52 protein-coding genes (1 of these 52 running past the window's edge) are annotated in these 56,528 nt (G+C 67.1%); 25 read left to right on the forward strand and 27 right to left on the reverse strand.

The features are described from left to right. A partial coding sequence (locus PSA7680_RS12645; protein ID WP_217808310.1) for a transposase occupies positions 1–192 on the forward strand: 192 nt, incomplete at its 5' end. 37 nt (positions 193–229) lie between these two features. After that, a complete protein-coding gene (locus tag PSA7680_RS12650; RefSeq protein WP_085869089.1) occupies positions 230–1,192 on the forward strand; it encodes a phosphotransferase in 963 nt (320 codons plus the stop codon). Positions 1,193–1,226: 34 nt separating this feature from the next. Here the strand turns inward: PSA7680_RS12650 and PSA7680_RS12655 are convergent, their stop codons facing one another. Then, positions 1,227–1,622 (reverse strand): VOC family protein, encoded by a 396-nt coding sequence (locus PSA7680_RS12655; RefSeq protein WP_176244137.1) that lies wholly within the window; start codon positions 1,620–1,622, stop codon positions 1,227–1,229. Between the two features lie 105 nt (positions 1,623–1,727). Between PSA7680_RS12655 and PSA7680_RS12660 the strand changes: the two genes are divergently transcribed. The 9 genes from PSA7680_RS12660 to PSA7680_RS12700 all read left to right on the forward strand — a co-directional run bounded on the left by PSA7680_RS12660 (position 1,728) and on the right by PSA7680_RS12700 (position 11,583). Further along, a complete protein-coding gene (locus PSA7680_RS12660) occupies positions 1,728–2,417 on the forward strand; it encodes a haloacid dehalogenase type II (protein ID WP_085869091.1) in 690 nt (229 codons plus the stop codon). Further along, a complete protein-coding gene (locus tag PSA7680_RS12665; RefSeq protein WP_085869092.1) occupies positions 2,414–3,241 on the forward strand; it encodes an alpha/beta fold hydrolase in 828 nt (275 codons plus the stop codon). Before PSA7680_RS12660 ends, PSA7680_RS12665 begins: the two co-directional genes overlap by 4 nt. Beyond that, positions 3,238–4,209, forward strand: coding sequence for a threonine ammonia-lyase (locus PSA7680_RS12670; RefSeq protein WP_085869093.1), 972 nt, complete (start codon positions 3,238–3,240; stop codon positions 4,207–4,209). The genes PSA7680_RS12665 and PSA7680_RS12670 overlap by 4 nt, the downstream gene beginning before the upstream one ends. Before the next feature lie 21 nt (positions 4,210–4,230). Further along, positions 4,231–5,574 carry a lyase family protein gene (locus PSA7680_RS12675; RefSeq protein ID WP_139838636.1) on the forward strand — a complete coding sequence of 448 codons (1,344 nt, stop codon included), beginning with the start codon at positions 4,231–4,233 and terminating at the stop codon, positions 5,572–5,574. Beyond that, complete coding sequence (locus PSA7680_RS12680; protein ID WP_245824616.1) at positions 5,571–6,794, forward strand: TCR/Tet family MFS transporter; 1,224 nt, start codon at positions 5,571–5,573, stop codon at positions 6,792–6,794. Before PSA7680_RS12675 ends, PSA7680_RS12680 begins: the two co-directional genes overlap by 4 nt. Positions 6,795–6,882: 88 nt before the next feature. Further along, positions 6,883–7,965 carry an alcohol dehydrogenase catalytic domain-containing protein gene (locus PSA7680_RS12685; RefSeq protein WP_085869095.1) on the forward strand — a complete coding sequence of 361 codons (1,083 nt, stop codon included), beginning with the start codon at positions 6,883–6,885 and terminating at the stop codon, positions 7,963–7,965. A gap of 1 nt (position 7,966) precedes the next feature. Further along, positions 7,967–9,205, forward strand: a complete 1,239-nt coding sequence (locus PSA7680_RS12690; protein ID WP_085869096.1) for a mandelate racemase/muconate lactonizing enzyme family protein — start codon at positions 7,967–7,969, stop codon at positions 9,203–9,205. A gap of 118 nt (positions 9,206–9,323) precedes the next feature. Further along, entirely contained in the window at positions 9,324–9,608 is a 285-nt protein-coding gene (locus PSA7680_RS12695; protein ID WP_139838641.1) for an ArsR/SmtB family transcription factor, read from the forward strand. 223 nt (positions 9,609–9,831) lie between these two features. Continuing rightward, complete coding sequence (locus PSA7680_RS12700) at positions 9,832–11,583, forward strand: sugar phosphorylase (RefSeq protein ID WP_085869098.1); 1,752 nt, start codon at positions 9,832–9,834, stop codon at positions 11,581–11,583. Positions 11,584–11,591: 8 nt separating this feature from the next. On the opposite strand, the gene PSA7680_RS12705 is transcribed toward PSA7680_RS12700, so the two are convergent. The 6 genes from PSA7680_RS12705 to PSA7680_RS12730 all read right to left on the reverse strand — a co-directional run bounded on the left by PSA7680_RS12705 (position 11,592) and on the right by PSA7680_RS12730 (position 17,373). Continuing rightward, positions 11,592–12,812, reverse strand: a complete 1,221-nt coding sequence (locus PSA7680_RS12705) for a glycosyltransferase family protein (protein ID WP_085869099.1) — start codon at positions 12,810–12,812, stop codon at positions 11,592–11,594. Further along, entirely contained in the window at positions 12,805–13,614 is an 810-nt protein-coding gene (locus PSA7680_RS12710) for an HAD-IIB family hydrolase (protein ID WP_085869100.1), read from the reverse strand. The genes PSA7680_RS12705 and PSA7680_RS12710 overlap by 8 nt, the downstream gene beginning before the upstream one ends. Before the next feature lie 133 nt (positions 13,615–13,747). Beyond that, entirely contained in the window at positions 13,748–14,380 is a 633-nt protein-coding gene (locus PSA7680_RS12715; protein ID WP_085869101.1) for a nucleoside/nucleotide kinase family protein, read from the reverse strand. Beyond that, positions 14,377–15,159 (reverse strand): ATP-binding cassette domain-containing protein, encoded by a 783-nt coding sequence (locus PSA7680_RS12720; RefSeq protein WP_217808344.1) that lies wholly within the window; start codon positions 15,157–15,159, stop codon positions 14,377–14,379. The genes PSA7680_RS12715 and PSA7680_RS12720 overlap by 4 nt, the downstream gene beginning before the upstream one ends. Further along, the gene (locus PSA7680_RS12725) at positions 15,156–16,220 is read right to left on the reverse strand and encodes an ABC transporter permease (RefSeq protein WP_085869102.1); all 1,065 of its coding nucleotides are present in this window, start codon (positions 16,218–16,220) and stop codon (positions 15,156–15,158) included. Before PSA7680_RS12725 ends, PSA7680_RS12720 begins: the two co-directional genes overlap by 4 nt. A gap of 121 nt (positions 16,221–16,341) precedes the next feature. Further along, on the reverse strand, positions 16,342–17,373 hold the full coding sequence (locus PSA7680_RS12730) for a sugar ABC transporter substrate-binding protein (RefSeq protein ID WP_370738556.1): 1,032 nt from the start codon (positions 17,371–17,373) through the stop codon (positions 16,342–16,344). A gap of 164 nt (positions 17,374–17,537) precedes the next feature. Here PSA7680_RS12730 and PSA7680_RS12735 point away from each other — a divergent pair, with 164 nt between their 5' ends. Further along, positions 17,538–18,758 carry an ROK family transcriptional regulator gene (locus PSA7680_RS12735; protein ID WP_139838637.1) on the forward strand — a complete coding sequence of 407 codons (1,221 nt, stop codon included), beginning with the start codon at positions 17,538–17,540 and terminating at the stop codon, positions 18,756–18,758. Between the two features lie 124 nt (positions 18,759–18,882). Here the strand turns inward: PSA7680_RS12735 and PSA7680_RS12740 are convergent, their stop codons facing one another. The 3 genes from PSA7680_RS12740 to PSA7680_RS12750 form a co-directional block, all read right to left on the reverse strand. Continuing rightward, positions 18,883–20,148, reverse strand: a complete 1,266-nt coding sequence (locus tag PSA7680_RS12740; protein ID WP_085869103.1) for an ABC transporter permease subunit — start codon at positions 20,146–20,148, stop codon at positions 18,883–18,885. Next, positions 20,145–20,921: an ABC transporter ATP-binding protein gene (locus tag PSA7680_RS12745; protein WP_085869104.1), complete on the reverse strand. Its 777-nt coding sequence runs from the start codon at positions 20,919–20,921 to the stop codon at positions 20,145–20,147. The genes PSA7680_RS12740 and PSA7680_RS12745 overlap by 4 nt, the downstream gene beginning before the upstream one ends. A 123-nt stretch (positions 20,922–21,044) precedes the next feature. Next, positions 21,045–22,043 (reverse strand): taurine ABC transporter substrate-binding protein, encoded by a 999-nt coding sequence (locus PSA7680_RS12750; protein WP_085869105.1) that lies wholly within the window; start codon positions 22,041–22,043, stop codon positions 21,045–21,047. 460 nt (positions 22,044–22,503) lie between these two features. On the opposite strand from PSA7680_RS12750, the gene PSA7680_RS12755 reads away from it, so the two are divergent. The 3 genes from PSA7680_RS12755 (at position 22,504) to xsc (ending at position 27,434) form a co-directional block, all read left to right on the forward strand. Next, complete coding sequence (locus PSA7680_RS12755; protein WP_085869106.1) at positions 22,504–23,907, forward strand: aminotransferase family protein; 1,404 nt, start codon at positions 22,504–22,506, stop codon at positions 23,905–23,907. A 137-nt stretch (positions 23,908–24,044) separates the two neighbouring features. Then, positions 24,045–25,514 (forward strand): MocR-like pyridoxine biosynthesis transcription factor PdxR, encoded by a 1,470-nt coding sequence (gene pdxR / locus PSA7680_RS12760; protein WP_085869107.1) that lies wholly within the window; start codon positions 24,045–24,047, stop codon positions 25,512–25,514. A gap of 138 nt (positions 25,515–25,652) precedes the next feature. After that, positions 25,653–27,434: a sulfoacetaldehyde acetyltransferase gene (xsc, locus tag PSA7680_RS12765; protein ID WP_085869108.1), complete on the forward strand. Its 1,782-nt coding sequence runs from the start codon at positions 25,653–25,655 to the stop codon at positions 27,432–27,434. Between the two features lie 37 nt (positions 27,435–27,471). On the opposite strand, the gene PSA7680_RS12770 is transcribed toward xsc, so the two are convergent. Continuing rightward, positions 27,472–28,341, reverse strand: a complete 870-nt coding sequence (locus PSA7680_RS12770; protein ID WP_085869109.1) for a phosphate acyltransferase — start codon at positions 28,339–28,341, stop codon at positions 27,472–27,474. Positions 28,342–28,372: 31 nt separating this feature from the next. Here PSA7680_RS12770 and PSA7680_RS12775 point away from each other — a divergent pair, with 31 nt between their 5' ends. Then, positions 28,373–29,506: a citrate/2-methylcitrate synthase gene (locus PSA7680_RS12775; RefSeq protein ID WP_085869110.1), complete on the forward strand. Its 1,134-nt coding sequence runs from the start codon at positions 28,373–28,375 to the stop codon at positions 29,504–29,506. 73 nt (positions 29,507–29,579) lie between these two features. Here the strand turns inward: PSA7680_RS12775 and PSA7680_RS12780 are convergent, their stop codons facing one another. The 5 genes from PSA7680_RS12780 to PSA7680_RS12800 form a co-directional block, all read right to left on the reverse strand. Continuing rightward, positions 29,580–30,416: a GNAT family N-acetyltransferase gene (locus PSA7680_RS12780; protein WP_085869111.1), complete on the reverse strand. Its 837-nt coding sequence runs from the start codon at positions 30,414–30,416 to the stop codon at positions 29,580–29,582. Positions 30,417–30,440: 24 nt separating this feature from the next. Next, entirely contained in the window at positions 30,441–31,580 is a 1,140-nt protein-coding gene (locus PSA7680_RS12785; RefSeq protein ID WP_085869112.1) for a fumarylacetoacetate hydrolase family protein, read from the reverse strand. Beyond that, entirely contained in the window at positions 31,573–32,736 is a 1,164-nt protein-coding gene (locus PSA7680_RS12790; RefSeq protein WP_085869113.1) for a Gfo/Idh/MocA family protein, read from the reverse strand. Before PSA7680_RS12790 ends, PSA7680_RS12785 begins: the two co-directional genes overlap by 8 nt. Before the next feature lie 39 nt (positions 32,737–32,775). After that, on the reverse strand, positions 32,776–33,828 hold the full coding sequence (locus tag PSA7680_RS12795) for a sugar phosphate isomerase/epimerase family protein (protein WP_085869114.1): 1,053 nt from the start codon (positions 33,826–33,828) through the stop codon (positions 32,776–32,778). A gap of 126 nt (positions 33,829–33,954) precedes the next feature. Beyond that, the gene (locus PSA7680_RS12800) at positions 33,955–34,980 is read right to left on the reverse strand and encodes a LacI family DNA-binding transcriptional regulator (RefSeq protein WP_085869115.1); all 1,026 of its coding nucleotides are present in this window, start codon (positions 34,978–34,980) and stop codon (positions 33,955–33,957) included. A 187-nt stretch (positions 34,981–35,167) separates the two neighbouring features. On the opposite strand from PSA7680_RS12800, the gene PSA7680_RS12805 reads away from it, so the two are divergent. From PSA7680_RS12805 to PSA7680_RS12830, 6 genes are all read left to right on the forward strand, one after another. Further along, positions 35,168–36,400 (forward strand): ABC transporter substrate-binding protein, encoded by a 1,233-nt coding sequence (locus PSA7680_RS12805; RefSeq protein ID WP_085869116.1) that lies wholly within the window; start codon positions 35,168–35,170, stop codon positions 36,398–36,400. A 192-nt stretch (positions 36,401–36,592) separates the two neighbouring features. Continuing rightward, positions 36,593–37,420 carry a carbohydrate ABC transporter permease gene (locus tag PSA7680_RS12810; protein WP_245824618.1) on the forward strand — a complete coding sequence of 276 codons (828 nt, stop codon included), beginning with the start codon at positions 36,593–36,595 and terminating at the stop codon, positions 37,418–37,420. After that, positions 37,413–38,318: a carbohydrate ABC transporter permease gene (locus PSA7680_RS12815; protein ID WP_245824620.1), complete on the forward strand. Its 906-nt coding sequence runs from the start codon at positions 37,413–37,415 to the stop codon at positions 38,316–38,318. Before PSA7680_RS12810 ends, PSA7680_RS12815 begins: the two co-directional genes overlap by 8 nt. Before the next feature lie 6 nt (positions 38,319–38,324). Continuing rightward, a complete protein-coding gene (locus PSA7680_RS12820) occupies positions 38,325–39,470 on the forward strand; it encodes an ABC transporter ATP-binding protein (RefSeq protein WP_085869117.1) in 1,146 nt (381 codons plus the stop codon). A 3-nt stretch (positions 39,471–39,473) separates the two neighbouring features. Next, positions 39,474–40,223, forward strand: coding sequence for a sugar phosphate isomerase/epimerase family protein (locus PSA7680_RS12825; RefSeq protein WP_085869118.1), 750 nt, complete (start codon positions 39,474–39,476; stop codon positions 40,221–40,223). A 12-nt stretch (positions 40,224–40,235) separates the two neighbouring features. Beyond that, on the forward strand, positions 40,236–41,363 hold the full coding sequence (locus PSA7680_RS12830) for a Gfo/Idh/MocA family protein (RefSeq protein ID WP_085869119.1): 1,128 nt from the start codon (positions 40,236–40,238) through the stop codon (positions 41,361–41,363). 71 nt (positions 41,364–41,434) lie between these two features. On the opposite strand, the gene PSA7680_RS12835 is transcribed toward PSA7680_RS12830, so the two are convergent. The 6 genes from PSA7680_RS12835 to xylF form a co-directional block, all read right to left on the reverse strand. Further along, positions 41,435–42,580, reverse strand: a complete 1,146-nt coding sequence (locus PSA7680_RS12835; RefSeq protein WP_085869120.1) for an ABC transporter permease — start codon at positions 42,578–42,580, stop codon at positions 41,435–41,437. After that, positions 42,577–43,512 (reverse strand): ABC transporter ATP-binding protein, encoded by a 936-nt coding sequence (locus tag PSA7680_RS12840; protein WP_085869121.1) that lies wholly within the window; start codon positions 43,510–43,512, stop codon positions 42,577–42,579. Before PSA7680_RS12840 ends, PSA7680_RS12835 begins: the two co-directional genes overlap by 4 nt. Further along, entirely contained in the window at positions 43,509–44,474 is a 966-nt protein-coding gene (locus PSA7680_RS12845) for an HlyD family secretion protein (RefSeq protein WP_085869122.1), read from the reverse strand. Before PSA7680_RS12845 ends, PSA7680_RS12840 begins: the two co-directional genes overlap by 4 nt. 146 nt (positions 44,475–44,620) lie before the next feature. Beyond that, positions 44,621–45,388 carry an ATP-binding cassette domain-containing protein gene (locus PSA7680_RS12850; protein ID WP_085869123.1) on the reverse strand — a complete coding sequence of 256 codons (768 nt, stop codon included), beginning with the start codon at positions 45,386–45,388 and terminating at the stop codon, positions 44,621–44,623. 15 nt (positions 45,389–45,403) lie between these two features. Next, entirely contained in the window at positions 45,404–46,669 is a 1,266-nt protein-coding gene (locus PSA7680_RS12855) for a sugar ABC transporter permease (protein ID WP_139838639.1), read from the reverse strand. Between the two features lie 155 nt (positions 46,670–46,824). Further along, positions 46,825–47,799 carry a D-xylose ABC transporter substrate-binding protein gene (gene xylF / locus PSA7680_RS12860; RefSeq protein WP_370738557.1) on the reverse strand — a complete coding sequence of 325 codons (975 nt, stop codon included), beginning with the start codon at positions 47,797–47,799 and terminating at the stop codon, positions 46,825–46,827. 286 nt (positions 47,800–48,085) lie between these two features. Here xylF and PSA7680_RS12865 point away from each other — a divergent pair, with 286 nt between their 5' ends. Further along, positions 48,086–49,309, forward strand: a complete 1,224-nt coding sequence (locus PSA7680_RS12865) for an ROK family transcriptional regulator (RefSeq protein ID WP_085869126.1) — start codon at positions 48,086–48,088, stop codon at positions 49,307–49,309. Next, positions 49,299–50,870 carry a CRTAC1 family protein gene (locus tag PSA7680_RS12870; RefSeq protein WP_085869127.1) on the forward strand — a complete coding sequence of 524 codons (1,572 nt, stop codon included), beginning with the start codon at positions 49,299–49,301 and terminating at the stop codon, positions 50,868–50,870. Before PSA7680_RS12865 ends, PSA7680_RS12870 begins: the two co-directional genes overlap by 11 nt. Here PSA7680_RS12870 and hemE read toward each other — a convergent pair. After that, positions 50,867–51,907 carry a uroporphyrinogen decarboxylase gene (hemE, locus tag PSA7680_RS12875; RefSeq protein WP_085869128.1) on the reverse strand — a complete coding sequence of 347 codons (1,041 nt, stop codon included), beginning with the start codon at positions 51,905–51,907 and terminating at the stop codon, positions 50,867–50,869. The two genes, PSA7680_RS12870 and hemE, sit on opposite strands and share 4 nt — an antisense overlap. 104 nt (positions 51,908–52,011) lie before the next feature. Here hemE and hemC point away from each other — a divergent pair, with 104 nt between their 5' ends. Continuing rightward, a complete protein-coding gene (gene hemC, locus PSA7680_RS12880) occupies positions 52,012–52,968 on the forward strand; it encodes a hydroxymethylbilane synthase (RefSeq protein ID WP_085869129.1) in 957 nt (318 codons plus the stop codon). A 103-nt stretch (positions 52,969–53,071) separates the two neighbouring features. Here the strand turns inward: hemC and ccoS are convergent, their stop codons facing one another. The 4 genes in view from ccoS to ccoG are tightly spaced (at most 4 nt apart) and all read right to left on the reverse strand, a layout consistent with a single transcriptional unit that may run on beyond the window. Then, positions 53,072–53,230, reverse strand: coding sequence for a cbb3-type cytochrome oxidase assembly protein CcoS (ccoS, locus tag PSA7680_RS12885; RefSeq protein ID WP_085869130.1), 159 nt, complete (start codon positions 53,228–53,230; stop codon positions 53,072–53,074). A gap of 4 nt (positions 53,231–53,234) precedes the next feature. Then, complete coding sequence (locus tag PSA7680_RS12890) at positions 53,235–55,430, reverse strand: heavy metal translocating P-type ATPase (protein ID WP_085869131.1); 2,196 nt, start codon at positions 55,428–55,430, stop codon at positions 53,235–53,237. Next, positions 55,427–55,888, reverse strand: coding sequence for a FixH family protein (locus PSA7680_RS12895; RefSeq protein WP_085869132.1), 462 nt, complete (start codon positions 55,886–55,888; stop codon positions 55,427–55,429). The genes PSA7680_RS12890 and PSA7680_RS12895 overlap by 4 nt, the downstream gene beginning before the upstream one ends. Then, a protein-coding gene (ccoG, locus tag PSA7680_RS12900; RefSeq protein ID WP_085869133.1) for a cytochrome c oxidase accessory protein CcoG crosses the window boundary here: on the reverse strand, positions 55,885–56,528 show its final stretch. It continues 787 nt past the right edge of the window; 644 of the gene's 1,431 nt are visible here — the last part of the coding sequence; the start codon falls outside the window, past its right edge — the gene reads right to left on this strand; the stop codon is at positions 55,885–55,887. The genes PSA7680_RS12895 and ccoG overlap by 4 nt, the downstream gene beginning before the upstream one ends.

Raw genomic sequence — 56,528 nt, forward strand, 5'->3', positions numbered from 1 at the left:
AACGTCCGCGTGGTCAGGACCGTCGACCGAGACCTCTACCGCGAACGCAACAAGGTCGAACGGTTCTTCAATCGTCTCAAACACTTCCGCGGCATCGCAACGCGATACTTCAAAACCGCAGCAAACTTCCTCGCCGCACTTCACCTCGCTTGCTCAAGGCTCTGGATCAGACATTATGAGTCCACGACCTAGTCTCGCCCTGACACATGCACAGCAGGAGCCGCGCGGCATGAAACTCCGCTTCGCCAATCAGATCGGCCGGATGGACGAGTCCGCGACCCGGCTCAAGGGCATCATCGTTCACACCCCTGCCCTGAAAGGGGCGAAGCTTCAGAAATTCATCAAGGCCAGCCCCGAGAGCGCGGTCTTCATCGGCAAGCTGGACGGCGAGCGGGTGATCTTCAAACTGTTCAACGGCGAGAAGGCCTCGGAGACCGTCGAGCGGCAGGCGGCGGAGCTTTCCTATCTTCAGGGCTTCATGGCCGAAGGCCCCTATCAGGCAATGCGGATGGTGCAGGCCTTCCCGGACGCCGGGCTATCGGTGCTCTCCTTCATGCCGGGCAACCGGCTCGATGCCGTCATGGCCAAGGCCGATGCCGCCAAGCGGCGGCGGCTGGTGGCGCAGTGTGGCAGCTGGCTCAAGCGCTACACGTCGGGGCGCCAGCGGCTCGCCAGGTTCGGCCCGCACCACTGGGTGGAAAAACGCGCCGATCTGCCGGCGCGCATCCCCGATGCCGACGATCAGGCGCTGGCCGCCCGGCTGCATGACAACATGCACCGGCGCGCACCGCTGGTGGCCGGGGCGGATGTCTGCCAGGCGGCGACCCACGGCGATTTCACCACCCTCAACCTGACGTTCCACCAGGGCACGCTCTACGGGTTGGACATCCAGGGCGAAAGCTGGATGGCGCTCACCCAGGAGATCGCGCGCTTTCTCGTCTACCTCCAGATCACCCATCCGCATCCCTCGGGGCGCCTGCGGCTCGGCATCTCGGAGCCCGATCTGAAAGCCTTCCTGAAATGCGGGCTGCTGGATCCGCGCGAAGAAGCCACAACCCTGCCCTTCTTCATCGCCTCCCAGCTGCTGGGGCGCTTCGTGCAGGAATACAAGCGCGAGGACACCCGCGCCAACACGCGCGCCGCGATCGAGGCCTTCCTGAAACTGCCGATCAGCCCGGACGCGCTCGGTTGAACGCGGGTGCGCTCCGCCCCCTCGGCCCGATCCCTCAGGCCGGCGTGATCAGCCCCAGCGCGGCGCCGCCGGGATCGGTGACGATCCCGATCCGCCCGACGCCCGGCACCTCGAAGGCCTCTCGCAGCACTTCGCCGCCCTGCTGGCGCGTGCTGGCAAGCGCCGCGTCCAGATCGGCCACCGCAACATAAGTGAACCAGTGCGGCGGCACCTCCTCCATGCCTGCCAGGGGCCCCATGTCCATGATGCCCGCCACCGGCTGCCCGCCGCGGGAGCCCATGTAATAGGTGCCCATGGCCGGATCCTGCATCGGCATCTCGGAGATCTGCCAGCCGCAGACGGTTTCGTAGTAGCGCAGCGCGGCGGGCACGTCCCGCGTCATCAATTCGCTCCACCAGATCCTGCCGTGGGCTTCTTCCTTGCCAGCCATCATCGCCTCCCGATTGCCGTTTCGCCGGCAGCCTAGCACGACAACTGGCGCCGCGCGCGGTCTCGTGCCACTCTCGCCGCGATTCACGACCGAAAGGAGCGCCCAATGCCCGTCACCACCTGCGTTTTCGATGCCTACGGCACGCTGTTCGACGTGGCTGCCGCCGCCCGGCAGGCCGCCGCCGAACCCGGCCGCGAGGCTTTCGCGGCACATTGGGTGAAAGTCGCCAGCGACTGGCGGCTCAAACAGCTGCAATACACCTGGCTACGGGCCGTCGCGGGGGCACACGCGGATTTCTGGGAAGTCACGCAGAACGGGCTGGACTGGGCGCTGGAGGCCTCGGGGCTTGCCGGCGACGCCGCCCTGCGTGAACGGCTGCTGGCGCTCTACTGGGAGCTGGCCGCCTACCCGGAGGTGCCCGCCATGCTGGCCGCCCTGAAAGCCGCTGGCTACCAGACGGCCATCCTGTCCAACGGCTCGCCCGCCATGCTGGAGGGGGCCGTGCAGTCCGCTGGCGTGGGCGATGTGCTGGACGATGTGCTCTCCGTCGAAAGCGTCGGCGTCTTCAAACCGGATGCCCGCGTCTACGATCTGGTCGGCCAGCGCTTCGGCTGCGCCAGGGAGGAAGTGCTCTTCGTCTCCTCCAACGGCTGGGATGCCGGCTGCGCCACCGGCTACGGGTTTCACACCGTCTGGGTCAACCGGGCCGGCGAACCGGTTGACCGCCTGCCCTGGGTTCCGGCAAATAGGCTGACAGATCTGACCACCATTCCGGAATTGGCCCAATCCCTTTGATACAGCGTTTCACGTCCAGCGACGGCCTGTCGCTCGCCTATACCGACGAGGGGGAGGGGACGCCCCTTCTCTGCCTTGCCGGCCTCACCCGCAACGGCCGCGATTTCGATCACGTCGCGCCCCACCTGCACGGCGTCCGCCTGATCCGCCCGGACTACAGGGGCCGGGGCGAAAGCGACTATGCCGAGGATTTCCACAGCTACTCCATCCCCGTCGAAGCGCGGGACGTTCTGGAACTGATGGATCATCTCGGGATTGAGAAAGCGGCAATCCTGGGCACCTCGCGCGGCGGGCTGATCGCCATGGCGCTGGCCGCCACCGCGAAGGATCGGCTGCTCGGCGTCTGCCTCAACGACATCGGCCCCGAGATCGCCGCCGAGGGCCTTTCGGACATCATGGGCTACCTCGGGCGCCGCCCGGCACAACGCACGATCGAGGCAGCCGCCGCGGCGCGCGCGAAGCTGATGGACGGCTTCGCCGGCGTGCCCATGGAACGCTGGATCGCCGAGGCCCGCAACCACTACCGACAGACCGAGACCGGGCTCGAACTGCGCTACGACAAGCGCCTGCGCGACGCGGTGGAGGCCGCCGGCGCGGCGCCGATGCCCGATCTCTGGCCGCTGTTCGACGCCCTGGATGGGCTGCCGCTGGCCCTGATCCGCGGCGCCAACTCCAACCTCCTTAGCCCGGAAACCGCCGCCGAGATGCGCCGCCGCCGGCCCGACATGCATTTTGCCGACGTGCCCGGACGGGGCCACGTTCCCTTCCTCGACGAAACCGAGAGCCTCGCCGTGATCTCAGCCTTCCTCGAGGATCTCGCATGAACATCCACATGATCGAAGCCGCCAACGCCCGGCTGTCCGGCAACCGCCGCCGCACCCAGATCCTGAACTCGCCGTTCCTGGACGAGATCGCGGGCCGGCGCGTCTACGTGAAGCCCGAGTGCCTTCAGCAGACCGGTAGCTTCAAGTTCCGCGGCGCCTACAATGCCATCGCCTCGCTGCCCGAAGCGATCCGCGAAAAGGGCGTGCTGGCCTATTCCTCCGGCAACCACGGGCAGGGCGTGGCCTATGCCGCGCGCATGTTCGGCATCCGCGCGGTGGTGGTGATGCCCTCGGATGCGCCCAACCTGAAGATCGAGAACACCCGCGCACTCGGGGCGCAGGTGGTGCTCTACGACCGCGCCAGCGAGGACCGCGCCGAGATCGGCGCGCGGCTGGCCGCGGAACACGGGCTCACGCTGATCAAGCCGTTCGACGAGCCGCAGGTCATCGCCGGACAGGGGACCATCGGCCTCGAGATCGCCGAGCAGGCCCGGCTGCGCCGCGTTTCGGAGGCCGACGTGCTGATCCCCTGCGGCGGTGGCGGGCTGACGTCTGGCGTCGCGCTCGCGCTGGAGGCCAAGGCCCCCGGCCTGCGGCCCCGCCCCGTCGAGCCGGAAGGGTTCGACGACGTGACCCGCTCGCTGATCTCGGGCGAGATCGAGAGCAACGCGGCGACCTCGGGCTCGATCTGCGATTCCATCATCACCCCCCGCCCCGGCGATCTGACGTTCCCCATCCTCAAGCGGCTCTGCGGGCCGGGCATCGTGGTGAGCGAGGCCGATTGTCTCTGCGCGATGGCCACCGCCTTCACGCGGCTCAAGATCGTGGCCGAGCCGGGGGGCGCGGCGGCGCTGGCGGCGGCGCTCTATCACGGGGATGCCATCGAGGGCGATGCCGTCTTCGTGGTGGTCTCGGGCGGCAACGTGGATTCAGCCATCTTCCAGCGCGCGCTGGAAGAATGGGGATAGGCAATCAGGCAGGACGGCACCATGGCAGCTTCCGTTTACGACAGCGCGATCTACCGCGATCTCTTCCTCGACGCAGAGGCGGGCAGGCTCTTCTCCGACAGCGCCACCGTGCGCGCCATGATGATCGTGGAAGGCGCGCTCGCCAAGGCGCAGGGCGCCTGCGGCGTGATCCCCGAAGACAGTGCCTTTTTCATCCATCGCGCGAGCCTCGAATGCCAGATCGACCCGGCCGGGCTCGCCGCCGGCGCCGGGCAGTCAGCAGTGGTGGTGCCGGCGCTGGTGGAGGCCTTCCGCAAGGCGATGGACGCGCCGGAGCATGCCCAATACGTCCATTGGGGCGCCACCTCGCAGGACATCCAGGACACCGGGCTCATCCTGCGTCTGCGCCAGCTGTTCGGCCTGTTCGAAGCCCGGCTCGAGAAGGCGCTCGCGGCTTTCGCCGCCCTCGCGGAGGCCCATGCCGATCTGCCGATGGCAGCGCGCACCTTTGCCCAGATCGCCACGCCCACGAGCTTCGGCGCGCAGGCCGCCGAATGGGGCGCCCCCCTGCTTTCGCATCGCACGAGGCTCGCCGCGCTGCGGGCCGAGGTGCTGAAAGTCAGCCTTTCCGGCGCCGCGGGAACGCTCTCGGCGATGGGCGACAAGGGCCCCGAGGTGCGCGCGAAACTGGCCGAAGGGCTTGCGCTCGGCGATCCGGGGGCAAGCTGGCACAGCCAGCGCGAAGGCCTCGCCGCCTTCGCCGGCTGGATGGCCGGCCTCTGCGCGAGCCTTGCGAAATTCGGCGAGGATCTCACCCTGCTGAACCAGGGCGAAGTGGCCGAGATCACCCTGCCGGGCGGCGGCGCCTCCTCGACCATGCCCCAGAAACACAACCCGACGCTGCCCATGCTGCTCGTGGCGCTCGGGCGCAGCGCGGCGGCGCTCAACACCTCGCTTCAGGAGGCGGCCATCCACCGCCAGCAGCGCGACCCGGCGGCCTGGATGCTCGAATGGATGTTCCTGCCCCAGCTCTGCCTCGGCACCGCCCGCGCCCTCGCCGTGGCCTGCGAACTGGCCGAAGGCCTGCGCCCGAACGCCGAGGCCATGGCCGCCCGCGTGGAGGGTGACGGCGGCCTCGGCTTCGCCGAAGCGCTGAGCTTCGCGCTGGCGCGGTCGATGCCGCGCCCCGAGGCACAGGCCGCGGTGAAAGCCCTCTGCGCCGAAGCGCGCACGACCGGCGCCCCCCTGCGCAGCCTCGCGGCCGCCCGATGGCCCGAGCTCGATCTGGATGCCATCTTCACGCCGGCCGCCCAGATGGGCACTGCACCGCGGGACGCTCGCGCCTTCGCGCAGGCGGCGCGCGACGCCGGGCGCAACGGCTCATGAGCGCACGCCTGCCCTTCATCTTCATCCTGCTCACGCTGATGATCGACGCGATGGGCGTCGGCCTCATCATGCCGGTGATGCCCGACCTGATCCGCGACGTGCAGGGCGGCGATCTGGCCTCCGCCGCGATCTGGGGCGGCATCCTCGCCACCGCCTTCGCGGTGATGCAGTTCCTGTTCTCGCCCACGCTGGGCAGCCTTTCGGACCGCTTCGGCCGCCGCCCGGTGCTGCTGATCTCGCTCGTGGTGATGTGCCTCGACTACGTGGTCATGGCCGTCGCCGGGACGATCTGGCTGCTTCTCCTCGGCCGGCTCGTGGGCGGGGTGACGGCCGCCACGCAGGCCACGGCGGCCGCCTTCATCGCCGACATCTCCGCCCCTGAGAAGAAGGCCCAGAACTTCGGCCTGATGAGCGCGGCCTTCGGCATGGGCTTCGTGCTCGGCCCGCTGATCGGCGGGCTGCTCGCCAGCTTCGGCCCCCGCGCCCCCTTCGTGGCCGCCGCCGTGCTTGCCGGGCTGAACGTGGTGCTCGGCTATTTCGTGCTGCCCGAAACCGTGACCGACCGCATCCGCCGGCCCTTCGAGTGGCGCCGCGCCAACCCCTTCGGCGCCTTCAAGGCCATTTCGCAGCTCGAGGGCGTGCGCCCGCTCCTGCTGATCTTCTTCCTCTACCAGCTGGCCTTCTTCGTCTACCCGGCGGTCTGGGCCTATTTCACCCAGGCGAAATTCGGCTGGAGCCCGCAGATGATCGGCCTGAGCCTCGCCTCCTTCGGGATCTCGATGGCGCTGATCCAGGGCGGGCTGATCCGGGTGATCCTGCCCCGGCTGGGGGAATACCGGACGCTGCTATTCGGCCTCGTGTTCAACGCCTTCGCCTTCCTGCTGATCGCCACGCTGCCTTCCGGCACGGCCGTCCTCGTGCTCACCCCGCTCACCGCCCTCGGCGCGCTGGCCGGGCCCGCGCTTCAGGGGATGATGTCGCGCATGGCGCAGGACAACCAGCAGGGCGAATTGCAGGGGCTGCTCGGAAGCATCGCCTCCATCGCCGTGATCCTCTCGCCGCTGGTGATGACGCAGACCTTCAGCCTGTTCAGCCGCGAAGGGGCGTCGCCCTTCTTTCCGGGGGCGCCCTTCCTGCTGTCGATGGTGCTGATGGGCGTCTGCCTGGCGGTGGCCCTGCGGCACCGCCCCGCCCTGCCCCGCGACGCAACGGAAACCTGAAGAAAGCGACATCCCGTGTCGTTTCATGGGCTTGCGCGCCGGCGGCCCTGCGGCGCAGTCTGGGCCGATCCCTGCCAAGGAGGCCAGAATGCAGAAGATCCGAGCCGCCGTCTGCCACACCCACGGAGAGCCGCTGCGCATCGAAGAAGTGTCCCTGCGGGCGTGCCTGCCCGGTGAAGTCGAGGTGACTGTCGAGGCCTGCGCGATCTGCCACTCCGATATCTCCTACATGGACGGCGGATGGGGCGGCGCCTTGCCGGCCGTCTACGGCCACGAGGCCACCGGCCGCGTCACCGCCATCGGCGAAGGCAGGAGCCGCTACAGGCTTGGGGACAGGGTGCTCGTCACGCTCATCCGCGCCTGCGGCCACTGCAGCCCCTGCGGCGCCGGCCACCCGGTGGCCTGCGAGGGCGACCGCAGCGCGCCGCCCACGCTGACGCTCGGCGACGGCACCGCCGTGGAGGCGGCCATGTTCTGCGGCGCCTTCGCCGAGAAGGTCGTGGTGCAGGAAAACCAGCTTGCGCCCCTGCCGGGCGACATCGCCCCCGAACCGGCCTCGCTGCTGGCCTGCGGCGTCATCACCGGCGCCGGCGCGGCCGTGAACACCGCGCAGGTGCGCCCCGGCCAGACGGTGGTGGTGATCGGCGCCGGCGGCGTGGGGCTCAACGCGATCCAGGGCGCCCATATCGCGGGCGCCGCACAGATCATCGCCATCGACATGCTCCCCGAGAAACTGGAGGCCGCGCGCGAATTCGGCGCCACCGGCGGCATCCTCGCCACCGAAGCCGATCAGCCCGGCGCCCTGAAGGCCCTGACCGGCGGGCGGCTGGCCGATGCCGTCTTCGTCACCGTCGGCGCCATTCCCGCCTACGAGGCAGCGCCCGCGCTGCTGGCCGCCAACGGCCAGCTGGTGATGGTCGGGATGCCGCACAACGGCGATACCGCGCGCTACGATCCGGCCACATTCGCCGCGCTGGGGCAGGGCATGATCGGCTCCAAGATGGGCGACGTGGTGCTCGCCCGCGACATCCCCTGGATGATCGATCTCTACCGCCAGGGCCGGCTCAAGCTCGACGAGCTGGTCAGCGCGCGCTGGCCGCTTGAGAAGATCAACGAGGCCGTGCAGGATACCCGCAAAGGTGCCGCGCGCCGCAACGTGATCGTATTCTAGCATGAAACTTCAGGATCTCGAGATTTTCACCGTCGCTCCCCCGGCCCCGGGCTGGGGCGGGCGCTACTGGCTGTTCGTGAAACTCACCACCGCCTGCGGCATCACCGGCTACGGCGAATGCTACGCCGCCTCCGTCGGCCCGAAGGCGATGGAAGCGGTGATCTCAGATGTGTTTGCGCGCCACATGCAGGGCGAACACCCGCAGAACGTGGAGCGCATGTTCCGCCGCGCCTATTCCTCGGGATTCACCCAGCGCCCGGACCTCACCGTGATGGGCGCTTTCTCCGGGCTGGAGATCGCCTGCTGGGACATCCTCGGCAAGGCGCTCGACCGCCCCGTCTGGGCGCTGCTGGGCGGGATGATGAACGAGCGCATCCGCTCCTACACCTACCTCTACCCGCTGGAAAACCAGCCGATGAAGCCCTTCTGGACCTCGCCGGACATGGCTGCGGACTGCGCGCTCGAAATGGTCAGACTCGGCTTCACCGCGGTGAAATTCGATCCGGCCGGCCCCTACACCTTCCGCGGCGGCCACCAGCCTGCCCGCACCGACATCACCATGAGCGCCGAATTCTGCCGCGCCATCCGCGAAGCCGTGGGCGATCGGGCCGATCTGCTGTTCGGCACCCACGGGCAGTTCTCCACCGGCGGCGCAATCCGCATGGCGAAGGCCATCGAGCCCTATGATCCGCTCTGGTTCGAGGAACCGATCCCGCCCGACAACATCGCGGAAATGGCCAGGGTCGCCCGCGCCACCTCCGTGCCCGTGGCCACCGGCGAGAGGCTCACCACCAAGGCCGAGTTCGCCGAGGTGCTTCGGCAGGGCGCGGCCACGATCCTGCAACCGGCGCTGGGGCGCTCCGGCGGGCTCTGGGAAACGAAGAAGATCGCGACGCTGGCCGAGGCCTGCAACGCGCAGATGGCGCCGCACCTCTATGCCGGCCCGGTGGAGTGGGCCGCCAACATCCACCTCGCCGCAACCCTGCCCAACCTGCTGATCGCCGAAACCATCCAGACCGGCGGCGCCTTCCACCTCGCCCTGATCAAGCATTCGATCACCTGGGAAGAAGGCTACATCCTCCCCCCCACGGCACCGGGCCTCGGCATCGACTTCGACGAGGATCTCGCCCGCGCGCACCCCTACACGGGAAGCAACCTGCACCTCGAGATGCAGGAAGCCCCCTGCGACTACACCAACGGCAACGCCTTCGAGGGCGGCGCGCCGGCACCGGAGGCGTAAGGACGCCCTCGCAATCGCCCCGAAGCGCGATTATATGTCGGGCGAGAACGGGCGAACCACGGAGCGATCCTTGACCTCGACTGCCGAGAACACCGGGCCGGACCTGATCGTGAACAACATGCAGGCGCGGGCCGAGCAGGCCGCCGCGCTGCTCAAGGCGCTGTCCCACGAGGGGCGGCTCATGATCCTGTGCAACCTCGTCGAGGGCGAGAAATCCGTCTCCGAACTCGAAGCGCGCCTCGGCACCCGGCAGGCCGCCGTCAGCCAGCAGCTCGCCCGGCTGCGGCAGGAAGGGCTGGTGCGCACGCGCCGCGAAGGCAAGGCGATCTACTACTCCATCGCCGACGACCGCGCCCGGCGGACCGTCGAACTGATGTACCAGATGTATTGCCGGCAGGGCTGATCGGCCCCACGCTCCGGGATATTCGAAGCCGGAAATTGCGCCCCCACTTTGTTCCTGAAATATCCCGGGGGAGCCGCGTCGCCCGGGCGCGGCGGGGGCAGCGCCCCCTGCCCGGCGGTTTCGGAAGTTTCGGTGAAAACGGCCTTGTCAAAACCGGTTTCATTGGAAAGGCTCGGGCCTGATCCCGCCTGCCCCTTCCCAGAAAAGCCCGGTCTCCGCGCCCATGTCCGACCCCAGCACCTCCTTTTCCACCAAGATCGCCACGCTGATCGCCCGCATCTACCCCGACGTGGACGCCGACATCCTGGCCTCCAAGATCGTCGAGGCCTTCTGGCCGGACGGCTCCTCCCGGCGCAAGCGGGCGCGCAAGCCGGGCAACAACCTCTGGAGCGAGAAGGACGCGCTGCTGATCACCTACGGAAACTCCGTGGTGGACGGCGCGCACAAGCCGCTCGACATCCTGCGCGACTTCCTTGACAGCTACATGCAGGGCACCGTGAACGGCGTGCACATCCTGCCCTTCTTTCCCTACACCTCCGACGACGGCTTCGCCGTCACCGACTACCGCGCGGTGAACCCGGTTCTCGGCGACTGGCCCGACATCAACCGCATCGCGGAGGAGTTCAAACTGATGAGCGATCTGGTGCTCAACCACGTGTCGAGCCAGAGCCACTGGTTCAACAGCTACCTGCAGGGCCATGCCCCCTATGACCGCTTCTTCTTCGAGGCCAGCCCCGAGGATGATCTCTCCTCCGTGGTGCGCCCCCGCACCCATCCCCTGCTGCGCGAAGTGGAAACCGCCAACGGCAAGCGCCACGTCTGGTGCACCTTCAGCCATGACCAGGTGGATCTGGATTTCCGCAACCCCGAGGTTCTGCTGGAATTCCTGCGGATCATGCGGCTGCACATCGACAACGGCGTGCGCATCATCCGGCTCGATGCCGTCGCCTTCCTCTGGAAGGAGGTGGGCACGCCCTCGATCCATCTGCCGCAGACCCATGCCATCGTGCAGCTGATGCGCCTTCTGTGCGACTACGCCAGCGAAACCGTGGTGCTGCTCACCGAAACCAACGTGCCCAACGCAGAGAACCTCTCCTATTTCGGCAACCGCAACGAGGCCCACGCCGTCTACAATTTCACCCTGCCGCCGCTGGTGCTGCACGCCATGCTCTCGGGCACGGCGCGCTACCTGAACCGCTGGCAGGTCACCATGCCGCCGGCGCAGCTGGGCTGCGCCTATCTCAACTTCACTGCCTCCCATGACGGCATCGGCATGAGGCCCGCCGAAGGCGTGCTGCCGGAAGAGGAGAAGAGCAGGGTCATCGACGCGGTGAAGGCCTTCGGCGGGCGGGTGAACATGCGGGCGCTGCCCGATGGCGGCGAGGCCCCCTATGAACTGAACATCACCTTCTTCGACGCGATGAAGGGCACCTTCGCGGGGGAAGACGACATGCAGGTGGCGCGCTTCCTCACGAGCCAGACGATCATGATGGCGCTCGAAGGCATCCCGGCCTTCTACATCCATTCGGTCACGGCCTGCCCGAACGATCTGGACGCGGTGGAGAAGACCGGGCAGAACCGCTCGATCAACCGCCACCGCTGGGATTACCCCACCCTGCGCGCACTTCTGGACGATCCGCAGACGCCGCAGGCGCAGGTGATGAACGGGTTGCGCGAGCGCATCCGCATCCGCTGCGCGCACGCCGCCTTCCACCCCAACGCCACGCAGTTCACCCTGCAGCTGGACGAACGGATCTTCGGCGTCTGGCGCCAGAGCCTGGACCGGGATCAATCGATCTTCGCCCTGCACAACGTCAGCGCCGAAACCGTGGAAGTCTCCCCCTTCTCGATCAACCTGATCGAGGGGGAGGATTGGGTGGACCTGCTCTCGGGCGAACGGATCGCGGCCGATCACGGCAACATCGCCTTCGCTCCCTACCAGTGCCGCTGGATCACGAACCGCCGAAAGGGGTGAGCGGCGCCTCAGCCGAACTCGGCCTCGTCCGCCGCCACCGCGGCACGCATGTCGCGCATGAGGTCGGGATCGGCGGCGTGCACGCGGTTCCACGTGGGGATGAAGGGGGTTTCGGCCGGGTTTTCGAGAAAGACATGCCCGGCCTGCACGATGTTCTGGGCGAACGGCTCGATGCTGCGTTCCTCGAGGTGGCGGTCGATCGTGAGCCCGTTCATCCGCGCATCGGAGTAGTAGCTTTCCAGCAGGTCCAGCGCGGAGCGGTAGTAGGTGGCCTTGAGCGAACGGAAGATCTCTTCCGAGAACACCGTGCCATCGGCGGCAAGCTTGCGGAAGATCGCCTTGCAGATGTCCACCGACATGCGTGACAGGCCGGTTGAGGCGTCTTCCTCGCTCAGGGGCTGATGCTTGTGGTCGTAGTTGTCGGAGATCTCCACCTGGCAGACGGATTTCGGCGCGAGGTTGCGCCAAGCTTCCGACAGCACGCCGATCTCCAGCCCCCAATCGGAGGGGATGCGCAGATCGGGCAGGATGCCGGTGCGCATCGCGAACTCGCCCGACAGCGGGTAACGGAAGGCGCGCAGGTAATCGAGGTAGTCCCGATCCCCGATCACCCTCTTGAGCGCGATCAGCAGCGGCGAGACGAGCAGCCGGCTGACGCGGCCGTTCATCCTGTTCTCGCCCACGCGCGGGTAGTAGCCCTTCGCCACCTGATAGGGGAAATTCGGATTGGCCACCGGGTAGACGAGCCGGGCCAGCATCTCCCGTTCGTAGGTGAGGATGTCGCAATCGTGGATGGCGGCCACGGCAGTGTCCTGGCAGGCGATGGTGTAGCCGAGGCAGAACCACACGTTGCGCCCCTTGCCGCGTTCGCCGGGGTTCAGGCCGAGGGCGTCGAGGCGCGAGCCGATCTGCTTCATCCGGGGGCTGTCGTTCCAGATCACCACGTGCTGCTGGGGCAGGCGGCCGAAGAAGGCGCGGGCATGGCGGTATTGCTCGGCGTCGGCCCGATCCAGCCCGATCACGATGCGATGCAGGTAGCCGACCTGCGCAAGCTCATCGAGGATGTTGGGCAGCGCTGGCCCTTCCAGTTCGGAGAAGAGCGACGGCAGGATGAGGCCGATGTGGCGGCTCTGGGCGAAGCTGGCGAGTTCCGCCTCCAGCGCCCCCGGGGCGTTGGTGCGCAGGTTGTGCAGGGTGGCGACATTGCCGTTCTGGTGAAAGTCAGCCATCTGACCGGCTCCTTGTTGACGAAAGGCCCCTCGTTTCGAGGATCTGGTGGATTGCGGCGTTCCAGCCCTGCGGCCCCGGAGCCTCGGTTCGGATCACGGGCCGCGTGCCCTCCTGCGCCAGAGGCGCAAGCGGCGGGCGGTGCGGGTTGGCGACGACCACCGCGATATCGGCGGCTTCCAGCATCTCGCGATCGTTGGGCGCATCGCCCAGCGCGATGATCCCGGCCCCCGGATAGGCCTGCGCGATCTCGGCGAGGCGGTCGGCCTTGCTGGCCCCGAAGGAGAGCGTCAGGAAGCGCCCACCTTCCCGCGCGCTCACGCCCCGCCGGGAAAGTTCCTCCAGGAACGCCGCCAGAAGGCTCTCGTCCCCGCCCCAGGCCCCCGGTTCGGAAAACTGACGCCGGGCCGCAAGCGCCGCGTCCTCCTCGGGAAGCCCGGTGAGGGCTGCGATCTCGGGCACGCTCATGTCGGCGAAGCCCCGGAAGGGCGCGCGCAGGGCGGGCGGCAGATCATCGAGCGCGGCGCGCAGACGGCGGTAGTCCGCATCGCCTTCGGCCGCGCCCGCACCCGAGGGCAGCAGGCCGGCCCCGTTCTCGACGATGGCCGGAAACCGGGCGAGGCCCAGCGCGGCGCGCAACGGCGCCATCTCCGCCGCCGTCTTGCTGGATGCCAGAACGACGGGGATGCCGGCGGCCTGCAGGCGCGCGAGCGCCGGCTCCGCCGGGCGGGCGTCGTAGCTTTCGTGATCCAGAAGGGTGCCGTCCAGATCGGTGACAACGAGGAAGGGCGGGTTGGCGGGCATGGGCTCCGGTGGCTTGCTTGCCCCGATGTTAGCGCTGCCGCCGCCGGATTGCATGTGGGGCGGGGGGTTCACGCCCCGCCGGCCGTGCGCCGCTGCCCGCTAAACGGGCAACAGCCCGAAAATCAGTCAGGCATCAGATCCGCCCATGCCGCGCCAGTATCCCGTCCACGAGTTCCAGATCCGCCGGAAGCGACTCCTCCGTCACAAGCTGGGCGTTGGGCAGATCGTTCCCGGCGGTCTTGGCTTCCGCCTCCGCCGGGCCGAGCCCGTAGCCCTCCCAGCGGGCCATGAGCCGCTGCTGGAGGGTGATGACATCGACCCGCAGGAAGACCGACATGTCGAAGAGCGGCTTCAGATCCCGCCAGCCCGGCCGATCCAGCAGCAGGTAGTTGCCTTCCACGAGTACGATCTGCTGTTCGGGCAGCACGCAGCCCGCCGCCGCGCGGGAGAGATCCGCCGCGCGGTCGAAGATCGGGTAGTAGACGGGCTCGCGGGGATTGTTCAGGCGCAGGATCAGATCCCGCAGCCCGTGCAGATCGAAGGTGTGGGGCGCCCCCTTGCGGGAGCGCCAGCCACGGGCATCCAGCAGCGCGTTGTCGAGATGGAAGCCGTCCATCGGCACGACGCAGGCCCTCTCGCCCAGGATCGCGCCGATGGTCTCGGCAAGGGTGGACTTGCCCGAACCGGGCGCCCCGGCGATCGCAACCACGAAACGGCTGCGACCGGCCGCGCGCGCGGCGATGGCTTCTGCCGCCGCCTCGCTCATGCCGCGACGGCCTCCGCCGGCGGCTCCTTGGCCCCCGTCATGAAGGCCACGGCATCCGACATCGAGTGCTCTTTCGGATCGATCACGCAGAGCCGGCGGCCCAGTCGGTGCACGTGGATGCGGTCCGCCACCTCGAAGACATGGGGCATGTTGTGGCTGATCAGGATGATCGGGATGCCCCGCGACTTCACGTCGAGGATCAATTCCAGCACCCGCCGGCTTTCCTTCACGCCGAGCGCCGCCGTGGGCTCATCGAGAATGATGACCTTGGAGCCGAAAGCCGCCGCACGCGCCACCGCCACGCCCTGGCGCTGGCCGCCCGAGAGCGTCTCCACCGCCTGGTTGATGTTCTGGATCGTCATCAGCCCCAGTTCGCTCAGCTTGTCGCGGGCGAATTTCTCCATCGCGGGCTTGTCGAGCTGGCGGAGATACTTGCCCCGAAAGCCGGGCTTGCGGATCTCGCGCCCCATGAACATGTTGTCGGTGATCGAAAGCGCCGGCGACATGGCAAGCGTCTGGTAGACGGTTTCGATCCCGGCGGCGCGGGCCTCGATGGGGGAGCGGAAGTTCACCTTCCGCCCCTCGAGAAAGACCTCTCCCTCATCCGGGATCACCGCGCCTGAGACGGCCTTGATGAGCGAGGATTTCCCCGCGCCGTTGTCTCCGATCACCGCCAGGATTTCCCCCGGCAGCAGATCGAAATCGCAATGGTCCAGCGCCGTGACCTTGCCGTAGCGCTTGACGAGATTGCGCCCCTTGAGAATGGGTTCCACGCTCATGACGAGACCTCCCGGATCCATTGGTCCACCGCGACCGCGGCGATGATGAGCACACCGATGAGCAGGAAGGTCCATTGCGGATCCGCCCCGGCCATCCGGAGGCCCAGTTCGAACACACCCACGATCAGCGCGCCGAAGAAGGCGCCGAGGATCGAGCCGCGCCCGCCGAAGAGCGAGATGCCCCCGATCACCACGGCGGTGATCGCCTGGATGTTGCCGATCACCCCGGTGGTGGCGGACGGCGACACCGAGCCGAAGCGCCCGATCATTACCCAGCCCGCCAGCGCGCAGATGAAGCCCGCCAGCATGTAGACGCTCATCAGCGTGCCGTGCACATTGACCCCGGCCAGCTGCGCGGCCTCGGGATCATCGCCCACCGCATAGACGTGCCGCCCCCAGGCCGTGGATTTCAGCGCATAGGCGAGGATGAGCACCAGCAGCACCATCACGATGACGCCGAGCGTGAATGTGGCGCCGGCGAACTGCAGCTTCACCCCCATGAAATGCAGAAAGGGCGCTTCCGCCTCGATATCCTGGCTGCGGATCGTCTGGTTGGCGGAGTAGAGGTAGTTGGCCGCCAGCACGATCTGCCACATGCCCAGCGTGACGATGAAGGGCGGCAGTTTCACCCGGCTCACGAGCCAGCCCGAAACCGCGCCGAGCGCGGTGCCGACGCCGAGGCCGATCACCACCGAGACCGGCGCGGGAATCCCGTAGCGGAAGGTGAACTGCCCCATGATGACCGAGGTCAGGACCGCGATCGCCCCCACCGAAAGATCGATGCCGGCGGTCAGGATGATCAGCGTCTGCGCCGCCGCCAGCACGCCCACGATCTGCACCTGCTGCAGGATCAGCGTCAGCGCGAAGGGCGACAGGAAGCGGGAGCCGAGCAGGATCCCGAAGCCGATCACCGCCGCGACGAGCACGATCAGCGGCACGAGGGCGGGGTTGGTGTGAAGCGCGTTGTGGAAATGGCCGAGCAGGCCTTTCTTGTGGTCGTCGAACGAGGCGAAATCCCCGTCACGGCTGGCCGCCGTTTCGTAGTTGTCGGTCTCCGACATGTTTCCTCCTGGCCCTTGCGTCGGGCATGAGAAAAGAGGCGGGGCGCGCAGCCCCGCCCCCTCATAAGGTCAAGTGTGAGCCGTCGGCGCCCAGCCGGTCAAGCCGGGCGCGGAGCAGGGTTCAGCCCCAGCAGAGCTTCATGCCCTCTTCCACCGAGATCGAGTCCACGCCCTCGGCCGGCCGGTCGGTCACGAGCGCCACGCCGGTGTCGAAGAAATCCTTGCCGTCGGAGGCCTGCGGCTTGGTGCCGTCCTTGGCCCAGGCGGCGATCGCCTCGATGCCGAGGGAGGCCATCAGCAGCGGGTATTGCTGCGAGGTGGCACCGATCACGCCGTCGGCCACGTTCTGCACGCCGGGGCAGCCGCCATCGACGGAGACGATGAGCACGTCGTTTTCCCGCCCGATCGCCTTAAGGGCTTCGTAGGCCCCGGCCGCTGCCGGCTCGTTGATGGTGTGGACCACGTTGATGGAGGGATCCTTGGCCAGAAGGTTCTCCATCGCGCGGCGGCCGCCTTCCTCGTTGCCGGCCGTCACGTCGGAGCCGACGATGCGCGGATCGTCCTCGTCGCCGATCACGTTGGGATCGGCCAGATCGATGCCGAAGCCCTGCAGGAAGCCCTGGTTGCGCAGGACATCCACCGTCGGCTGGGAGACGGCGAGGTCGAGCGTGGCGATGCGGGCGTTGGCCACGCCTTCTTCACCGAGCGTCGCGGCGGCCCATTTGCCGATCAGTTCCCCGGCCAGGAAGTTGTCCGTGGCGAAGGTCATGTCGGCGGCGTCGATGGGCTCCAGCGGCGTGTCGAGCGCGATCACGAGGATGCCCGCATCCCGCGCCTGCTTCACGACGGGCACGATGGAGGCGGTGTCGGACGCGGTGAGCAGGATACCCTTTGCGCCGTTGGCGATGCAGGTCTCGATGGCCTGCACTTGTGTTTCATGGTCGCCGTCCACCTTGCCGGCGTAGCTGTTGAGGGTGATCCCAAGCTCTTCGGCCTTGGCCGTCGCGCCCTCGCGCATCTTCACGAAGAAGGGGTTGGTATCGGTCTTGGTGATCAGGCAGGCGCTGATGCCGTGGCCGTCCGCGAAGGCGGGGGCGGCGGACAGGGCGATGGCGGCGACGGCGCTGCCGAAAAGGCTTTTGCGAATGGTCATGAGGTTCCTCCCTAGAACTCTGAGCGTGCCCCTTTGCCCCTCCACGGGCCGGGCGACGCGTTTCAAGACACACGCTTTGCCGATTCCTGTCAATAAATAAATCAAGTTGATTTATGTATGGAACCGATTGACAATCGCCGGCAGGGAGCGGAGGAGGCTTTCCCGTGGAACGTGAAGACAGAGCAGACGGCCCCCCACCGCCGGGCGCGCGGATCTCGACGCTGAGAAGCGGGGCCAACAGCGCGCGCGTGCGCGAACACAACGAGCGGCTCGTGCTCTCGCTCCTGCGCCGCCACGAAACGCTTTCGCGCGCCGAGGTCGCCCGCCTCTCCGGCCTGTCGGCCCAGACGGTGACCGTCATCATGCGCGCGCTGGAAGAAGAAGAGCTGCTGCTGCGCGGAGAGCCGGTGAAGGGCAAGGTGGGTCAGCCGTCGATCCCGATGCGGCTGAACCCGGAGGGCGTCTTCTCGATCGGGCTGAAAGTCGGCCGCCGCAGCGCGGATCTCGTGCTGATGGATTTCATCGGCCGGGAGTTGCAGCGCCGCCGCATTGCCTACCGGAATCCGCAGACGACCCGGATCGTGGAATTCGCCAGCAAGGGGGCCTCCCAGATGCTGGCCGCACTCCCCCCCGCGGCCCGCGCCCGCTGCGCGGGGATCGGCATCGCCACGCCGTTCGAACTGTGGAACTGGGGCGCGCAGGTGGGCGCTTCGCCGGAGGACATGGCCGCCTGGCGGGATTTCGATCTCGCCGCCGAGATCGAGGCCGCCACCGGACTGCCGACCTACCTGCAGAACGACGCCACGGCCGCCTGCGGCGCCGAACTGGCGCTCGGGCGGGGGCGCGAGTTCGAGAACTACTGCTACTTCTTCATCGGCTTCTTCATCGGCGGCGGCATCGTGCTGAACAACGCGGTTTTCGAAGGCCCGACCGGCAACGCCGGCGCGATGGGCGCCATGCCCCTGCCCGGCCGCGGCCCCGGCTACACCGCCCTGCTGGACGAAACCTCGCTCTTCACGCTCGAAAACCGCCTGCGTGCGGCGGGCAGCGATCCCTCGGTGCTCTGGGAACATCCCGACAGCTGGGGCGATCTCGGGCCGCTGGTGACGGAGTGGGAGGACCTTGTGGCCGAGAACCTCGCCATGGCGGCGGCGGCGATCAGCGCTGTGATCGATTTCCCGACGATCGTGGTGGATGGAGGCTTCCCCGGCGAGGTGCGCGACAGGATCGCCGCCAAGGCCAACGCCCGCTTCCAGGCGTTGGACCTGCGCGGCCTGAGCCCGCTCGAAATCGTGCCCGGCACCATCGGCCCCAATGCACCTTCCATGGGCGGTGCGATCCTGCCGATCCTTGCGCGCTTCTTCATCACGCAGGCCGGGATCTAGAGCTTTCCAGCCTGGCAAAAAGAAGTGTCTCGCCCGGCGGCAAATAAATATGTCCCCCAATGGCACCCAACAAAAAACCGGCGCCCAAGGCGCCGGTTCCGTTCGCAGCGTCAGCCGAAACAGCTCAGGACTGCCCTTTCCACGGCACGAGATATTCCTCGGCCTTGCGCATCAGGATGTCGATGCCGAAGCCGATGACACCGATCAGGATGATCCCCATGATCACAATGTCGGTGAGCTGGAACTTGGAAGCGGCCACGATCATCTTGCCGGCCCCCATCTCGGCGGCCACGAGTTCCGCGGCCACCACCGTGCCCCAACAGACACCCATGGCAACCCGCGCGCCGGTGAAGATTTCCGGCAGCGAGTTGGGCACAATGACCTGCGTCAGGATCTGGCGCTTGGAGGCACCGAGCGAATAGGCGGCGTGCACCTTGGAGATGTTCACCCCGGAAACCCCGGCCCGCGCCGCGATCGTCATGATCCATAGCGCCGCAAGGAACAGCAGAACGATCTTGCCCGTCTCGCCGATGCCGAACCAGATGATGACCAGCGGGATCAGCGCAAGGGGCGGCACCGGGCGCATGAATTCCACGATCGGATCGAACCAGCCGCGGAACCAGCCCGAAAGCCCCATCGCGTAGCCCAGCGGGATGCCGACGAGACTGCCGAGGACGAAGCCCGCGACCACCCGGAACAACGACCAGCCGAGATGCTCCAGCAGCGTCACGCCCTGGTAGCCGTCTCCGAAGATCTCGATGAACCTTGCCCAGACAGCCTCGGGCGCGGGCATCCAGATCGGCTCCATCTGCATCCCCTTGGCGGGGGTGAAGTTGAGCGAGCCCTTGGCGGTGAGAAACACCGTGCCGTCGGCCACCTTCACGGTTTCCTCCGGCGCGATCGGCTGGCCGTCCACGGCGATCACGCCGTAGCCCTCCTGATCGCCGCCCTCGTCGTTGCGGATCACCCGCACGAGGCCGGAGCGCCAGGCGCCGATCTTGGCGCCGTCATCCTTGGCGAAACCGTCGCCGCCGCCGCTTTCGGGCGCCTCGGCTTCATCGCCGACCTTGAAGACGTTCACCGTCACGGTGGCGTCGTCCGTCTCCCCGGCGGCATTTTGCGCGGTGTAGGTGAAGCTGGTTTCGCCCAGGAACGGCCCGGGCACGTGGAACGGCACGAGCTTGGAGCCGGTGAAGGCGCCCCAGATCAGGAAGATCGCCACGACCGAGATCACCGAGGCGACCCTGTCGGCGTTGACCGCGCTTTCGTCCCCGAAGGTCACGGTCTTCAGGCTGGTGTAGTCCACCGCCTTGCGCATGCCGCGGCGTATGAGTTTCACGACGACGAAAGCGCCGAGGAAAATGGCGACGTAGATCAGAAGGATCGTCATTGTGCTGCCTCCGTGCGGCCCATGATTTCTTCTTCCATTTCCCAGATCATCGAAAGAATCTCATCGCGGGTCTCGGCGAAGCCCTCGCTCTTCTTCACGTCGCGAAGATCCGCGCCCACGCCCCTGTCCGCGAAGGGCAGCTGGTATTCCTTGTGGATTCGTCCGGGGCGCGGCGCCATCACCAGCAGCCTTTCGCCCAGCAGCAGCGCCTCTTCCACGGAGTGGGTGATCAGGATCACCGTCTTTCCGCTCTCCTTCCACAGCTTCAGCACCAGCGCCTGCATCTTCTCCCGCGTCAGCGCGTCCAGCGCGCCGAGGGGCTCGTCCATCAGGATCACGTCCGGCTCGTTGGCCAGGCACCGCGCCAGCGCAACCCGCTGCTGCATCCCGCCGGAAAGCTCGTAGACGGCCTTCTCCTTGAAGTCCTGCAATCCCACCACGTCCAGAAGGTGATCGGTGATCTCGTCGCGCTGCTTCTTCGGCATCCCCTTCATGCGGGGGCCGAAATCGACGTTCTTGCGCACGTTCATCCATTCGAACAGCGCGCCCTTCTGGAACACCATGCCGCGCTCCGGGCTCGGCCCGTGCACCGGCTTGCCGTGCAGGCGGATTTCGCCCTCCGTGGGGGCGAGAAAGCCCGCGATGATGTTGAGAAGAGTCGTCTTCCCGCAGCCGGAAGGCCCGAGAACCGACATGATCTCCCCTTCCTTGATGTCCAGTGACACGTTCTTGAGTGCCTGCACCGATGTTCCGTTCGGCAGATCGAACCGCATCGAGATGTTGTCTATCGACAAGCCCACGCTCTTGTCCCCTTAAGCTTGCAGTATGCTTTCGAAAGAAGGGGCCACGGGAATGTTCCTCGTGGCCCCTTCCGATGTCTTGGCATCAGGCCTGGCTTACATGCCCTTGGCCGACATCAGCGGGCCGGTGTTGACGGCCGCGTCGTAGCTGTCGAGCGCGCTCGGGATGCTGCCGGCTTCCACGAAGACGCCCGCGACGCCCTTCATGAATTCCTGCGCACCGCCGCCGAGCCATTTCTCGCCCAGCTGCTCTTCCACGCTCGGGAACACGAAGGTGGCGATGGTTTCGGCCGTGGCTTCCTCGTCCATGCCGGCATCCTTGGCGATGACGGGCAGCATCTCGTCGGTGTGCTCGCCGGAGTTCCACATGGCGTTCATGTCGGCGGTCACCTTCAGGAACTTGGCCAGCAGTTCCGGCTCCTCGGAGACGAAGTTCGCCGGGGCGCTGGTCACGTCGAAGACGAGGATGCCCAGTTCTTCCTTCTCGGCGCCGGTCAGCAGCACGTTGCCGTGCTCCTTCATGCGGCGCAGCGCACCGCCCCAGCCGCAGACCATGTCGAGGCTGCCCTGCGCGAAGGCGGCCGCGCCGTCCGGCGGCGCCATGTCCACGATCTCCATCGTGCCGATGTCCACGCCGAAGTGGTCCATCTGCTTCAGGAAGCCGTAGTGCGCGGCGGTGCCGATCGGCACGCCGACCTTCTTGCCTTCCAGTTCCTTGGCGCTGTCCTTGTCGATCTCCAGCGCATCGGCCACGACGCAGTTGTCGTTCTCGGAGTAGCTCACCGCCACGTCTACGACCTGGATGTCCTGCCCGGCGGAGGCGGCGACGACGAAGGGCGGCACGCCCTGCGAAACGGAGATCTGCACATCCCCGGAGGCCATGGCCGCCGACATGGCGGTGCCGGCGTCGAAGGACACCCAGTTCACCTTCACGCCCAGCGCTTCGTCATACATTCCCTTGGCCTTGGCGTATTGGAACGGCATCGGCCACTCCAGGAAGTAGGCCACCGTGATCTCGTCGGCGGCCTGCGCCTGCACGGCTCCGAGGGCGGCAAGCCCGGCGACGGAACCGATCAGCTTGGATTTCAAAGTCATTCGTTTCTCCCGTGTTGGTTGCCGCCGCAGCGGCAGTCATGCTCCGCCCCGGTCCGGCCGGCCTTGTTCGCCGTGTCCTGGGCCCATGCGGATGCGCCGCGGGGCGCAATTCTGCGAAGCGGCACCCCCGAAGCGTAAAAAAACCCCCTCACCAGTCAACGTTTAGTTTCCCGTGCGGCAGCCGCCCTGTCTGCCCACGGCGGCGCGGAGGATTGGCGGCCGCGCGCCAATTCCCCTTGTTTCGCTGGAGGTTGCCGCCCGATACCCCCCGCGCTCCAACGGGCACGAGGCGATTTCTGGCATCAAAGCTCCGGCAATACTGGCCCTATGGGTGGCTCCCGAACTCACCCAGATTGACGCCAGATCAAGCAGCCCGCGAAAACGGATTCGCGGGGCCCTCACACAGCCGCCGCCCGACGGGCCGGCACCCTTTCCAGCCCACCCAACCGAGGTGCCCGACATGAACGCCAACTTCCAGTCCAACGATCTCGGCGAAGTCATCGAAGCCGACCGCGCCCACCTCTGGCATCACCTGATCCAGCACAAGCCGTTCGAAACGATCGATCCCCGGATCATCGTCGAAGGCAAGGGCATGCGCGTCTGGGATGCGACGGGAAAGGAGCACCTCGATGCCGTCTCCGGCGGCGTCTGGACGGTGAACGTGGGCTACGGCCGCGAGAGCATCGCCGACGCGGTGCGCGAACAGCTGGTTAAGATGAACTACTTCGCCAATTCCGCCGGCTCCATCCCCGGCTCCTTGTTCGCCAAGAAGCTGATCGAGAAGATGCCGGGCATGAGCCGCGTCTACTACGTGAACTCCGGATCGGAGGCCAACGAGAAGGCCTTCAAGATGATCCGCCAGATCGCGCACAAGAAATACGGCGGCAAGAAAACCAAGATCCTCTACCGCCACCGCGACTACCACGGCTCCACGCTGGCCGCGATGTCGGCCGGCGGGCAAGATGAGCGCAACGCGCAATACGGCCCCTTCGCGCCGGATTTCGTCCGGGTGCCGCATTGCCTCGAATACCGCAAGGAAGAGCTGGGCCTCGGCCACCTCTCCGGCGCCGACTTCGGCCGCGCCGCCGCGGATCTGATCGAAGAGGTGATCCTGCGCGAAGGCCCCGAGACGGTGGGCGGCCTCTGCCTCGAGCCGGTGACGGCGGGCGGCGGCGTCATCACCCCGCCGGAAGGCTACTGGGAGCGCGTGCAGGAGATCTGCGAGAAATACGATATCCTGCTGCACATCGACGAGGTCGTCTGCGGTGTCGGCCGCACCGGCGAATGGTTCGGCTACCAGCACTACGGCATCAAGCCCGATTTCGTGACCATGGCGAAGGGCGTCGCCTCGGGCTACGCGGCCATCGCCTGCTGCGTGACCACCGAGAAGGTCTTCGAGATGTTCAAGGAAGATGCCAGCGATCCGATGGGCTACTTCCGCGACATTTCCACCTTCGGCGGCTGCACCGCCGGCCCGGCGGCGGCGCTGGAAAACATGCGCATCATCGAGGACGAGGGCCTGCTGGAGAACACCACGAAGATGGGCGAACGCCTGCTCGCGAACCTCGAAGCACTCAAGGCCAAACACCCCGTCATCGGCGACGTGCGCGGCAAGGGGCTCTTTGCCGGCGCCGAACTGGTGGCGGACCGCGAGACCAAGCAGCCGCTGGACGAGAAGCTCTGTCAGGCCGTGGTGGCCGATTGCATGGCGCAGGGCGTTATCATCGGCGTCACGAACCGCAGCCTTCCGGGCTTCAACAACACGCTCTGCTTCAGCCCCGCGCTGATCTGCACCGCCGAAGACATCGACGCCATCACCGAGGCCGTCGACAAGGCGCTGACCAAGGTCATCGCCGCCGCCTGATCTCCGCGATCTTCCGCTGCGCGGCCCTCCACCCGCGCGCGGACCGTCACGCCGCCCCGGATGCGGGCTCTGGCCCTCGGCGGGGCGGCGTGATACATCCAGATCTCCACCCGCGTAATGCCAGATGGAGATCTGCCTTGGCCATTCCCGCTGAAACGTTGTTCCTCGATCCCCGCATGGAGGGCACGCTTCAGCAGCAGATCCAGCAGATGGTGGCGCAGGGCATTCTTTCGGGGCGGTTCCAGCCCGGCGAGAAGATGCCCTCCTCCCGCAAGCTCACCCAGCAGCTCGGCGTCAGCCGGATCACCGTCACGCTGGCCTATACCGAGTTGATGGCCGACGATTACCTCACCTCCCGCGGGCGGTCGGGCTACTACGTGTCCGAGAACGCGCCGCGCACCCCGCAGTTCGAGCCGCCGAAACAGGCTCCGTCCCGCGCGGTGGACTGGAACCGCGCTCTCGGCCAGCGCTTCGCCGGCGCCCCCAGCCTGCGGCGCCCCGAAAACTGGCGCGAATACCGCTACCCGTTCATCTACGGCCAGACCGACCCGACGCTCTTCGACCACCAGAACTGGCGGCTCTGCGCGGTGAAGGCCCTCGGGCAGCGCGATTTCGAGGCTCTGACGGCGGACTACTACGAAAGGGACGACCCGCAGCTCATCGAGTTCATCGCCCGCCACACTCTGCCGCGCCGGGGCATCCTCGCCCGCCCCGAGGAAATCCTCGTCACCATGGGGGCACAGAACGCGCTCTGGCTGGCGGCGCAGGTGCTGCTGAACCAGCGCCGCACCGTGGCGATGGAAAACCCCTGCTACCCCGGCCTGCGCAACGCGCTCGCCCAGACGCGCTGCATCACCCACCCCGTGGACATCGACGCCGACGGCCTGCCGCCCGAAGCCCTGCCCGAGGATCTGGACGTGGTTTTCGCCACGCCCAGCCACCACTGCCCCACAGCGGTGACGATGCCCCTGGAGCGCCGCCAGAAGCTGATCGACATGGCCTCGGAGCGGGACTTCATGATCGTGGAAGACGACTACGAATTCGAAATGTCCTTCCTCAAGGCCCCCTCTCCCGCGCTGAAAAGCATGGATCGAGACGGCCGCGTGATCTATGTCGGCTCGTTCTCCAAGTCGCTGTTTCCGGGCCTGCGGCTGGGCTACCTCGTGGGGGCGGAGCCCTTCATCCGCGAGGCCCGCGCCCTGCGCGCCGCCATCCTGCGCCACCCGCCCGGCCACATCCAGCGCACCGCCGCCTATTTCCTGTCGCTGGGCCACTACGACAGCCTGATCCGCCGCATGGGCCGCGCCTACCACGAGCGGCGCACCGTGATGGAGGAGGCAATCCGCACCCACGGGCTCAAGATCGCCGGCGCCAATGCCTTCGGCGGCTCCTCCTTCTGGATGGAAGCGCCCGAAGGCGTCGATACCGGGGTTCTGGCGCGCAACCTGCGCGCCGAAAGCGTGCTGATCGAGCCCGGATCCCCGATGTTCCTTCAGGACAACCCGCCGGGCCATTTCTACCGGCTCGGATATTCCTCCATCGCAGCGTCGCGGATTCCCGAGGGCATCGCGCGAATTGCCCGCGCCATCGAGCAGAGCACGTCCTGACCCCCGGCTCTGGCCATACCCCACCCAAGCATCTGGCCCTAACGCAAGCCGTGCCGGCACAGTAGGTTCGGCCCCAAACGCCTGCGCGCGCCGATGCGCGCCCGGCAGAGATTCCCTCAAGGATGGAGACAGCGACCGATGAAGATGACGACCGAAGAAGCCTTCGTCAAAACCCTGCAGATGCACGGCATCGAACATGCCTTCGGCATCATCGGCTCCGCCATGATGCCGATTTCGGATCTGTTTCCGAAGGCCGGGATCACCTTCTGGGACTGCGCCCACGAGGGCAGCGCCGGGATGATGGCGGACGGCTTCACCCGCGCCTGCGGCAAGATGAGCATGATGATCGCCCAGAACGGCCCCGGCATCACCAACTTCGTCACCGCCGTGAAGACCGCCTACTGGAACCACACGCCCCTGCTGCTGGTCACGCCGCAGGCCGCCAACAAGACGATCGGCCAGGGCGGTTTCCAGGAAGTGGAGCAGATGAAGCTCTTCGAAGACATGGTGGCCTACCAGGAGGAGGTGCGCGATCCTTCCCGCGTGGCCGAAGTGCTCAACCGCGTGATCATGAAGGCCAAACGGGCCTCCGCGCCCGCGCAGATCAACATCCCGCGCGATTTCTGGACCCAGGTGATCGACATCACCCTGCCCGCCGTCGTCGAATTCGAGCGCCCCGCCGGGGGCGAAGGCGCCGTGGCCGAGGCCGCGAAACTGCTCTCCGAGGCGCGCAACCCGGTGATCCTGAACGGCGCCGGCGTGGTGCTTTCGGCGGGGGGCATCGAAGCCTCCCGGGAACTCGCCGAGCGGCTGGATGCGCCGGTCTGCGTCGGCTACCAGCACAACGATGCCTTCCCCGGCTCCCACCCGCTGTTTGCCGGCCCGCTGGGCTACAACGGCTCCAAGGCCGGGATGGAACTGATCAAGGCGGCCGACGTGGTGCTCTGCCTCGGCACCCGCCTCAACCCCTTCTCCACGCTCCCCGGCTACGGCATGGAATACTGGCCCACCGATGCCAAGATCATTCAGGTGGACATCAACCCCGACCGCATCGGCCTGACGAAACCCGTCACCGTGGGCATCGTCGGGGACGCAGCGAAAGTGGCGCGGGGCATCCTCGCCCAACTCTCCGACACCGCCGGCGACGAGGGCCGCGAGGAACGCAAGGCCCGGATCGCCGAAACCAAGTCCCGCTGGGCCCAGCAGCTTTCGGGCATGGACCACGAGGAGGACGACCCCGGCACCACCTGGAATGAACGCGCCCGTGCCGACAAACCCGACTGGATGAGCCCGCGCATGGCCTGGCGCGCGATCCAGAGCGCCCTGCCGCGCGACGCCATCATCTCCTCCGACATCGGCAACAACTGCGCCATCGGCAACGCCTACCCCTCTTTCGAGGCGGGCCGCAAATACCTCGCCCCCGGCCTCTTCGGCCCCTGCGGCTACGGCCTTCCGGCCATCGTCGGCGCCAAGATCGCCTGCCCGGACGTGCCGGTCGTCGGATTCGCCGGGGATGGCGCCTTCGGCATCGCGGTGACGGAACTCACCGCCATCGGCCGCAGCGAGTGGCCCGCCATCACGCAGATCGTCTTCCGCAACTACCAATGGGGCGCCGAGAAGCGCAATTCCACCCTCTGGTTCGATGACAACTTCGTCGGCACCGAACTGGACGAACAGGTCTCCTACGCCGGGATCGCCCGGGCCTGCGGCCTGCAAGGCGTGGTCGCGCGCACGATGGACGAGCTGACGGAAGCCCTGAACACGGCGATCAAGGATCAGATGGAGCACGGCAAGACCACGCTCATCGAAGCCATGATCAACCAGGAACTGGGCGAGCCCTTCCGCCGCGACGCGATGAAGAAGCCGGTGGCCGTCGCCGGGATCTCCGCCGCCGACATGCGCCCCCAGAAGGGCGCCTAAAATGGCAGACCCGCGCGGCACATGCCCCGCGCGGGGCCTATTGGGCGAGCGCCAGCGTCACGGCGGTGGCCGCCACGATATCCTCCACGCTCGCGCCCCGGCTCAGATCGCAGACCGGTTTGCCAAAGCCCTGCAACAGCGGCCCCAGTGCCTGCGCGCCGGCCAGTTCCTGCGCCAGCTTGTAGGCGATGTTGCCCGCATCCAACGACGGGAAGATGAAGACATTCGGCGCGCCGGCCTCAATGCCCTTGCGCGTCGCGATCTCCGGGTTGAGCGCCGCGTCGGCCTGAACCGGGCCGATGGCGGCAAGCCCCCGCGCCCGCGCGGTTTCCGTTGCGCTGCGCACGCGATCCACGCTCTCCCCGGCCCCGGACGCCAGCGTGGAGAAGGAGAGGAAGGCCACTTCCGCGCGCCCCAGAAGGGCGCGGGCCGTCGCCGCCGAGGCCGTGGCGATGTCGGCCAGCCCATCGGCATCCGGCGCCACGTTGAGGGCGCAATCGGCAAAGAGCGCCTCGCGCCCGTCCGGGAAACGCATGAGGAAACTCGAAGACGGCAGGGCGATCCCCTCGGCCATGCCGATGGCGAATTGCGCCGCCTCGATCACCCGCCGCGTGGGGCTCGCCGCCCCGGCCACAAGCGCATCGGCCTCTCCGCAGGCCACCATGGCAGCCGCCCGGACCAGCGGCTTCTCCAGGAGCCGCCGCGCGAAGGCCTCCTTGCCCGGGCGCTGCTTCAGGATCGCGGCCACATGGGCCTCGCTGGCATCCGCCAGCGGCACCGGCCGCGCCAGCCCTTCGGCCACGAGCCGCTCCGCCGCCTGCGCTATCCGCGCATCTTCGGCCTCCGGCAAGATCACCCGGGCCTGCCGCGCGCGGGCCGATTCATAAACGTTTTCAAGTACAGACATGCAGCCTCCCATGGGCTGAAAGGATGAAGAGATGAGCGACACCGTCAAGATCAATCGCGGCTTGAAAGGCATCTATTTCGAACGTTCCGGCGTCAGCCACATCGACGGCGCCGCCGGCACGCTCACCTACCGCGGCTATTCGATCCACGATCTCGCCACCCATTCCACCTTCGAGGAAGTCGCCTACCTGCTGATCTACGGCGAGTTGCCCACCGCGGAGGAGCTCGCCGCCTTCAGCGCCCGCCTCAAGGCCGCCCGCACCCTGCCTAACGAGATCCACGCGATCATCGCCGCCACGAAAGACGGCCACCCGATGGACGTGCTGCGCACCGCAGTCTCCGCCCTCGCCGCATTGGAGCCCACCAGCCAGCAGGTCGGTGAACAGGCCTTCATCGAGAACGGCATCCGCCTCACCGCACAGGTGCCGATGATCGTCGCCGCCCACGAGGCGATCCGCAACGGCCGCACGCCGGTCGCGCCGGATCCCGCGCTCGACCACGCCGCCAACTGGCTCTGGATGCTGAAGGGGGAAAAGCCCAGCGCCGAGGCCGCACGGCTCGCGGACGTGGATTTCATCCTCCACGCCGAACACGGCTCCAACGCCTCCTCCTTCGCCGCCCGCGTCACCGTGGGGACCGAGGCCAACCTGCACGGCGCCATCGTCACCGCGCTCTCCACCCTCGCCGGCCCCGCCCACGGGGGCGCTGCCGAGGACGTGATGAAAATGGTGCAGGAGATCGGCAGCCCCGAGAACGCCGCCGCCTACGTAAAGGCCAAACGCGCGAACCGCGAACCGGTCACCGGATTCGGCCACCGGGTCTACCGCGCCGAGGATCCCCGCGCGCGGCACATGCGCGACGGCGTGAAGGCGCTGTCCGAGGAAATGGGCCAACCCGAATGGTACGAGATCCTGCAGGCGGTGGTGGAGGCGATGAAACCCTACGCCCGCCACGGGCTCAACGTGAACGTCGATTTCTATTCCGGCGTCATCTACCAGCTGCACGGCATCCCGATGGATCTCTACGTGCCGATCTTCGCCATCGGCCGCGTGCCCGGCTGGGTGATCCAGTGCATCGAACAACAGCGCCAGAACATCCTGCTGCGCCCGCTCACCCTCTACAACGGCCCCGAGGAGCGCCCCTATACCCCGATCGAGAACCGCTGATCCTTTCCTCTCGCTGCAAATACCTCGGGGGGAGTCCTTGCAAAGGACGGGGGGCGGAGCCCCCCTTCCCCCGTCAGCCGAATTCGAAACTCATGACCCCGTAGAGCCGCGCCAGATCCTCCTGCGGCGCACGCCCGCGATACATCCGGGCGGTTTCAAACACGGCTTCCATCCCGAACCGTTCCGCCATGACCACCGCCGCCGCATTGGGCATCGGCACATCCAGAAACACTGGCCCCGCAGCGCCTTTCGCAAGACTCAGGAACAGCGCCTCGGCCTGCTCCGCGCTCTCCGCCACCAATGGGCCGATCTTGGTGCCTTCGCGGCAGGGCCGCGCCACGCCCCAACCGGCGCAGCGCGCGCCGTCCATCAGCATGAGCGATCGGGCATCCGGTTGGGCGAGCCACGCCCGCAGGTAGCTGATGCGGGAAAAGCCAGCTACCTCCGCGTCCAACCCGTGCACGGCGTCCATACGGGCCGGAACCGCGCCCAGATCCCCGGCCTGCGGCAGCCGCGCCGGGTCCACTGCAAAACGCGTGTTGGCATGGGCATAGACGAAGCCTGACGCCCTGTAGTTCTCCTGCTGGTCCACCACGCCGTCCAGCCCCACCGTCGCGCCGTCCAGCCGTTGCAGGGCGGCCTGCCAGAGCCCCAGCCCGTGCCCCTGCCCTCGCAGATCGGGGTGGCAGATGTAGAAACCGAGAAAGCCGAACCCCGCGCTTTGCCGCGCCACCGAGATCACGGCGGCCAGTTCATCACCGAGGAAACAGCCCACGAAGGCCCCAGGATCGGCGGCATGGAAGGTCTGCGCATCGTGAAGTCCGGGGTTCCAGCCTTCCGCAGCTGCCCAGTCCACGGCCAGCGCCACCTCTTCTGCCGACAGTGTCCGAAATACGCGCGTGGCCGCCATGGCTGCGGTCTCCCTCAACAGGGCCTAAAGCAGCCCCCGGCCCGCAAGGTAGCCCATCAGGCTGCGCACACCAAAGGTCCAGGGCGCGCAGTCGGTGGAGAGCCGCACCCGGTTGCGCAGGGTTCCCAGCCCCGGCGCGGAAATTTCCACCACGTCGCCGATCTTGTGGGTGAAGCCTTCGCCCGGCACGTCGCGGTCCTCGGTGGGCGCGAAGAGCGTGCCGAGAAACAGCATCAGCCCGTCCGGATACTGGTGATGCCGCCCGATCGTCTGGGCCACCAGGTCTTCCGGGTCGCGGCTGATCTCCTTCATCGAGGAATGGCCGTGCAGCACGTAGCCATCCTCACCCGTCACCACCATGTCCAGCTCCGCCGCGCGCACGTCATCGAGCGTGAAACCTTCGTCGAACAGGCGGATCATCGGCCCGATGGCGCAGGAGGCGTTGTTGTCCTTCGCCTTCGACAGCAGCAGCGCCGAGCGCCCTTCCACGTCGCGCAGGTTCACGTCATTGCCGAGGCAGGCGCCAAGGATGCGCCCCTTGGAGGAAACAGCCAGCACCACCTCCGGCTCCGGGTTGTTCCACGCCGAGATCGGATGCAGGCCCACGTCGGCGCCGTGCCCCACGGACGACAGCACCTGCGCCTTGGAGAAGACCTCCGCATCCGGGCCGATGCCGACCTCCAGATACTGGGACCAAAGCCCCTCTCGGATCAGCGCGGCCTTCACCCGCGCAGCCTCCTCCGAGCCCGCCCTGACGTTGCGCAGGGAGTCTCCAATCGCGGCCCCGACGCGGGCGCGGATGGCTTCGGCCTTGGCCGGATCGCCCGCCGCCTGCTCCTCGATCACCCGCTCCACCATGGAGCGCGCGAAGGTCACGCCGCAGGCCTTCACCGCCTGCAAGTCGCAGGGGGCAAGCAGATGGGTCTGGCTCAAATCGCCGACCGGCGCGGCTTCTAAGTCAGCCCAGGCGCATAGGTCCTCGCCTTCCGCACGTCGCAGGTAGGCGGCGGGATCCTCCATTTCGCAGATGTCGCGCACGGTGGGGGCCGCGCGGCTGGTGATGTCCAGCACGCGACCCGCCCGCAGAGTGATGACGCCCGGCCCGCCCAGATCGGCGCGCCAGACGCGGCCCAGCCAGAGGCCGTTGTCGGGCAGATCAGCCAAATTTCACCCAGGCGGCGTTGCGGCTGGAAGAGCGCACGCAGGCGTCCACGAACTGCACGCCTTCGAGCCCGTCCTGAACCGTCGGATAGAGCGTGCCGGCAGGTGCCGGCTGCCCGGCGCGCGCCGCTTCGATGGCGGCCGCGGCCTCGGAATAGACGTTGGCGAACCCTTCGAGGTAGCCCTCGGGATGGCCCGGCGGCACGCGGGTGAGCCGGTTTCCGGCCTCCGATGCCCCTGCCCCGCCGCGGGTGATCAGGCGTTTGGGCTCGCCAAAGGGCGTGAACCACAGCTCGTTGGGGTTCTCCTGCCCCCACTCAAGCCCACCCTTGGAGCCGTAGATGCGCAGGCGCAGCCCGTTCTCGTTGCCCGGCGCCACCTGCGAGCACCAGAGCATCCCGCGGGCGCCGTTCTCGTAGCGCAGCAGCACATGGCCGTTGTCGTCCACCTGGCGGCCCGGCACGAAGCTCTGGAGATCGGCCGCAAGGCTTTCCACCTTCAGCCCCGAGACGAAGCGCGCGAGGTTGAAGGCGTGGGTGCCGATGTCGCCCGTCGCCCCGCCCGCGCCGCTGCGCGCCGGATCGGTGCGCCACTCGGCCTGCTTGTTCTCGACGTGTTCGGTGAGCCAATCCTGCACGTATTCCACCTGCACGAGGCGGATCTCGCCCAGATCGCCCGCCGCCACCATCTCGCGCGCCTGCCGCATCAGCGGGTAGCCCGTGTAGTTGTGCGTCAGGATGAAGAGCGCGTCGGAGTTCTCCGCCGCTTTCACCAGCTTCCTGGCGTCCGCGAGGTTGGACGTCAGCGGCTTGTCGCAGATCACGTGGATGCCACGCTTCAGGAATTCGCGCGCGGCGGCGTAATGCACGTGGTTCGGGGTGACGATCGCCACCGCCTCGATGCCGTTCCTGATCCGCGCCTCGCGCTTGGCCATCTCGGTGAAATCGGAATAGATCCGATCCTCCGCCAGCCCCAGCGCACGGCCGCTTTCCAGCGCCCGCTCAGGGGTGGAGGAGAGCGCTCCGGCCACCAGTTCGAACTTGCCGTCGAGCCGTGCGGCGATGCGGTGAACCGCGCCGATGAAGGCGTCCTTTCCGCCCCCGACCATGCCCAGCCGGATCGGCCCTGCCGTTCCGTCGTTGCGCCCTGTGATTGCCATCTGCCTGATCCTCCCTGAGCTTCGCGCCTTCAGCCAGGCCTAGAGGCCCAGCATCTTCCGGTTGGCCGCCTCGTCCGTGCCGCCATCGGCGAAATCGTCGAAAGCGTGTTCGGTGACGCGGATGATGTGATCCTTCACGAATTGCGCACCCTCCCGCGCCCCGTCTTCGGGGTGCTTGAGCGCGCATTCCCATTCCACCACGGCCCAGCCGAAGAAATCATTGGCCGCCATCTTGGCGAAGATCGCGCTGAAATCGACCTGCCCGTCGCCGAGGCTGCGGAAGCGGCCGGCACGGTCCACCCAACTCTGGTAGCCGGAGTAGACCCCCTGCCGCCCCGTCGGGTTGAACTCGGCATCCTTGACGTGGAACATCTTGATCCGGTCCTTGTAGATGTCGATGTTGTCGAGGTAGTCGAGGCATTGCAGCACGTAGTGGCTGGGATCGTAGAGCATGTTGCAGCGGGCATGGCCGTCGAGCCGCTCAAGGAACATCTCGAAGGTCACGCCGTCGTGCAGATCCTCGCCCGGATGGATCTCGTAGCAGACATCCACGCCATTCTCCTCGGCATGATCGAGGATCGGTCTCCAGCGGCTTGCCAGTTCATCGAAGGCGGTCTCCACCAGCCCGGCCGGGCGCTGGGGCCACGGGTAGACGTAGGGCCAGGCCAGCGCACCGGAGAAGGTCGCGTGTTCGGTGAGGCCGAGGTTGCGCGAGGCGGTGAGCGCCTTCTTCACCTGGTCCACCGCCCAGGCCTGGCGCGCCTTGGGGTTGCCCCGCACCTCCGGCGCGGCGAAACCGTCGAAGGCGGCATCATAGGCGGGATGGACCGCCACGAGCTGGCCCTGCAGGTGGGTCGAAAGCTCCGTCACCTCGATGCCGTTGGCCGCGGCGACGCCCTTGATCTCGTCGCAGTAATCCTTGGAGGTGGCGGCCTTTTCGAGATCGAAGAGACGGCCGTCCCAGCTGGGGACCTGCACGCCGATGTAGCCGCAGTCGGCCGCCCATTTGGTAATCGACTCCCAGCTGTTGAACGGGGCGTCATCGCCTGCGAACTGCGCAAGGAACAGCGCAGGACCCTTGATCGTTTTCATGTGAACCCTCCTCCCGTGGGCCGTGGCGCCCCGGCTCCTTCCGGGTGTTTTACGGTCCAAATGGGTCGATGTAATCGTTTACTTCGTCATGTTTCAGTGATTCTCGGCAATCTGTCCACCGTGTTGTTAGCGGGCAGGCGCGGCGGTGCTGGCGCGCTCCACCAGTTCAACCGGCACGATGTGCAGGAAATCGGGCTGCACTTCCGTGGGCCTACGCAGGCGCGAAAGCAGGGTCTGCGCCGTGATGCGGCCCAGTTCCATGCGATCCTGCCGGATGGTGGTGAGCGCGGGCCGGAAGTAGGGGGCGAGATCGATGTCGTCGAAACCCACGACCGAGAGATCCTCGGGCACGCGGACGCCGGCGTCCGACAGCCGGCTGATGAAGCCCATCGCCATGAGGTCCGAGGCCGAGAACACCGCGGTGGGGCGCTCCTTCAGGCCGAGAAAGGCCTCCGCCGCGGCCGCGCCGGAAGCGAGCTTGAAATCGCCGGGGAAGACCCATTCCGGCCGCACGTCCAGCCCGCGGGCCTCGGCCGCCTCGAAGAAGGCCGCCCGCCGCACCCCGGTCAGAACGTTGTCTTCCGGGCCGCAGATATGGCCGATCGCCCTGTGCCCCAGATCGGCCAGGTGGTTCACCGCCTGGATGGCGCCGGAACGGTTGTCGGAGCGGATCGAAGGGATGCCCGCCCCCTCGGCCCATTCACAGGCGTAGATCACGAGATGCTCGTTTGGCGTCCCCTTGACCGACTCGATCGAGGAAAGCGGCAGGATGCCGTCCAGCACGATCACCCCGTCGGCGCGCCCGTCCTGGAACACATGCGACAGCGGCGTGCCCGCAGGCCCGATGTTGGCGGTGTCGGAAACCAGCACGCTGTATTCGGCCTCCGAGAAGACCTGCTCGATGCCGGCGATGATCTGCGAGAAGAAAGGGTTGCCGATGTTGGGGATCAGCGTGAGGATCGATCCGGTGCGCTGGGTGCGCAGATTCCGGGCCGCCCGGTTGACGCGATACCCCGTGGCCCGCACGGCCTCCAGCACCGCCTTCCGGGTGCGCTCGGAGACGACGGAAGGGTTGCTGAGGGTGCGACTCACCGTGGCCGTCGATACGCCGGCCGCCTTCGCCACATCCTGGATCTTCACGGTTTCCGACACTCGAACCCACCCTTTTATTCAACGCCTGCGGTGGGTTTCCGATCCTACCCCACCAAGCCTATTGACAGACTCGGCCTAAATCCATTTCCTATATGTAATCGTTTACAGCCTGCCGTGCAAATGCTTCATCAGTCTGTAATCGATTGCAGCCCGAATGATATCCATCCGGGTCTCAGGGAGGAGAAACATGAAAACTATTCGTACCCTTTTTGCGGCAACCACCGCACTCTGCGCAGCGACGGCCGTCTCTGCCACCGAACTGGAAGTCACCCACTGGTGGACCTCCGGCGGCGAAGCTGCAGCCGTGGCGGAGTTCGCAAAAGCGTTCAACGCAACGGGCCACACCTGGAAGGACGGCGCCATCGCCGGCTCCGGCGGCGTTGCCCGCCCGATCATCATCAGCCGCATCCTTGGCGGTGACCCGATGCACGCCACCCAGCTGAACCACGGCCGCCAGGCCGAGGAGCTGGTGGAAGCCGGGCTGATGCTCGATCTCACCGACGTGGCCGAGGCCGAAGGCTGGCGCGACATCGTGCACCCGACCTCGCTGCTCGACAGCTGCACCGTGGACGGCAAGATCTACTGCGTGCCGGTAAACATCCACTCCTGGCAGTGGATGTGGCTGAGCCACAAGGCCTTCGCCGACGCCGGCGTGGACGTGCCCTCCAACTGGGACGAATTCGTGGCCGCCGCCCCGGCGCTGGAAGCCGCCGGCAAGATCCCGCTGGCGATGGGCCAGCAGCCGTGGCAATCCTCCGGCGCCTTCGGCGTGCTGACGGTCGCCATCGCAGGCCCCGACGCCTGGCTCGAAGTGAACGCCAACAAGAACGCCGAAGTGGCCGCCGGCCCCGAGTATGCGAAGGTCTTCCAGGCCGCCGCCGCGGCCCGCGCCATGGCCGCCAACTCCAACGTGCAGGACTGGAACCAGGCCACGAACCTCGTGATCACCGGCCAGGCCGGTGGCCAGATCATGGGCGACTGGGCGCAGGGTGAATTCCAGGTGGCCGGCCAGGTCGCCGGCGTGGACTACACCTGCCTTCCGGGCCTCGGCGTGAACGAAGTGATCTCCACCGGCGGGGATGCCTTCTACTTCCCGAAGAACGACGATCCGGAAATCACCAAGGCCCAGAAGGAACTGGCCTCGCTGATGCTGTCCAAGGAAGTCCAGGTGGCCTTCAACCTCAAGAAGGGCTCGCTTCCGGTCCGCGGCGACATCGATCTCTCCGCCGCCAACGACTGCATGAAGAAGGGCCTCGACATCCTGGCCAAGGGCAACATCCTGCCTGACGGCAACCAGGTGCTTTCCGCCGACACGACCGGCCAGATCGAAGACCTGATGGTCGAGTTCTGGAACGACCCGTCGATCACCGCGGAAGATGCCCAGGCACGCTACGCCGAGATCATCGCGAGCGCCGACTGATCTTGAAACCAATGTGCTGGCCCCTGCTGCGGGCCAGCACGTTCTGAAACGCGAGGCGCAGCTTTCGCGCCGCGTTTCAATCGGGGGAGAAGGCCCATGGCCATCGCTGAAATTCAGGGGCAGAGCACGGAAGACGTGCGCCCGCCGGTCAGGTTGTTTCGGAACCTGAACGCAAAAATCGCATCCATTCCAATGATCATGACGGCAGTCTTCGTCTTCATCGGCTGCACCGTCTGGACGATCGTCCATTCCTTCACGAAATCCCGGCTCCTGCCGAAACTGGATTTCGTGGGACTCGACCAATACGAGCGCCTCTGGGGCACGCGGCGCTGGCTCGTGTCCATCGAGAACCTCGCGATCTACGGCATCTGCTCGCTGGTCCTGAGCCTCGTCATCGGCTTCACGCTGGCGGCGCTGCTGGATCGCAAGATCCGCTTCGAAAACACCTTCCGCACCATCCTGCTCTATCCCTTCGCGCTTTCGTTCATCGTGACGGGCCTCGTGTGGCAGTGGATCCTGAACCCGGATTTCGGCATCCAGAGCGTGGTGCGCGGCTGGGGGTGGGAGAGCTTCACCTTCGATCCGCTCTACAACCCGGACATCGTGATCTTCGGCATCCTGATCGCCGGCATCTGGCAGGGTTCGGGCTTCATCATGGTGGTGATGCTGGCCGGCCTGCGCGGCATCGACGAAGAAATCTGGAAAGCCGCCCGCGTGGACGGCATCCCGACGTGGAAAACATACATCTTCGTGGTGATCCCGATGATGCGCCCGGTCTTCGTGACGGCGCTGGTGCTGATCACCTCGGGCATCGTGAAGGTCTACGATCTCGTGGTGGCGCAAACCTCGGGCGGCCCCGGCATCGCCTCGGAAGTGCCCGCCAAATACGTCTACGACAAGATGTTCCAGGCTCAGAACCTGGGGCAGGGCTTCGCGGCCTCCACGATGATGCTGCTGAGCGTCGTCATCATCCTGATCCCCTGGGCCTATCTCGAATTCGGAGGCAAGAAACGTGGCTGACACGACCGCACAGAATGGTTCCGAACCCTGGGGCCCCAAACCGCGCAAGCGCTTTTCCCGCAAGAACATCATGCTCTACGGCACGCTGCTGATGGTCTCCATCTACTACGCCCTGCCGCTTTACGTGATGATCGTGACCTCGCTGAAAGGCATGCCCGAGATCCGCATGGGCAATGTCTTCGGCCCGCCGATGGAGATCACCTTCGAGCCCTGGGTCAAGGCCTGGGCCGAAGCCTGCACCGGCATCAACTGCGACGGCCTGAGCCGTGGCTTCTGGAACTCGGTGCGCATCCTCGTGCCCTCGGTGATCCTGTCGATCGCCGTGGCTTCGGTGAACGGCTACGCGCTGGCCAACTGGAAGTTCAAGGGCGCGGACGTGTTCTTCACCATCCTGATCCTCGGCGCCTTCATCCCCTACCAGGTGATGATCTACCCGATCGTGATCCTGCTGCGCGAGCTGGGCCTCTACGGCGGCCTCTGGGGCCTCGTGCTGGTGCACACGATTTTCGGGATGCCGATCCTGACCCTGCTGTTCCGCAACTATTTCACCGCGATGCCCGAAGAGCTCTTCAAGGCCGCGCGCGTGGACGGGGCCGGCTTCTGGGGGATCTACTTCCGCATCATGCTGCCGATGAGCCTGCCGATCTTCGTGGTCGCGATGATCCTTCAGGTCACCGGCATCTGGAACGACTTCCTCTTCGGGGTGATCTACACCAAGCCCGATCTCTACCCGATGACCGTTCAGCTCAACAACATCGTCAACTCGGTGCAGGGCGTGAAGGAATACAACGTGAACATGGCGGCCACCCTGCTGACCGGCCTCGTTCCGCTCGTCATCTACTTCGCCTCCGGCAAACTCTTCGTCCGCGGCATCGCTGCCGGCGCCGTGAAAGGATAATCCGTCATGGGATACACTTCCGAAAACCTCGCGGAGATCGCGATCGACACCCCGCAGACGCTCGCGGAGCCGTCCGTCCGCATCAAGAACCTGGATCTGAACTTCGGCTCGGTGAAGGTGCTTCAGAACCTCAACCTCGACGTGGGCAAGGGCGAGTTTCTCGTCCTGCTCGGCTCCTCGGGCTGCGGGAAATCCACCCTGCTGAACTGCATCGCGGGGCTGCTGGACGTCTCCGGCGGGCAGATCTTCATCAACGGCAAGAACGTCACCTGGTCCGAGCCCAGCGAGCGCGGCATCGGCATGGTGTTCCAGTCCTACGCGCTCTATCCGCAGATGACGGTCGAGGGGAACCTCTCCTTCGGGCTCAAGAACGCCCGCATCCCGAAGGAGGAGATCGCCAAGCGCGTGGCCCGCGCCGCCGAGATCCTGCAGATCGAGCCCCTGCTCAAGCGCAAGCCCTCCGCCCTGTCGGGCGGCCAACGGCAGCGGGTGGCCATCGGCCGCGCGCTGGTGCGCGACGTGGACGTGTTCCTCTTCGATGAACCGCTCTCCAACCTCGACGCCAAGCTGCGCGCCGACCTGCGCGTGGAGATCAAGCGGCTGCACAACCAGCTCGACAACACGATGATCTACGTCACCCACGATCAGGTCGAGGCCATGACGCTGGCCGACCGGATCGCCATCATGAAAGGCGGCAAGATCCAGCAGCTTGCCGCCCCGGGCGAAATCTACAACCGCCCGGTCAACAAATACGTCGCCGGGTTCATCGGATCTCCCTCGATGAACTTCCTGCAGGGCAACATCCAGACCGGTGACACGGATGTCTTCCTGTCCGGCGACGTATCCATTCCCCTCGCCGGCTACGCCTTCGACGGGCTGGGCCGGTCGCCGGGCAAGGCGTGGCTGGGCATCCGCCCGGAGCACATCCTGACCGGCGCCGAGGCCGAGGCCGCGCCGTTCAACACGCAGGCCGTCATCGAGATCGTGGAGCCGATGGGCTCCGACACGCTGGTCTGGACCCAGCTCGCCGGCGAGCGCATCCGCATCCGCATGGATGGCCAGTCCGACGTCCGCGAGGGCGACACCATCACAATTGGCTTCCACGCCGAACGCGTTTCGCTGTTCGACGAGGCGACCGAAAACAGGATCTGACCCATGACCCTTTCCTTCCAGCTCTACTCGGCGCGCAACTTCACGCCGTGGGACGACGTATTCCGCACCATTTCGGCCCTCGGCTACGAGGCCGTCGAAGGCTACGGCGCGCTCTACGGCGACACCGACAAGGTGCGCGCGGCGATGGACGCGACCGGGCTTTCCATGCCCACCGCCCACGTCGGGCTCATCGACCTCGAGAACGATCTCGCCGGCGTCGTGAAGATCGCGCGCACCCTCGGGATCGAGGCGATCTTCGCCCCCTATCTCGACGCCTCCGAGCGCCCCTCCGACAGCGCCGGCTGGTCCGGCTTCGCCAAGCGGCTCGACGCGGTGGCCAACAGCCTCGCTGGCGAAGGCATCGCCTTCGGCTGGCACAACCACGACTTCGAGGTGATCCCGCAGGCCGACGGCTCGATCCCGCTCAAGGTCATCCTCGACGACGCGCCGGGCCTCGCCTGGGAAGCCGACATCGCCTGGATCGAGCGCGGCGGGGCCGACGTCATGGCCTGGATCGACAGCTACGGCGGCCGCATCAACGCGATCCACGTGAAGGACATCGCCCCGGAGGGCGAAAACGCCGACGAGGACGGCTGGGCCGATGTCGGCGAGGGCGTGATGGACTGGAAAGCCATCCTGAACGCCGTGAAGACGAAAACGCCGGCCAAGTATTTCGTGATGGAACACGACAACCCGAACGATCTGACCCGTTTCGCGACCCGCTCCATCAACAACCTGAAAACCTTCGGATAAAGGCCAAGCACCATGGCAGACACTCTTGGCGTCGGCATCCTCGGATGCGGCAACATCTCGGCGGCCTACCTGCGCCTCGCCCCCCTGTTCAAGGGCATAGAGGTGCGCGCTGTGGCGGACATCAACCCGGCCGCGGCGGAAGCGCGGGCCGGCGAATTCGGCGTGCGCGCCGAAAGCGTGGAAGGGCTGATGGCGGCGGATGACGTGGACATCATCGTCAACCTCACCATCCCCAACGCGCATTTCGAAACCTCCATGGCGGCGCTGCGCGCGGGCAAGCACGTATACTCCGAAAAGCCCTTCGTGCTGTCCCTCGAAGAAGGCCAGCAGATCAAGGCGCTCTCGGAAGAGAAGGGCCTGCGCGTGGGTTCCGCGCCCGACACCTTCCTTGGCGGCGTCCATCAGCAGGCGCGCCACCTGATCGATTCCGGCGCGGTGGGCAAGATCACCTCGGGCACGGCCCACGTGATGAGCTTCGGGCTGGAGCACTGGCACCCCAACCCGGATTTCTTCTTCCAGCCCGGCGCCGGCCCGGTGCTCGACATCGGCCCCTACTACGTGACCAACCTGATCCAGCTGATCGGCCCGGTCGCCCGCGTGTCGGCCATGACGGCCACCCCGCGCACCAAACGGCTCATCACCAGCCAGCCGCGCCACGGCGAATACGTCGAGGTCACCACCCCCACCACGATCCACGCGCTGCTGGAATTCCACTCCGGCGCCGTGGTGACGCTTGGCACCAGCTGGGACGTCTTCAGCCACCGCCACGGCAACATGGAGCTCTACGGCGAGTCCGGCACGCTCTACGTGCCCGATCCGAACTTCTTCGGTGGCACGCTGGAGATGACGGACAAGACGGAGCCGGCCGCCCTTCCGGGGGGCTGGGATCACCCCTTCGCCGTGGTCAACGACGAGAAGGAAGGCCGCGCGAACTACCGCACCGCCGGGCTCGCCGACATGGCCATCGCCATCCAGGAAGGCCGGCCGCACCGCTGCAACCAGGAGCTCGCCCTGCACGCGGTGGACGTGATGACCTCGATCCTCGCGGCCGGCGAAAGCCGCAAGGTGCTCGACATCACCACCACCTGCGAGCGGCCCGAGGCCCTCGGCCCGGAGGCCGCCCGCGCGCTGATGAAGTAACAGGCCGCACCACGAGGCTTCCAATGACACCGCCGTGCGCATCCGCGTGCGGCGGTGTTGCCGTTTCGGCTTCAGTCCAACCGCTTGCGGAACCGCAGCGCCGCGACGATGAGCCCGAGGATGGCGAAGCCGGCGAGGAACCACAGGTGCCCAGACAGCTCCGCAAGCCCCGCATCACGCAGCACCACGCCCCGGATCGCGACCATGAAATGGGTTGCCGGCAGCACGTCGGCGATGCGCTGCGCCGCAACTGGCATCCCTTCGTAAGGAAACATGAAGCCCGAGAGCAGGATCGAGGGCAGCAGGAAGAACACCGTCATCTGCATCGCCTGAAGCTGGCTCTTGGCCACGGTGGAGATGACCAGCCCCAGCGAAAGGCTGGCAAGGATGAACAGCAGCGTCACCACGAAGAGATCGGCCAGCGTGCCCTGCATCGGTACGTTGAACACCAGTTTCCCGAGCCCGAGGATGATGCCCACCTGGATGAAACCGATCACCATGTAGGGGATGATCTTGCCGACCATCAGTTCGATCGGGCGGATCGGCGTGGTGATGAGCATCTCGGTGTTGCCGCGCTCGGTTTCGCGCACGATGGCCGCCGAGGTGAACATGATCATCGTCATCGTCAGGATGATCCCAACGAGGCCGGGGACGATGTTCACCACCGTGCGCTGTTCCGGGTTGTAGTAGAAGGCCACCTCGAAGGTGGGCACGCTGCGGTTGGCCGGCTTGCGGAACAGCTCCGCCAGCGGCATGGCCCGCAGGCTGCGGATGGCGCCGGCGACCACGGTATCGGAGCCATCCACGATCCATTGCGCCACGGGGCGCGCGGTGACGTCATCGGTGGAGGGCGGCGTGGCAAAGCCGGTGGCCGGGCTGGTCACGGCCCTCTGGTAAAGGTCTTCCGGAATGATGAACGCCGCGCGCACCTTGGCGCCGGCGATCAACCGTTCGGCCTCGTCCACGTCCACGGTGCGCTCAGTGAAGGTGACGACCTGCGTGGCCTCCACCATCTGCACCAGAGCGCGGCTCAGGCCGGATTGGCTGTGGTCCACCAGCACCGCCGGGATGTGGCGCAGGTTGGTGTTGATGGCGAAGCCGAAGAGCAGAAGCTGGATCAACGGGATCATCACCACCATGCCGAAGGTGAGTCTGTCCCGGCGCAGCTGCCAGATCTCCTTGCGCAGCACCGCGAGGATCCGCCTGAGCGCCGTCATGCCGCGGCATCCTCACCCGGCGCGTGCCGTGTTGCCACCACGAAGACGTCTTCGAGGTTCGGCCGCACCACATGGGCTTCTGCCCCCGCCGTCACGGCCTCGCGCACCAGCGCCACGGGATCGTTCTCCGAACGATCCACGAGCACACGCAGCCGCGTGCCGATCTGCGCCACGCTGATCACCGAGGGCCGGCCCTGCATGGCGCGTTTCGCGGCACGGAGATCGCCGCCCTCCACCTGGACCACCTGCGCGGGGAGCCCCGCCATCAGCGCGTCTGGTGCTCCGTCGGCACGTTTGCGGCCCTGATCCAGAATGGCGATCTGCTGGCAGCGCTCCGCTTCGTCCATGAAATGGGTGGAGACGATGATCGTCACCCCTGCGGCCGAAAGATCGAACAGCGTTTCCCAGAAATCGCGGCGTGTTTCGGGGTCCACCGCCGAGGTCGGCTCATCCAGAAACAACAGCCCCGGCTCGTGCAGCACCGCCGCCGCAAGCGCCAGCCTTTGCCGCTGCCCGCCGCTCATCGAGCCGGCCATCTGGCGCGTCAGATCCTCCAGATCGAACCGCGCGAGCACATCGTCGATCCGCCGCCGGCGGCGGGCGGCGTTCATGCCGTGGATGTCGGCGGTGAAACGCAGGTTTTCCGCCACCGTGAGATCCCGGTAGAGCGAAAAGGTCTGCGTCATGTAGCCGATCTCGCGCTTGAGCGCCTCGGCCTCGGCAGGCAGCGCGTGGCCCAGCACCCGCGCCGCGCCCGCGCTGGGGCGCAGCAGGCCCGTCAGCAGGCGCATCGTGGTGGTTTTTCCGCAGCCGTTGGGCCCGAGGAACCCGAAGATCGTGCCCGCCGGCACCGCCAGATCCAGCGCATCCACCGCGCGCTTTTCTCCGAAGGCCCGGGTGAGTCCGCTGGCTTCGACAGCAAGCCCGCTCACGGCAGATCCACCTGCACGGGGATACCCAGCGGCAGATCGGGATCGGCCTCCGGCAGCAGGATCTCCGCCCGATAGACGAGCCGGCCCCGTTCTTCCTGGTTGAGCGCGTAATAGGGCGTGAAGGCCGGATCGGCGCTGATCCACCGCACCACCCCTTCCAAGGGCTCGGGAACGCCGTCCACATGGACGCTGAGGCGATCCCCTTCCCGTATCCCTGCCCGGTGTGCCTCGGGAATGTAGACGCGCGCCAGCGGTGCTTCGCCGGCGAGGATGATGGCCACGGGGCTGCCCACGGTCACCCGCTCCCCGAGGTTCCAGGGCAGGCTGTCGAGGATACCGGCACGGCTGGCGGTGATCGTCAGTTCGGCGAGACGGGCGCGCTCTGCCGCAAGCGCCGCCTCCGCGGCGTCCACGTCGGCGCGGGCGCGGCGCAGATCCTCTTCCCGCGCGCCGACGCGCAGTTCTTTCAGGGATTGTTCGGCCGCGCTGAGCGAAGCCCGCGCGGCGTCGCGGCGGGCTTCGTCGGCCTCCAGCCGCGCCACCGTGGCGGCATCCGCCTCCACCAGCCGGCGATCTCGTTCATAGACACTTTCGGCCTCGCGCAGTTCCGCCTTTCGAGCTGCCACATTAGCCTCGGCCACCGCGATCTCTTCCGGCCGCGCCCCGGCCACGAGCTTGTCCAGCGCGGCCTGCGCCGAGGCCAGCCGTGCTTCGGCAAGCGCGACGTTCGCGGTCTGGATACGGTCATCCAACTGGACGAGCACGGTGCCGGGCTCGACCGGAGCCCCTTCCGCCACCGGCAGCGCCACGACGATCTGGCTTGAGGTTGCCGTGAGTGACACCCGCTCCCGCGCGGTTTCCCCCAGCGCCACACCTTCCGGCCCGCCGCTGCAATCCTGGAACCATCCCGTGACCAGCAGCGAAACCGCCAGAACGACCCGTGTGCCCGTTATCAATGCCATGCCAGCCTCCGGCAGGTGCGGGCCACGATGATCCGGCCCGGTTCACCTCAGGGTAGATCAGGCGGTTGGGCTTGCAAAGCCTTCGCCACAAACGAAAAACCCGCCGCGATGTCGCGGCGGGCCTCAGGAGTTCCGGGCCAAGGGCATCAGCCCTCCGCTTCGGCCTTCTCGTGCGGGTGTTTGCCGAGGATGATCATGCCCAGCAGATCGTCATCGGTCACGCTGTCCACGTCCACCGTGCCCACGAGCTTGCCGTTCTTCATCACGGAAGCGCGGTCGCAGAGTTCCATCACGTCGTGGATGTCGTGGCTGATCAGGAAGATGCCGATGCCTTCAGCTTTCAGCTGCTGAATCAGCTCGCTCACCATCTGCGTTTCGTGCGGGCCGAGCGCGGCGGTGGGCTCATCCATGATCAGGATCTTGGCGTTGAAGTAGACCGCGCGCGCAATGGCGACGGACTGCCGTTGGCCGCCTGAGAGCGCCGAGACCGGGGCCGAGAACTTCTCGAAGTTCGGGTTCAGCCGGCCCATGATCTTGCGCGTTTCGGCCTCCATCGCATCATCGTCGACCATGCCCAGCGGGGTCACCAGTTCACGGCCGAGGAAGAGGTTGGAGGCGCTGTCGAGGTTGTCGGCCAGAGCCAGCGTCTGGTAGATCGTCTCGATGTTGTATTTGCGCGCGTCGCGGGGGTTGTTGATCGTGGCCTTCTCGCCGTTGATCCAGATCTCGCCGCCATCGGCCTTGTAGGCCCCGGAGAGGATCTTGATGAGCGTGGATTTGCCGGCGCCGTTGTGGCCCAGCAGGCCCACCACTTCACCCGGGTAGAGATCCACCGACACGTGATCCACCGCCTTGATGCCACCGAAGGAGATGTGGATGTCCTTCATCTCCACGAGAGGGGTTTTCTTGTCCATCTGTCTTTCCTCCCCTTAAGCGCCGGTCTTGCGACGGTACACGATGTCGACCCACACCGCGAAGACGAGCACGAAGCCCACCACGATGTTCTGAAGCGGCGCGTCCACGCCGACGGAGGCCATGCCCGATTGCAGCGACTGCATGATCAGCGCGCCGATGACCGCGCCGTAGATGGTACCGAAGCCGCCGCTCAGGGCGGTGCCGCCGATCACGGCCGCCGCGATCACGCGCAGCTCGTCGAGCGTGCCCAGGCCCACGTCCACCGCGTTGAGGCGAGCGGAGGCGATGATCGAGGCGATGCCGGTGAGCGCGCCCATCAGGGCGAAGATCTTCACGGTGAGCCAGCGGGTGTTGATGCCGGAAAGCTCGGCCGCCTCGGGGTTGCCGCCGGTGGCGTAGACGTAGCGGCCGAAGCGGGTGCGGGTGGCGATGACCGTCATCACGACCGTGACCACGAGCAGGATCAGCACCGGGATGGCGACGCCGTGGTTCCAGACGAGATCCTCGGTGTATTCGATGCCGCGGGCTTCCGTCATGCGCTTCATCGCGCCTTTGGGGATCGGGTAGCTGTTCATGATCCAGACGAATGCGATGATCAGGCCGGCAGCGAGGCCGACCATGATCGCCTCGGCCCAGACCGGCTTCACGACGAAGCCGTGATCGGCCTTGCGGCGGCGGCTCATGAGCATGACAGCCACGGCCACAACGGCGGCGATGATGCCGAAGATCCAGCTCAGGGTCTCGCCCAGCGTGCCTTCGGCACCGCCGCCCAGCAGGCGGAAGGTGGGATCGAGCGGCGCCTGCGTCTGGCCCTTGGTCACCCACCACATGGCCCCGCGGTAGATCAGGAAGCCCCCGAGCGTCACGATGAAGGCCGGCACGGTGAGGTAGCCGATGATCCAGCCCTGGAAGGCGCCGAGCACGGCCCCCATCAGGATGGCGGCGAAAACGGCGATGATCCAGATCGACCAATGCCCCAGCCCGACGATCTGCGGCAGCCACTGCACTTGCAGCGCCGCCACGGTCATGCCGATGAAGCCCAGCATTGAGCCGACCGAGAGATCGATGTGCCGGGTCACGATCACGAAGACCATGCCCGTCGCCATGACGGCCACCGAGGCCGTCTGAACGGAAACGTTGAAGAAGTTGCGCGGTGACAGGAACCGCCCGTCGGTCGCGATGCCGAAGACGATCCAGATCACCACGAGGGCGCCGATCATCCCCAGCAGCCTGGTATCGAGCCCCAGGCTGGCAAAGAATTTCTTGGCTTGGTCTTGCATGTTGTGTGTCCTCCCCCGATCGCGGACGTCACGCATTGCGGTGCAGGCCAGTGGCGGCAGGAAGCGCGCACCCGGTGAGAGCCTACAGCAATGTCAGGAAATTTCGTAAAGGGTCGCTCCCCCGCGCGAAGCGGCGGAGGAGCGGAAAGCTCAGATCACTTGCAGTAGTCGATCGTCGCGCCGGCGCAGAGCGCCTCCTTGGAGATCCAGCCCGCATCGACCACCACGTTCAGGTTTTCCTGGGTGATCGGAACCGGAGCAAGGAACTTCGCCATCATGGTGGTGCCACCCGGCGAGGTCCATTCCACGGCGCCGTCGATCTTGGCCATGCCGTCTTCGGCGAGAGCCACGGCGATCTCGCCGGCGGCCTTGCCGAGCTCGCGCGCATCCTTCCAGACGGAGACCGTCTGGGTGCCCAGCGCCACGCGGTTCAGGGCAGCGTGGTCGCCGTCCTGGCCGGAGACAGGGATGCCTTCCATGCCCTGTGCGGTGAGAGCTGCCACGACGCCGCCGGCGGTGCCGTCGTTGGAGGCGACCACGGCGTCGACCTTGTTGTCGTTGGCCGTCAGGATCTGCTCCATGTTGCGCTGTGCGTTGGCCGGCACCCAGCCGTCGGTGTAGGCTTCGCCGACGATGGTGATGTCACCCGCGTCGATCGCCGCCTGCAGCACTTCCTGCTGACCGCCACGCAGGAAATCCGCGTTCGGGTCGGTGGGGGAGCCCTTGATCATCACGTAGTTGCCCTTCGGCTGGGCTTCCAGCACGGCACGCGCCTGCATCCGGCCCACTTCGACGTTGTCGAACGTCAGGTAGAAGGCGCGGCTGTCTTCGATCAGGCGGTCGTAGGCGATGACCGGGATGCCTTCGTTGGCGGCGGCCTCGACGGCCGGGCCCACGGCAGAGGCGTCCTGGGCGAGAATGATCAGGGCGTCGGCGCCCTGGGCGATCAGGCTTTCCACGTCGGACAGCTGCTTGGCGGACGAGGATTGCGCGTCGGCGGAGATGTATTCGGCGCCCGCGGCGTCGAGCGCTGCCTTGATCGCGGCTTCATCCGTCTTCCAGCGTTCTTCCTGGAAGTTGGACCAGCTCACGCCGACGACGACGCCATCGGCCAGCGCCGTGGTGGCCATGGTCGCGGCAATTACGCCCGCAGCAATACCGGTGAATTTTTTCATGATTTCCTCCCTAGAGTTCAATCGCCGCCGCTCTCCCTTGCGTCCTAGTGGATTCGCAGCGGCTGCAGAGGTTCTAGCATTATTTATTTTGAAGGTCTAATTAAATACGCGCACCCTGCGTCACTTTCTCGTAACACCCTGTTTATCAACATGTTTGCGCTAACTATCCGCGTGGGGGCACTCTGCGCGCTTGCAGAATTATTTTATTCTGTGAAATATACTTCTCCGGGAGGACATCACATTGGCACGAATCGACCGCGCGAGCACGGCGACGGATCAACGCGAGTCCGGGCGGCAGAAAGTCATCTCGACGATCCGCAAGTCCGGCCAGATCGCGCGCATTGACATCGCCCAGAAGACCGGCGTGAGCCCGGCCACCGTGACCTCCATCACCTCGGAGCTTCTAAAGGCCGGGCTGATCGAGGAGATCGCACCGGACAGCAAGCCCGATTCCCGCCGCGGACGCCCGCGCGTGGCGCTGAAGATCCGGGGCGATGCGCATATCGTCGCCGGGCTGAAGGTGGCCAACCGCAACGTTATGGTGGCGCTGATCGATTTCGAGGGCAACACGGTGAGCGAATACACCGCCGCCCTGCCCGCCTCCAAGCTTTCGCCCGACGACATGGCCGGGTTCATCGAGACCTCCGTCCGCGCCGCGGCGCAGGAGGCCGACATGGACGTGTCGCAGATCTCCGGGCTCGGCATCGGCGTGGCCGGCATCATCGATGCGCCGCGCGGCTTCGTCTACTGGTCCCCCTCGATGACCGAACGCAACGTCGGCCTGCGCGATCTCGTGGAGGCCCGGCTGCCGCTTCCCGTGTTCATCGACAACGACGCCAACCTCGTCGCCATGGCCGAACAGCTCTTCGGCATGGGCAAGACGGTGAGCGATTTCATCGTCGTCACCATCGAGCACGGCGTGGGCATGGGCATCGTGATCGACAACGCGCTCTACCGCGGCACCCGCGGCTGCGGCGCGGAGTTCGGCCACACCAAGGTGCACCTGGACGGCGCGCTCTGCCGCTGCGGCCAGCGCGGCTGCCTCGAGGCCTACGTCGCCGATTACGCGCTTCTGCGCGAGGCCAGCATCACCGGCTCGCTCTCCGGTCAGGATCCCGAGAACGCCACGCTGGACATGCTCTTCCGCAAGGCGAAATCCGGCGACACCACGGCGCAGTCCATCTTCCACCGGGCCGGCCGCATGTTTGCCATGGGGCTTGCCAACATCGTCAACATCTTCGATCCGGAACTGATCATCCTATCCGGCGAGCGGATGCAGTTCGATTACCTCTACGCCGACGAGGTGCTCGAAGCCATGAAGGCCGCCGTGATCCAGGTGGATGCCCCCCTTCCCGAGGTGCGCATCCACAAGTGGGGCGATCTCATGTGGGCCAAGGGCGCCGCCGCCTTCGCGATGGACGGCGTGACGGACCTCGCCATCAGGAAAATCACCGATGCTGCCTAAAGCCGTTGCCCTCGGGCTTCTGCCGCTCTTCGCCGGCCCGACCCTCGCCGGCGACCCCGCCTTCAGCCCCGTCACCATCCCCGAGCACGTCTATGCCGGCGGCTGGGAGCATTTCGTCGGCGGCGGCGTGGCCGTCTTCGATTGCAACGGCGATGCGCTGCCCGAAGCCTACATGGCCGGCGGCGGCAACCCGGCCATGCTGCTCGCAAACACCACCGAAGCCCCCGGCGCCCCGATCGCCTTCTCTGAGGCCACCCCGGAGGCCCTCGCCCTGACGGGCGTGACGGGCGCCTACCCGCTGGACATCGACAGCGACGGCACCCTCGATCTGGCCATCCTGCGGGTCGGCGAAAACCGCCTGATGCGCGGGCTCGGCGACTGCCGGTTCGAACCCTTCAGCGCCGCTCTCGGCTACGAAAGCCGCACGGACGGCTGGACCACGGCCTTCTCCGCCACCTGGGAGGGCAACGCGCGCCTGCCGACGCTCGCCTTCGGCAACTACGTGGATCGCGCGGACCCGAAAGGCCCCTTCGGCACCTGTGACGAGGGCGAGCTCCACCGGCCCGACGGCGCGCGCTACGCCGCCCCGCTGCCCCTGGCCCCGGGGTTCTGCCCGCTGTCGATGCTGTTCACCGATTGGTCCCGCACCGGCCGGCAGGACCTGCGCGTCTCCAACGATCGCCACTACTACGTGAAGGGCGGGCAGGAGCAGCTCTGGGCGATGGAGCCCACGCCCCGCCCCTACACCGAGAAAGACGGATGGAAGCCCTACGCGCTCTGGGGCATGGGCATCGCCACCCGCGATGTCACCGGCGACGGCCGGCAGGAAGTCTACCTCACCTCGATGGGGGATCAGAAGTTCCAAGCCCTCGCCGAAGGCGCCTCGGGCCCGGTCTACGAAGATGCGAGCTACCACAGCGGCACCACCGCGCACCGGCCCTACCTCGGCGACGACGGCCGCCCCTCCACCGGCTGGCACGTGGCCTTCGGCGACGTGCAGAACGACGGGCGCGACGATATCTTCGTCGCCAAGGGCAACGTGGAGCAGATGCCCTCCGCCGCGATGGAAGATCCCAACAACCTGCTGATCCAGCAGCCCGACGGCACCTTCGCCGAACGCGGCGCCGAGGCCGGCGTGGCCTCCATGGCACGCGGCCGTGGCGCGGCGCTGGTGGATTTCAATCTCGACGGGTTGCTCGATCTGCTCGTCGTCAACCGCCGCGCGCCGGCGGAAGCCTGGCAGAACATAACGGCCGACACCGGGAACTGGGCGCTCGTCGAGCTGCACCAGCCCGCCCCCAACACCCGCGCGGTGGGCGCCTTCGTGGAACTGCGCGCCGGCGAACGCACCCAGCTGCGCGAGATTACGGTCGGCGGCGGCCATGCCGGCGGCGATGCCGCCGGGCTCCACTTCGGCCTCGGCATGGCAGACGAAGCCGAGTTGCGGGTGATCTGGCCCGACGGGCGCACCAGCGACTGGGTGGAGGTTCCGGTCAACGGGCTGTCCCGGGTCTCTCCGGGCGCGTCCCCCTCCGGGCTGTCCGTGGAGACGGGCGGTTAACGCCGCCCCTCGCGCACCGTATCGATCATCAGTTGCACGTTGTCCGGATCGGCGTCCGGCGTGATGCCATGCCCGAGGTTGAAGATATGCGGCCCCTTGGAGAAGGCCCGCACGATGCGCCGGGTTTCCTCCACGAGCGCCTGCCCGCCGGTGACCATGTGGCTGGAGGCGAGGTTGCCCTGAACGCAGCCATCCACCTGCACGTGCTCCGCCGCCCACTCCGGCGAAACCGAATTGTCCAGCGCCACGCAATCCGCGCCGGTCGCCTTGGCAAAACCGATGTAGTTCTCGCCGGCCTCCCGCGGGAAGGCGATCACGGGCACGTGGGGGTGGCGCGCCTTGAGCGCGGCGATGATCTCTTTCGCCGGCGCAAGCGCGTATTTCGCGAAGGCCTCGCCCTTGAGCGACCCGGCCCAGCTGTCGAACAGTTTCACCACCTCGGCCCCGGCCTCGATCTGCATGGAGAGGTATTCGATGGTGGCGGCGGTGATGCGGGCCAGCAGCGCCTCGAAGGTGGCCACATCGGCCTGCATCAGCGCATGGGCCGGCCCCTGGTCGGGCGTGCCCCGCCCGGCGATCATGTAGGTGGCCACCGTCCAGGGCGCGCCGGCGAAGCCGATCAGCGTCGTTTCGACAGGCAGCTCGCGCGAGAGGATCTTCACCGTCTCGTAGACGGGCGAAAGCACCTCGTGGATGTCCTCCACCGGCTTCAGCGCCGCCAACTCGCCCGGCGTGGTGATGGTGGAGAGCCGCGGCCCCTCCCCGGTCACGAACCAGAGATCCGCCCCCAGTGCCTGGGGCACCAGCAGGATGTCGGCAAAGAGAATCGCGGCGTCGAACCCGTAGCGGCGGATCGGCTGCAACGTCACCTCGGCGGCCAGCTCCGGCGTGTAGCACAGCGAAAGGAAATCCCCGGCCTTGGCCCGCGTCGCGCGGTATTCGGGCAGGTAACGCCCGGCCTGCCGCATCATCCAGATCGGCGGCACGTCTTGCGTTTCGCCGTTGAGCGCCTTCAGGATCGTCTTGGTCTGGGCCATGGGTTCCCCGCTGTCTGACTTGCGGAACCGACCTTTCAAGCCAGCGGCATGATGTCAAGCCGATGGGCGTTGTCAGGCCGATTTGCCGCGTTTATCAAGGCGCCATGACGCACGCCCTCCCTTCTCCCGAACAGCCCCTGAAGATCGGCACCCGCGGCTCTCCGCTGGCGCTGGCGCAGGCCCGCGAAACCCGCGCCCGGCTGATGGCCGCCTTCCAGCTGCCCGAGGCCGCCTTCGAGATCGTGGTGATCAAGACGACGGGTGATGACCGCAGCCTGATCGACGCCGACCGCCCCTTGAAGGAGATCGGCAACAAGGGCCTCTTCACCAAGGAGATCGAGGAAGCGATGCTCGCCGGCACCATCGACATCGCGGTGCATTCCTCCAAGGACATGCCGGTCGAGCAGCCGCAAGGCCTCGTGCTCGACTGCTTCCTGCCCCGCGAAGACGTGCGCGACGCCTTCATCTCCTACCACCACCCGAACATCGCCGCGCTGCCCCCCGGCGCCGTGGTCGGCACCTCCTCGCTGCGCCGCAAGGCCCAGCTGCTGAACGTGCGCCCCGACCTGAAGGTCGTGGAGTTCCGCGGCAACGTGCAGACCCGGCTCAGGAAGCTGTCCGACGGCGTTGCGCAATGCACCTTCCTCGCCATGGCCGGGCTCAACCGCCTGGGCACCCCCGAGGTCGCCACCGCCGCCATCGCGCCCGAAGAGATGCTGCCCGCAGTGGCGCAGGGCGCCATCGGCATCGAGCGCCGCGAAAGCGACGAACGCGCCGCCCGGCTGCTGGCCGCGCTGCACTGCACCGAAACCGGCACCCGCCTCGCCGCCGAGCGCGCCTTCCTCGCCCGGCTGGATGGCTCCTGCGAAACCCCCATCGCCGGGCTGGCGGACATCGCCGGAGACACCCTCACCCTGCGCGGCGAAATCCTGCGCCCCGATGGCAGCGAGAAACTGGCCGACCAGATCACCGGCCCGGCTTCGGACGCCAAGGCCCTGGGCACAGAGCTCGCCGAAACCCTGCTCTGCCGCGCCGCGCCGGATTTCTTCGCCTGGCGCTGACCTTCACTTTGTTCGAAAAATATCCCCGCCGGAGGCAAACCGCCCGCCGCAGGGCGGGCTGATCCTGCCGCGCCCCGCAAGGGGCGCGTCCGCTGAAGGGCCCTCAAGGCTTGGGCTTGTCGTCCCAGTCCGTGCTGAGAATGCGGTGCTTGTCGCCTTCCGGATCGTCGAACTGATGGGTCTTCATCGCCCAGAAGAAGGCCGCAAGGCCGAGGCCGCCGAGAAACAGCGAGATCGGAATCAGGTAGGTGAGCATTTCCATGGGCTCACCTTACCCGCAGAGCGTTCAGGGATACAGTGATCGAAGAGAGCGACATCGCCAGCGCCGCCGCCAGCGGCGTGGCCAGCCCGGCCACGGCAATGGGCACCGCGATCACGTTGTAGAGCGTGGCGATGCGGAAGTTCTCGCGGATGCGCTTCGTCGCCTTGCGCGCCGTCGCCGTGGCTTCCGCCACGGGCGAAAGATCGCGGCCCAGAAGCACGATGTCGGAGGCCACCCGTGCCGCGTCCAGCGCCGTGGCCGGCGAAATCGACACATGCGCCGCCGCCAGCGCCGCCGTGTCGTTCAACCCGTCGCCCACCATCAGCACGCGGCCCTCTTCCGAGAGCGCGGCCACGCGGGTGGCCTTTTCCTCGGGCAGCGCCCCGGCCTGCCAGTGCTCTATGCCGAGCCGCCGTGCCAGATCCTCGACGGCCCCCTCGGCATCCCCCGAAAGAAGATGCACGGCGATGCCCTGCGCCTTCAGCCCGTCGATGGCCTCCCGCGCGCCGGGGCGGATGCGATCGTGGAACAGGATGGCCAGGGGCGCTTCGCCGGCGACTTCCAGGTAGCTCGCCGTGCCCGCTTCCGGTGCGGCGGCACCGATCCATCCGGCGCGGCCCAGCCGCAGGCGGCGGCCGCCGGCCATGCCCTCGAGCCCGCAGCCCGGAAGCTCCTCGACCTCCGTCACCTGCGCGGGGCGCAGCCCGCGCGCCTGCGCCAGGTCGCAGATCGCCTGTGCCAGCGGGTGGCTGGAGCCCTGCGCCAGGCCGAAGGCCAGCGCGAGGGTGTCATCGGGCAGCGCCTCGGCGTTCATCACCTCCGGCTTGCCCTCGGTCAGCGTGCCCGTCTTGTCGAAGACCGCGATCTCCACCTCCGCCAGCCGCTCCAGCGCGGTGGCGTGCTTGATCAGCATGCCTTTGCGAAACAGCCGCCCGGAGGCCGCCGTCGTGACGGCGGGCACCGCCAGCCCCAGCGCGCAGGGGCAGGTGATGATCAGCACCGCCGCCGCGATGTTGAGCGCGGTGCGCAGATCGAACGTGTAGAGATACCATCCCACGAAGGAGAGCGCGGCGAGGATGTGCACGCCGGGGGCGTAGAGCTTCGCGGCCTTGTCGGCGAGCGAGGTGTAGCGGCTGCGGCCGCTTTCGGCCACCGCCACCAGGTCCGCCATCCGGTGCAGTGAAGTATCGCGCCCGACGGCCGTGGCACGGATCACCAGCGGGCTCGTCAGGTTCACCTCCCCCGCACTCACCGGCGTGCCGGCCTCGGCGAAGACCGGCATGGTTTCGCCGGTCAGCAGGCTGCGGTCCAGCTCGCTTGCGCCTTGCGAGATCACCCCGTCCACGGGCATCCGCGCGCCGGGCCGGACCCGGATCAGATCGCCCACCGCAAGCTCGGCCACCCGCACCTCCTGCTCGGCGCCGTCGGCCCCGATCCGCAGCGCGCGCGGCACCTCCAGCGCCGTGAGTTCCTCGGCGGCGGAGCGCGCCACCGCGCGCGTGCGGTGATCGAGGTAGCGGCCCGCGAGCAGGAAGAAGGTGAGGGTGAGCGCCGCGTCGAAATAGGCGTGCTCGCCGGAATGGGCGGTTTCATAGAGCGAGGTGCCCAGCGCCAGCACGATGGCCAGCGCGATGGGCACGTCCATGTTCATGCGCCCTTTCGAGAGCGCCGCCCAGGCGTTGGTGAAGAAGGGTTTCGCCGAAAAGGCCACCGCCGGGAAGGCGATCATGGCCGAGATCCAGTGGAACATGTCCCGCGTTGCGTCCTGCGCGCCCGACCAGACCGCCACCGAGAGCAGCATCACGTTCATCGAGGCGAAGAAGGCCACCGCCAGCCGCATCAGCAGATCGCGGCCGGCCTTGTCGGTGGCTGTGGCGCTCAGCGCCCCCGGGTCCAGCTCGTGCGCCTCGTAGCCGATCGCCTCCAGCCGCTCGGCGAGCGCGGCGGCCGTCACCTCGGGCGCGGCGTCCACGCTCACCCGCTTCAGCGTCAGGTTCACCCGTGCGCTTCTGACGCCGGGCGTGCGCGCGAGTTCGCGCTCCACGGCGGAGATGCAGGCGGCGCAGTGGATCGTCGGCAGAGACAGCAGCAGCGCTTCGCCCGCCTCCGGCACGCGCGCATCCGCCACCTCCTCGGCGAGAGGGGCGGCCACGCAGGCCGGGCAGGCCGACGCCGGCGCCGGGCGCAGCGCCGCTGTCACGACTCAGCCTTCACGAAGATCGGCAGGCGTTGCTGGAACCGCGTGCCGTCCTCGGCGGTGGCCACGAGGCGCAGATCCCACTTGCCGGGGGCAAGATCCACCGGGAAGACGTAGGAGGCGCCGTCCCAGGCGAAGATGGGCGTGATGTCGTCCTTCATGCTGGTGGAGCGGCCCACCGTGCCCGAGAGGCTCCGCGGCTGCACGGGGGCGCCGTCCGGCCCGAGGATGGTCAGGCGCAACTGCCCCTGCGCGTAGTCCAGGGAGGTCTCCCAGCCCAGCGCTTCCTGCGCGGCGCGTTCGGCGTCGAAGGTCTGGCTCGCGATGTAGCCGTTCTTCACTTCGAGCCCCGGAAAGGTGCGCACGGCCTGGGTCGCCATGAAGACGTTGACGCCGATGATGATGGCGAAGGCGGAGGCCACGAAGAGAAAGACCTTGCGGCCGGTCAGCGGGGCGGTCATGGCGTGCCCTTTCCGTTGAAGATGGTGTCCTTGTAGGCGCGGTCGGTGCTTTCGAGATCCTCGACCCAGAGGCGCAGATCCGTGCGGTGGGCCTTCGCGGGCGCGCTGTCGGGCGGCGCGGACACGTAGACCCGTTGCAGGAAAGTCGAATCCGCCGGCACGTTGATCACCAGTTCCTCGGTGCCTTCGAGCGAGATCCGCAGCGGCGCTTCGGAGGTGAGCGACAGGCGGAACGGGCGATCCTCTCCGTATTTGTTGCGCAGGCGCACGTCGTAGATGTTGCGTACGCTGCCGTCGGAGAGCGTGACGTAAGTGGGGTTGCGCACGGCGGAAACCGTCATCTCGATCTCGGAGCGCAGGAAGAGCGCCACGATGAGTCCCACGCCCACCAGTGCCCACAGGGTGGTGTAGAGGATGGTGCGCGGCCGCAGGATATGTTTCCAGACGGGCTTGGGCGGGATGCCGTCGATCTCTTCCGGCGCATCGGTGAGGGCGAGGTAGTCGATCAGCCCGCGGGGCTTGCCGATCTTCGCCATCACGTCGTCACAGGCATCGATGCAGAGCGCGCAGGTGATGCATTCAAGCTGCTGGCCGTCGCGGATGTCGATGCCGACGGGGCAGACGTTCACGCAGGCCATGC

Origin of the sequence: Pseudoruegeria aquimaris, from assembly GCF_900172235.1 — a bacterium.
Lineage (GTDB): Bacteria > Pseudomonadota > Alphaproteobacteria > Rhodobacterales > Rhodobacteraceae > Pseudoruegeria > Pseudoruegeria aquimaris.

Excerpts from the sequence above, each read along its gene's own strand:
- PSA7680_RS12795 (WP_085869114.1), bottom strand. The coding sequence starts at position 33,828 with ATGAAAACGATCAAGGGTCCTGCGCTGTTCCTTGCGCAGTTCGCAGGC.
- PSA7680_RS12745 (WP_085869104.1), bottom strand. The coding sequence starts at position 20,921 with ATGCGGTTCGATCTGCCGAACGGAACATCGGTGCAGGCACTCAAGAAC.
- PSA7680_RS12775 (WP_085869110.1), top strand. The coding sequence starts at position 28,373 with ATGAGCGACACCGTCAAGATCAATCGCGGCTTGAAAGGCATCTATTTC.
- PSA7680_RS12825 (WP_085869118.1), top strand. The coding sequence starts at position 39,474 with ATGACCCTTTCCTTCCAGCTCTACTCGGCGCGCAACTTCACGCCGTGG.
- PSA7680_RS12690 (WP_085869096.1), top strand. The coding sequence starts at position 7,967 with ATGAAACTTCAGGATCTCGAGATTTTCACCGTCGCTCCCCCGGCCCCG.
- PSA7680_RS12705 (WP_085869099.1), bottom strand. The coding sequence starts at position 12,812 with ATGGCTGACTTTCACCAGAACGGCAATGTCGCCACCCTGCACAACCTG.
- PSA7680_RS12695 (WP_139838641.1), top strand. The coding sequence starts at position 9,324 with ATGCAGGCGCGGGCCGAGCAGGCCGCCGCGCTGCTCAAGGCGCTGTCC.
- PSA7680_RS12715 (WP_085869101.1), bottom strand. The coding sequence starts at position 14,380 with ATGAGCGAGGCGGCGGCAGAAGCCATCGCCGCGCGCGCGGCCGGTCGC.
- PSA7680_RS12710 (WP_085869100.1), bottom strand. The coding sequence starts at position 13,614 with ATGCCCGCCAACCCGCCCTTCCTCGTTGTCACCGATCTGGACGGCACC.
- PSA7680_RS12770 (WP_085869109.1), bottom strand. The coding sequence starts at position 28,341 with ATGTCTGTACTTGAAAACGTTTATGAATCGGCCCGCGCGCGGCAGGCC.
- PSA7680_RS12740 (WP_085869103.1), bottom strand. The coding sequence starts at position 20,148 with ATGACGATCCTTCTGATCTACGTCGCCATTTTCCTCGGCGCTTTCGTC.
- PSA7680_RS12850 (WP_085869123.1), bottom strand. The coding sequence starts at position 45,388 with ATGGACAAGAAAACCCCTCTCGTGGAGATGAAGGACATCCACATCTCC.
- PSA7680_RS12835 (WP_085869120.1), bottom strand. The coding sequence starts at position 42,580 with ATGACGGCGCTCAGGCGGATCCTCGCGGTGCTGCGCAAGGAGATCTGG.
- PSA7680_RS12805 (WP_085869116.1), top strand. The coding sequence starts at position 35,168 with ATGAAAACTATTCGTACCCTTTTTGCGGCAACCACCGCACTCTGCGCA.
- PSA7680_RS12790 (WP_085869113.1), bottom strand. The coding sequence starts at position 32,736 with ATGGCAATCACAGGGCGCAACGACGGAACGGCAGGGCCGATCCGGCTG.
- PSA7680_RS12780 (WP_085869111.1), bottom strand. The coding sequence starts at position 30,416 with ATGGCGGCCACGCGCGTATTTCGGACACTGTCGGCAGAAGAGGTGGCG.
- ccoS (WP_085869130.1), bottom strand. The coding sequence starts at position 53,230 with ATGGAAATGCTCACCTACCTGATTCCGATCTCGCTGTTTCTCGGCGGC.
- PSA7680_RS12700 (WP_085869098.1), top strand. The coding sequence starts at position 9,832 with ATGTCCGACCCCAGCACCTCCTTTTCCACCAAGATCGCCACGCTGATC.
- PSA7680_RS12830 (WP_085869119.1), top strand. The coding sequence starts at position 40,236 with ATGGCAGACACTCTTGGCGTCGGCATCCTCGGATGCGGCAACATCTCG.
- PSA7680_RS12895 (WP_085869132.1), bottom strand. The coding sequence starts at position 55,888 with ATGACCGCCCCGCTGACCGGCCGCAAGGTCTTTCTCTTCGTGGCCTCC.
- xylF (WP_370738557.1), bottom strand. The coding sequence starts at position 47,799 with ATGGCCACCACGGCGCTGGCCGATGGCGTCGTCGTCGGCGTGAGCTGG.
- PSA7680_RS12685 (WP_085869095.1), top strand. The coding sequence starts at position 6,883 with ATGCAGAAGATCCGAGCCGCCGTCTGCCACACCCACGGAGAGCCGCTG.
- PSA7680_RS12750 (WP_085869105.1), bottom strand. The coding sequence starts at position 22,043 with ATGACTTTGAAATCCAAGCTGATCGGTTCCGTCGCCGGGCTTGCCGCC.
- hemC (WP_085869129.1), top strand. The coding sequence starts at position 52,012 with ATGACGCACGCCCTCCCTTCTCCCGAACAGCCCCTGAAGATCGGCACC.
- PSA7680_RS12845 (WP_085869122.1), bottom strand. The coding sequence starts at position 44,474 with ATGGCATTGATAACGGGCACACGGGTCGTTCTGGCGGTTTCGCTGCTG.
- PSA7680_RS12725 (WP_085869102.1), bottom strand. The coding sequence starts at position 16,220 with ATGTCGGAGACCGACAACTACGAAACGGCGGCCAGCCGTGACGGGGAT.
- PSA7680_RS12680 (WP_245824616.1), top strand. The coding sequence starts at position 5,571 with ATGAGCGCACGCCTGCCCTTCATCTTCATCCTGCTCACGCTGATGATC.
- PSA7680_RS12810 (WP_245824618.1), top strand. The coding sequence starts at position 36,593 with ATGATCATGACGGCAGTCTTCGTCTTCATCGGCTGCACCGTCTGGACG.
- PSA7680_RS12855 (WP_139838639.1), bottom strand. The coding sequence starts at position 46,669 with ATGCAAGACCAAGCCAAGAAATTCTTTGCCAGCCTGGGGCTCGATACC.
- PSA7680_RS12650 (WP_085869089.1), top strand. The coding sequence starts at position 230 with ATGAAACTCCGCTTCGCCAATCAGATCGGCCGGATGGACGAGTCCGCG.
- PSA7680_RS12670 (WP_085869093.1), top strand. The coding sequence starts at position 3,238 with ATGAACATCCACATGATCGAAGCCGCCAACGCCCGGCTGTCCGGCAAC.
- PSA7680_RS12675 (WP_139838636.1), top strand. The coding sequence starts at position 4,231 with ATGGCAGCTTCCGTTTACGACAGCGCGATCTACCGCGATCTCTTCCTC.
- PSA7680_RS12655 (WP_176244137.1), bottom strand. The coding sequence starts at position 1,622 with ATGGCTGGCAAGGAAGAAGCCCACGGCAGGATCTGGTGGAGCGAATTG.
- PSA7680_RS12870 (WP_085869127.1), top strand. The coding sequence starts at position 49,299 with ATGCTGCCTAAAGCCGTTGCCCTCGGGCTTCTGCCGCTCTTCGCCGGC.
- hemE (WP_085869128.1), bottom strand. The coding sequence starts at position 51,907 with ATGGCCCAGACCAAGACGATCCTGAAGGCGCTCAACGGCGAAACGCAA.
- PSA7680_RS12755 (WP_085869106.1), top strand. The coding sequence starts at position 22,504 with ATGAACGCCAACTTCCAGTCCAACGATCTCGGCGAAGTCATCGAAGCC.
- PSA7680_RS12720 (WP_217808344.1), bottom strand. The coding sequence starts at position 15,159 with ATGAGCGTGGAACCCATTCTCAAGGGGCGCAATCTCGTCAAGCGCTAC.
- PSA7680_RS12820 (WP_085869117.1), top strand. The coding sequence starts at position 38,325 with ATGGGATACACTTCCGAAAACCTCGCGGAGATCGCGATCGACACCCCG.
- PSA7680_RS12660 (WP_085869091.1), top strand. The coding sequence starts at position 1,728 with ATGCCCGTCACCACCTGCGTTTTCGATGCCTACGGCACGCTGTTCGAC.
- PSA7680_RS12730 (WP_370738556.1), bottom strand. The coding sequence starts at position 17,373 with ATGACCATTCGCAAAAGCCTTTTCGGCAGCGCCGTCGCCGCCATCGCC.
- xsc (WP_085869108.1), top strand. The coding sequence starts at position 25,653 with ATGAAGATGACGACCGAAGAAGCCTTCGTCAAAACCCTGCAGATGCAC.